Genomic DNA, 56,959 nt, shown 5'->3' on the forward strand with positions numbered 1-56,959 from the left:
AACGTCGACAGCTGACAACCTCCCCACCCCAACCGCGAGTCCCCCGTTCCCGCCCGCGAGTCCTGCACTCCCGTCCGCGAGTCCCCCGCTCCCGTCCGCGAGTCCCCCGCTCTCGCCCGCGAGTCCTGCGTTGACGTTCGAGGGCATGCCGGGACGCGAACCGGGTAGCCCGCGAACATGACGACAGCACCGTTCGAGCCGGACCCGCAACCGGAGGAAGAGATCGCCGCGGCAGACCCTGGTCGTGGCGCGCCGCGACCGGCGCCCGGATTCGGACCCACCAACGGGGAACCAGACCAGGCCGCCGAGCCGGACACCGACGACGAAGTGGACCGAGACCGCCGTTGACCGCGAGAGTCCTCCTGCTGGGCGGCCCGGATGTCAGCGGCAGCGCGCCTGTATACGGCGCACCGAACGCAGAACTCGCAGGCACGAACGCAGAACTCGCGGGCAGGAACGGGGGACTCGCGGGGAGGGAACGGTCAGGCGGGCAGGATCCTGCCGCGCACCTCGCCGAACCCGATCCGCCCGCCACCGACCGCGGGAGCGGTCGCCGAGATGGCTACCTCGTCGCCGTCGAGCAGGAACGTGCGCCGCTGACCTGCCACCTCGATGGGCTCCTTACCGCCCCAGGTGAGCTCGATGAACGCACCCCGTTCGTGGCGCCGCGGGCCCGAGATGGTGCCGGACGCGTAGAGGTCGCCCGTGCGGCACGACGCGCCGTTACAGGTCAGGTGGGCCAGCATCTGCGCCGGCGACCAGTACATCTCGCGGTACGGTGGCCGGGCGACCTCCTCGCCGTTCCACACCACGGACAGGTCGATGTCCAGCCCCCACGACTCACCGCCCCGCAGGTACGGCAGCGGAGGTGGGTCCTGCGGTGGCGTCTCCACCCTGGCCTCCTCCAGCGCCGCCATCGGCACCACCCACGGCGAGATGGAGGTCGCGAAGCTCTTGCCCAGGAACGGTCCGAGCGGCACGTACTCCCATGCCTGGATGTCGCGTGCGGACCAGTCGTTGACCAGCACCGCGCCGAAAACGTGCTCGGCGAAGTCGCCGCAGGCCACGGCGCTGCCGAGTTCGGAACCCACACCGACGACGAACCCGAGCTCGGCCTCGATGTCCAGCCGCCGCGACTCACCGAAGGTGGGCGTGTCCTCATCGGGGGCCTTGCGTTGGCCGCTCGGGCGCACGATGTCCGTCCCGGAAACCACGACCGTGCCCGAGCGGCCGTGATAACCCACCGGCAGGTGCTTCCAGTTGGGCAGCAGCGGTTCGGCGTCGGGACGAAACAACCTGCCAAGGTTGGATGCGTGATGTTCGGAGGCGTAGAAATCCACGTAGTCGGCGACCTCGAAGGGCAGCCGCAGCCTCACCTCCGCCACCGGGTGCACGGCCGTGTCGGGAAGCTCGGCCGAAACCAGCTCGGTGATCCGTTCCCGGACCTCGTTCCAGCGTGCTCGGCCCTGTGCCATGAAGGCGTTCAGCGACGGCTCGGCGAACACGTCGTCGCGCAGGGTCACCGCCAGGTCCACCACCGAGTCCGCCACCCGCACCCCGACGCGTGGAGTGCCGCCCGGTGGGGAGAACACACAGTAGGGCAGGTTGGTGAGCCCGAACAGCGAGCCCTCCGGCACGGCGATCCTCGTCACGCACTGACTCCTTCACTGAGCATGGAGCCGGGGAGCAATCCGAGCTCCACCAGTTCCGCGAGCGGTTCGGTGACACTGCAGGTTCCGAACGACACGAACAGCTCACGCACGGCGCCGCCACGGTCCTCGCCGAGCGCACGCACCCCGGCAGCCACGGCAGCCGCGTCGCGATCGGCGAGCACGGCGGCCACCCGCTGTTCGTCGGCGCCATGGGCCGCGGCGTCGGTCGCCAGCAGCAGGTTCAGGAAACCGTGTTGTTCGAAGCCGGTTTCCTGGTCGGTGTTGCGGATGGCGTGGTGCAACCCGGCCGTGGCCTTGAACGGCACGCCCGCACGTACCGCCGCGACGACCGCGCTAGCCAGTTCGGCTTCGCCCGGGTGCAGTTCAGCGCGGACCCCGCCGGTGCGGAACTTCGCCTTCCACCCTCGTTCCGCGCACACCGCGAGCACGCCGTCACGCCGCCCGTCGCGGGGGATCTCCAGGAAGACCTCGGCGCCGACGTCGTCCAACCAGGCCGTGTCCAACCGGGCCTCGTGCAGCGCGGAAGGCAGCCGCTGGAGTTCCAACTCCGGGGGAATGACGATCTCCATGGCACGCAACCGCACCGGCAGTTTCGCCGAGGCGGTGACGGCGGCCGCGACCTGTCCCGGCCCTGCGGGCGCGGTGACCGCCAGCTCGAGTCGATCCCGCCCGAGCAACGAACCGAGCTCCGCCAGCGCGGGCGCCGCGACCACGAGCGGCCCGACCAACTCGCCGTAGCGTGCCGCCCGGTGTGCCGCGTGAGCCGGCACCGCCTCCGCCGGCGGCATCATGCCGGGAGGGAACATCGCCGCGTCGTCACACAGTCTCGCGGCGAACGCGGGCAGCGCGCTCACCTGTCGGGCCCCCGGCCGGACCAGGTCCAGGCGTACCCGGGGTCCTCGCAGGCCAGCCCGCCCTCGCCGAGTTCGAGTGGGCGGAAGGTGTCGACCATCACCGCCAGCTCGTCGAAGAAGTCCACTCCGATGCTTCGCTCGTAGGCTCCGGGCTGCGGGCCGTGGGCGTAACCGCCGGGGTGCACCGAGACCGACCCCTGCCCGATTCCCGATCCCTTACGGGCCTCGTAGTCGCCACCGCAGTAGAACATGATCTCATCGGAGTCCACATTAGAGTGATAGTACGGTACCGGGATGGAAAGCGGGTGGTAGTCCACCTTGCGCGGGACGAAGTTGCACACCACGAAGTTGTTGCCCTCGAACACCTGATGCACCGGCGGGGGCTGGTGCACTCGTCCGATGATCGGCTCGAAGTCGTGGACACTGAAGGTGAACGGGTACAGACAGCCGTCCCAGCCAACTACGTCGAACGGGTGCTGCGGGTAGACCATGCGCGTGCCGACCAGGGCGCCGCCCGCCCGGTGCTTGACGTAGACCTCGACGTCGGTGCCCTCGCCCGCCATGGGCTGTGTCGGGCCGTGCAGGTCACGCTCGCAGTAGGGCGCGTGCTCCAGCAGCTGACCGAAGCGTGACAGGTAGCGCTTCGGTGGCGAGACGTGACTGCTGGCCTCTATCGCGTAGGCGCGCAACGGTCCTTCCCCGTGCGGCAACCAGCGGTGTGTGGTCGAGGTCGGGATGACGACGTAGTCACCCGCCCTCGCCTCGACCGCGCCGAACATCGTCTCCACCGTCGCCTGGCCCGACTCGACATAGACGATCTCGTCACCGGTGGCGTTGCGATACAGCGGTGAGTCCTGAGTGGACACCACGTAGGAGATCCGCACGTCGGCGTTGCCGAGGATCAGCCTGCGGCCGGTGACGACGTCGGTGTGCGACCAGGTCTCCTTGGGGAACAGTTCGTGCAGCCGCAGGTGCCTCGGCCGCAGCGGGTGATTGGGCGTTGTCGTCTGGTCGGGCAGCTCCCACGGCTGCGAGTCGACGATCGCCGATGGAATGTTGCGGTGGTACAGCAGCGAGGAGTCGGAGGAGAAGCCCTCCTCCCCCATCAGTTCCTCGAAGTAGAGCCGTCCCTCGCTGTCACGGTGCTGGGTGTGACGCTTCGGGGGCACGGCGCCGACCTGCCGGTAGTACGCCATGGCTGGCCTCCTTGCTGTCGGTCGGGGCGCGAGCGACCGCGCACCCTTTCCATATAGTTAATGTATTGACTACCTGAGTCAAGAGCCGTGCTCAGTTGCGGCCACGCACGTCGAACTGGTCGCGGTTGGTGATCAGCTTGTTCAGCAGCAGCACCAGGATCCGCTGCTCCGTTTCGGTGAGCACGCTCGCCCATTCGTGCTCGCGCTCGTTGTGCTCGCCGAACACCTCGACCATCTCGCGCAGGCCCGCCTCGGTCAACGACAGCAGCACCGACCTGCCGTCGTGTGTCCCCGGCGTGCGTTCCAGCAGGCCGTCTGCGACGAGGGCCTTGCCGAGGTTGGAGACGGCCGCGCGACTCATGCCGGTGAGTTCGGCCGCCTTCCTGGCCTCGAGCGGCCCGGCGAGCCAGGTGACGAACAGCAGGCGAAACGCCGACCACGACCGCCCCCTCGGCCGGTGCACCGAAGCCTCGAGGTCGTAGGTGACAATGTTCGAGGCCCTGTTCAGCGTCAGCAGCACCTCGGTGGCCGATTGGTGCCGGAAGCCGTACTCGGTGGCCAGCCTGCGGTTGGCGAGGGCGACGAAGGACCAGAAGTCCAGCTCGGGCTCGCCCTCACCGCCGGCGGAATTGGTTAACACATGAACTATCGTAGGCGCCGGTTCAGGACTTGCGGAACCGCGCGACGGTCTCCTGGATGGCGGGTCCGGTGGCCGAGGACGCCTGTGCCCACGACTCGAACTCAAGCGTCGCCCTGAAGTCGCCTGTCCTGGCCACGCCCACCGCGGACTTGATGTCCCTTGCCAGCGCGGGGTCCAGTTCCGCCCACCGCAGGGCTCGCTCCTCGGCCGCGGCGAGGGGGTCGTCGGCGAGCTCAAGCGCCAGGCCCTCCCGCACCGCGGCCGGGCCGTCGAGCGCGCCGCCGTCCAGCAGCATCGCGAGCGCCCGCTGCGCGCCGAGCGCGTCGACCAGGAACCACGTGCACCCGCCTCCCGGGTGCAGGCCGATCCGGGAGAACGTCGCCGCGAACGAAGCCGAGGGGCCCGCGATCCGCACGTCGCAGGCCATGGCGAGGTTCAACCCTGCGCCCACTGCGGGCCCCTGCACGGCGGCTATCGTCGGGATCTGCAACGCGCGCAGTCGCAGGAAGCTGTCGTACACCTGGTGAAGGTGCTCGCGCAGCTCGCCGACCTTCGCGTTGCCGGCGTGGCCGAACAGCGCGGGCAGATCGGCACCGGCGCAGAACGCCTTTCCCTGCCCGGAGACGACGAGGGTGCGTGCCCCCTGGTCGGACGCCACGGTCGAGATCGCCGAGCCGAGTTCCGCGCACATCTGCTCGTCGAGGCAGTTGCGCCGGTCCGGGTCGGTCAGCGTCAGCTTCCACCTGCCGCCGTCGTTGTCCAGGGCCACCTTCGTCATCGATCCTCGCTTCACACTCGTTTCGGCCGGTCCGACAGGCTATTGGCTCACCAGCCCGCGGCACCACGCAGGGCTGCCGTCAGCGCTGTTGGCGGTACCGTCGATACATGACCGAACGCAAGCCGCCGGGCGTGTCTTTCGAGAGCTGGGTCGAGCGCCAGATCCGGCTCGCCCAGCAGCGGGGCGAGTTCGACAACCTGCCCGGTGCGGGCAAACCGCTGCCGCGGGGGCCGAAGGACCGGCTCGACTGGTTCGCGCGCAAGCTCGAACGTGAGAACGTCGACGGCTCCGCGCTGCTGCCGCCGTCGCTGGCGGTGGCAAAGGAGATCGAGGAGTTGCCCGCAAGGCTGTCGCGGGAGCGATCGGAAGCGAGGGTGCGCGACATCGTCGCCGACCTGGGCGAACGCATCCGGCAGGTTCATCGCGGCCCGCAGGTAGGACCGCCCCTGCGGGCGAGGCCGATCGACGTGGAGGAAGCTGTCGAGGCCTGGCGCGAGCGCCGGAAGCCGTGAGCCCCACCCCGCCGCGAGTCCCCCGTTCCCGTCCGCGAGTCCCCCGTTCCCGCCCGCGAGTCCTGCGTTCCCGCCCGCGAGTTCTGCGTCGCGGGCTTCGAATCTAAGATCCTGTTCTACTGTCCTCGAGACGAGAGGCAACCCGGATGCCCGAGATGTCCCTCGCCCACGTGCTCGCGGCCCTCGACTTGCGAAGGATGTCGCCCGACACCTTCTCCGCCCCCAGCCAGCCGCTGCCCCCGCACCGGGTGTTCGGCGGCCAGTTGCTCGCCCAGTCGGTGATCGCGGCAGGCCACACCGTGCGGGACAACTCCACCATCCACTCACTGCACGCCTACTTCGTCCGCACGGGCGACCCGGCGGAACCGATCGAGTTCACAGTCGACCGCACCCGCGACGGGCGCTCGTTCGCCGCCCGCAGGGTCGAGGCGGTCCAGTACGGCAAGACGATCTTCCAACTGCTGGCCTCGTTCCAGGAACCGGCCTCCGGCCCCAGCCACCAGGACTCGTTGCCTGCCGTGCCGGGGCCCGACTCGCTGCCCGCTCGCTTCCCGTTCGGTTCGCCCGACGGGCCGATCGAGGCGCGCCGAGTACCGCAAGGCGCCGAGGGAAGGTCTGACGGGCGGGCCCGTGCGGCGGTGTGGGTCCGCCTCACCGGGGCGCTACCGCCGAACCCGCTGTTGCACACCGCGCTGCTGGCATACCTCTCCGACTATTCGATCATGCATGCCGCGTTGCGGACCCATTCGCTGCGGCACAGCTCCCAGCACGTCAAGACGGCCAGTCTCGATCACGCCATGTGGTTCCACGGCCCGGCGAATCTCGAGGGTTGGCTGCTCTACGACACGGTGAGTCCTGCCGCCGGCAGCGCTCGCGCGTTGGGGATGGGCAGGCTGTTCACCCGGTCCGGCCAGTTACTGGCCACGGTCGGTCAGGAAGCGATGGTGCGGATCTCCGACACGCCCTGATTCGCGGGCGGGGCGGAGCGCAGAACTCGCGGGCGGGAACGGGGAACTCGCGGGCGGCAACGGGGGACTCGCGGGCGGCAACGGGGAACTCGCGGGTTGGGGCGCGGCTGGTGGTGGGCGTTCGACGGTGTCGCCGCCGAACGCCCACCACACTGTGGCCGCGCCGTCACTCACCCACCGATGTCGGCACCGCCCTCACTTGCCGACGTCGGATCGTGCCGCCGCGCTCACGATGCGGCCACGATCGCCGTCCGTGATGATGCCCGCCGCCACCAGCTCGCGGGTCAACGCCTGGACGTGATCGACGAACTCGCCGTGGTTGGCGTACTCGGCGTCCTCGGCGATCAGATCGTTGATGGTGCACCCGTTGCCGGTGTCGACGTTGGCGACGCCGGTGTCGTAGTCGCCGATCGTCACCGTCGGCCGCTCGTCGGAATCGGGGCAGGCATCCGTGGGATCGACGACGACGATGAAGGACACCGCTCCTTCCGCGGTGTTCTCCGCGTTGTCAGTGGCCCGGTACCGGACCGTGTGCTCCCCGGGCCGGTCCACCGTCACAGGTCCCTCGTACAGCCGGAACTCGCCTTCGTCGACGGCGTACTCGACGGCGGCGATGCCCGACCTGGCGTCGGTCGCCGAGATCGTCACCGTCGCCGAACCCACGTAGTCGCCCCGCTCGTCGGTCTCGCCATTCACCTCGGCCGACACCTCAGGCGGCGTCGTGTCTCCCGGGTCGGCTTCGACCACGGTGAACGCCACCGAACCAACTTCGGAGGTGTTGCCCGCGTTGTCGCCGGCGCGGTAGCGCACCGTGTGCTCGCCTGCCTGGTTCACCACGATCGGCTGGGTGTACTCGGTGAAACCCTCGCCGTCGAGGGCGTACTCGACGGCGGCGATGCCCGACCTGGCGTCGGTCGCCGAGATCGTCACCGTCGCCGAACCCACGTAGTTACCCTGCCCGTCGGTCTCGCCATTCACCTCGGCCGAGACCTCGGGCGCCGTGGTGTCGTCCGGCGGCGGTTCCACCACGGCGAACGAGACCGAGCCGGGCTGCGAGGTGTTGCCCGCGGTGTCCGTCGCCCGGTACCGCACCGTGTACTCCCCCGGCCGGTCGAAGGTGACCGGTGTGGTGTAGGCCTGGAACGCACCCGCACCGATCGCGTACTCGACACTATCTACTTCGGACTCAGCGTCCTGCGCGGCAAGCGTCACCGTCGCGGAACCGAGATAGTTGCCGCCCGCGTCCTGCTCTCCCGCGACCTCGGCGATCACCCGTGGCGGTGTGGTGTCGCCCGGCTCAGGCGGTACCACGGTGAACGACACCGAACCCGCCTGGGAGGCGTTACCCGCGTTGTCAGTGGCCCGATACCGCACGATGTGCTCACCCACAGTGTCCACGACCACCGGAGCCGAGTAGGTCCGGAAGCCGCCACCGTCCAGTTCGTACTCCACCGATGCCACGCCGGAACCGGTGTCGTTGGCCGCTACCGTCACCGTCGCCGAACCCACGTAGCCGCCCTGCCCGTCGGTCTGTCCGCCCACCTCGGCCGACACCTCGGGCGGCGTCGTGTCTCCCGGGTCCGGCTCCACAACACTGAACTGCACCGACCCGGTCGGCGATGTGTTGCCTGCGTTGTCCGTGGCCCGGTACTGCACGGAATGGTCACCGACGCGGTCCACCGTCACCGGACCGGTGTAGGGCTGAAATCCCGTGTCGTCGATCTCGTACTCCACCGACGCCACGCCGGAACCGGCGTCGGTCGCGGTCACGGCCACGGTCGCCGAACCGAGGTAGTTTCCCTGGTCGTCGGTCTGGCCGGTCACCTCGGCCGACACCTCGGGAGCCGTGGTGTCCGAGCCATCGCCGGTGACCACGAGGACACCGGTCATCTGACCGTGCCCCGGCATGTCGCAGTAGTAGCGGTATTCGCCTGGTGAGAGGTTGACGTTCACCTCGTACCTGCCCTCGTTGGCGTCGAAGGGGCTGGCGAGGATGTTGACGTCGACGTCGTGGTTGTAGCCCGGTGTCGAGGTGTCGAATGTCAGCGTGTGCGGCAGGCCGGTGGTGTTCCCGGTCGCCGTGCTGTTCTCGAACACGATTGTCGCCGCCCCCGCCGTCGCCGTGCTCGGCGCGGAGGCGTAGGAGGTGATGCTGTCGTTGGCCGTCCAGGTCAGTACCTGTGCCAGAGCGGTCTCGGCCGCAGGCTCCGGCGTCCGCTGTGCCGCCGACGCGGGCGCCAGCCACAACGTCGCCACCAGTAGTCCCAGTATCGCCACGGCGAACCGGCCCGCCGCGGCGCGAAGGCGCGCGATCGGCCCGGGTTTTCGTGGTGTGGCGGAAGGTAATCGTGAATACATCGAAGTGCCGCACCTCTCGTGCTCCCGGCGCACGCGCCGGGTAGTGGGGTTGGGGAGCCTGCCGGCGCGGGTGGCGACCACCCGCGCCGGCAGGCTTGCTCGGTTACAGCGGCCGTACCCGGATGTTGCGGAACTCGATCAGGTCGCTGTCGCCGTGGTTCTGCAACCCGATGAAGCCACTGCCGAACTGGCGCAGGTCCGTCGGCGGGTCACCCGCCCGCGAGGACTCCTTGCCCGGCGTGTTGTCGAACTCGTTGATCACCACTCCGTTGCGGATGATCGTGTAGTGCTGCCCGACAACCCTGATCTCGTAGTCGTTCCACTCCTGTTTCGGGGTGACCCCGGCCCGGTCGAGAGCCACCGGATCGAAGTTGTAGATCGACCCGGTCTTCTGCGGTTCGCCCGGCGCACCATCGTATATCTGCACCTCTTGTCCACAGTAGATCGCGACCCAGGCGTGGGAGTTCCTCGCCGCTCCCGTGTTCGCGCATTCGGGCCGCTGCTCCTGCGGAGTCCTCGGGTCCGGGAACCGGACGAACACGCCGCTGTTGGCCCTGTGGTCCTGCGGTGACACGTCACGGAACCGTAGCTTCAGCGAGAAGTCGCCGTACTCCTTCGCCGCGTACCACAACATGCCGAGCCCTCCGGAGCTGCGGATGGAGCCGTCCGGCTGCAGCCGGAAGTTTCCGCTGGGAGCCTGCTGCCAGCTCTGCAACGACTCGGCCGTACCGTTGAAGATCGGCTCGTATCCGGTGTCCGACTTCTTGCCGATGCCGGACTTCGCCGCGGCACCGGTAAGGGCGGCGGACTCCCTTCCGGTAAGCACACCGTCCTTCTTCAGCCTGTCGACGACCTCACTGACGTGGCTGACGAAGTCACCGTGGTTGCGCCAGGTGCTCTCGTCGTCGATGAGGTCGTTCACCGTGCAACCGCCCGCGACGTCATGGTTGGTCACGCCGGTGTCGGTGTCACGCAGCCACACCGTCGACCGGTCGTCCGGAACCGAGCACCCCACGTCGACCTTGACGGTCGTCGTGGCCTTCTCACCGTCGGCGTAGGTCACGGTGAGCTTCGCGGTGTAGGTGCCGATCCAGTCGTAGGCGTGCACCGGGTTGGCCTCGTCGGAGGTGGTTCCGTCGCCGAAGTCCCAGTGGTAGGAAACCCCGCCGGACCGCTCTCCGGTGAAGGCCATCGTCAGCGGCTTGTTCTGCAACTCGGTCACCGACGCGGTGGGCTTCGGCGTCGGCTCGCCGCCGTTGTAGGTGATACGGATCAGCTTCTGGTTGTCGTGCAGGCTGAAGAAGCCGCCCGCGTAGTCCAGCAGGTACAGCGCACCGTCCGGGCCGAACTTCGCGTCCATCCAGCTCTGCAGCTGCTCGTTGCCGCCGCCAGAGCGAATGATCTCGCGCAGGTCCTCGGCGAACAGTGGCGGGGCCTGCTCGGTGATCCGTTGCGGGTCCACCGTCACCGCGACCCGGTTGTTCGGGTTGCACTCGTCACCGATGAACCACTTGTTGTCCCAGTAGGCGGGCCATGCGACCGCGCTTTCGGCCGCTACCTGCGAACGGTGGTAGGTCGGACCGTCCATGATGGCCTGGCAACCACCGGTGAGGTACGGCTGGGTGTAGGTCGCGTCCTCCTCGTTGTAGGTCGGGATTCCGCTGCCGTCGGCGCGCTCGGGGAATACCGGGCCGCCGCCCTGCGGCGAGTACCAGATCATGTTGTCGCGGGCGGGCGGGATGTCGACCAGCCCGGTGTTGCGTGGCGAGTTGTTCTTCAGATTGTCGCAGTCGTACCAGCCGGTCAGGATCTCGGCGTCGGTGTTGCTGCGGTCGCGGTAGGGTTGCCGGTCGCCCATGCAGTACGGCCAGCCCTGGTTGCCCGCCGAGGTGATGATGGTCGCCGTCTCGTACTTCGCCGGGCCCAGCTCCGGGCTGGGCGCGCCCGCGTCCGGACCGACCCATGCCGCTGTCAGCCAGTCGTTGACCTTGTCGTAGGCGAGCCGCGAGATGTTGCGTACACCCATGACGTAGATCTCCGGCCTGGTCTTGTCACCGGGGTCCTCCGCCTCCGGGAACAGGTTGCCTTCCGGGATGGTGTAGGTCCCGTCGTCCTCCGGGTGAATCCGCAGGATCTTTCCGTTCAGGTCGTTGGTGTTTCCGGACGTGCGCCGCGCGTCCTGGAACGACACTCCCTTGTAGTCCTTGGTCCAGTTGTTTCCGGAGTAGCCGCTGGACCCCTGTGAGGAGTTGCTGTCACCCACTCCGATGTAGAGGTTTCCTTCGTTGTCGAATGCCATCCCGCCGCCCGCGTGGCAGCAGCTGTGGATCTGGGTGTCCCACCGCAGCAGGTCCTTGCGGGAGCCGAGGTCGAGCGTGCCGGTGCGCGCGTCGTAGGTGAAGCGCGACACCGTTCGCTGGCCGATGCGGTTGTCGGTGTCGATGGAGTCGTGCGGCATCCAGTAGACGTACATCCAGCCGTTGTCCGCGAAGTCGGGGTCGAGCGTGATGCCCAGCAGGCCTTCCTCGCTCTTGATCAGCTCGTCACCGCTGCCGCGGTTGCCGAACACCTCCAGCGTGGTCACCAGCTTGACCTGCTTGCTCCTGGGGTCCCACTGGTGAATGGTGCCGCAGCCGAGGCCGACGTCGGGGTTGTCCCAGCTCGGGATCGGACCACTGGGGCACGCGGCCTTGCCGACGTAGAAGACCGTCCCGTCGTCGGCGATGGTCAGCCCGTGCGGCTCGCCGATCTGGTCGAGCTGACCCGGCTGGTTCTTGCCAGTCAACCGCTCGATCTTGTAGTTCGAGGCGATGGTGGCCTGGCAGTCGCCGCGTACCAGTCCGGTGGTCCACTTCAGAGCGCCGAGCAGGTGATCGAGAAACTTCTGCTCGCCGTAGCCTGCCTCGGTCCCGCCCATTCCGGTGTAGAACGAACGGCCGCCGTCGAAGTCGCGGCACCACGAGACGGGGTGGAAGGCCCCGTTGCCGTTGTTGCCGGGGTCGTAGGTGTGCTCCTGCACCTGCGCGACGGTGTGCACCTCGCCGATCGGATTGGTGTCCCAGTTCAGCCACTTGTCGGTGCGGGTCCAGGTGAGTGGCAGCCCGTCGTTGGCGGGGTGCTGCCGGTCGGTCACGCTCACGACCGCTTCCTGCGGCCGTGGCGGGGGCGGTGGTGCCGCGTCCGGGGTGAACAGCTCGAGCTCGGCGAGCTGCACCAACGGTTCTCCGCCGTTCGCCTTCACCTCGAACCGGAAGTACTGGTAGGCCTCGGTGTTGTCGATGTCGAACTGTCTGGTCTGGAACCGATCGGGGAAGTTCTGCCCGGTTCGGCTGTCCAGCTCGGTCCAGCTCTGCCCGTCGGCGGAGGCACTCAGCGTCCAGTCCTTCGGGTCACGGCCGGGGAAGTCGTTGGCCGAGGTGAGCGCGTAACGGGAAACCGCCGCGGGCTCCGCCAGCTTCATGGTGACCCAGCCGGTCGGCTCGAACGTCAACCACTTGGTGTTGACCTTACCGTCGACGAGCTTTTCCTTGGTCTCGTTCGGCGGGTTGTCGCCGCTGGCGTCGATCTCGACGACTTCCTCGGGGAGGGCGCGGGCACCGGCGGGGCGAGCACCGATGAGTCCGGTGAACCAGTCGGAGCGGGCCTGCGCCTTGGCGGCCTCCCGGACGCCGAGGAACCCGCCGCCGCCCTGCACATGGCTTCGCAGCGCCGCTTCCTGTGCCGCGTTCAACTCGGCCCCCTCCGAGGAGAGGAACACGACACCGCGGTAACGGCGCAGGTTGTCCGGGGTGAACACGCCTGGGTCGACGGCCTCGTCGACGTTGATCCCGGCACTGCCCGCGAGGCGTTCGATCGCGTCGGCCGCCTTGCCGACCGGGTCGGTCTGCTCGGCGGCAGGTCCGTGGAACAGCAGTACGTTCACGCCGCCACCGGCATCCTGCTCTGCCGAGGGCTCCGGCTGCTGTGCCGACACGCCGGTGGCGGGGATGGTGGCCAGCCCGAGCGTGAGCACCGTTGTGGCCAGCATGGCAATGGTGTGCCGTAACGGTTTCGGGCCCGCCCGCCCGTCACGGGGTAGAGCTGATGATCCTCTTCGACTCATCCCTACTCCTTAATCGAGGTTTTCGCGTGCCGGGCCTACTGATCGCCGTGCCGGTGGTAGCGGTCGAGCGCCTTCTGGGCGCCGTCGGGCATGCTGCCGTCGGCATTGCGGACCAGGAACACACCTGCCATCCCGCCGTCGGAGTGAAACTGCACGTGGCAGTGGTACATCCAGGCGCCGGGGCCGACACCCTCGCCCGCGATGACCTGGAAACCGAAGGAGTCACCGGGGTTGAGGTCGCGATTGTCGATCACCCGGCTCGGGTCGTTGGGTCCCTCCAGGTAACCGGTGCGGTTGTCCGCCCAGCGATGGGCGTGCAGGTGGAAGGTGTGGAAGTTGTTGCCGTGCCCGATCGCGATGAACTCAACGCGCTCGCCGAGGTTGGCCTCGAGCACGGGCACGTCGGGCGCGACCCGGTTGTTGATGGTCATGTCGTTGAACACGACGGTGTACTGCCGGTCGGGCAGGATGTCGCCCTTGCGCCGGACGACGAGTGCGCCGTACAGCCCCTTGCGCAGCCCCTCCGTGCCGTGGTCGCCGCCCATGGCGTGGTCGTGGTAGTGCCAGTAGCCTGCGCTGCCGGGCAGCCACAAGCTGCCCGGCCCCTTGGCGGGCGCGCGGGTACGCCAGACGTAGGTGCGGGTCTCGCCGGGTTCGTTGAAGGAACCGTTGAGTGGGCTGCCGTCGGAGTCGACGCTGTAGTCCACACCGTGCGGATGGATCGAAAGCCGGCTGTCCGTGTTGTTCACCAACTCGATCTCGAGGGTGTCGCCCTCCCAGATCTCCAGCACCGGACCGGGCACACTCGCCTCGTCCGGCGAGAGGCCGTAGCCGATGAGGCCGTCCGGCAGCGGTTGGGCGTACATGGTGACGCGCCTCGTCCGGCCGCCCACGGTGTTCGCGGACTCAGCGGCGAGAGCCAAGGGCATACCGCCCGCTGCCGTCACCACGACCGGCGTGGCGACGCCAACGGCCGCGCCCGCCAACATCGAGCGCCGCGAGACCTTCCGTCCGAGCAATGTCGTGCGAGCGTGCTGCTGCCTCATGGCTCTCCGTTCGCTGGACGGGCAAGGGTTCAAGCCGCCGCGTGCGGCAACCCGGCCGCTGAAGGCCGCGCCGAGCCGGACTCCGAGGCGTCACGTGGGAGCGCGGCCCCGCGTATCGCTCCCGCTCTGAGGTCCGGTTCACCGCTACCCGCCTTCCGCGCCGAAGGATTCCGCCGGGATGCCTACCCACTTCCGATGTCCATGGTTATATCTAAGATTGTCATCGTCTAACTTATGATGACTTTCGACATAAGTGGATCCGGCGAACGGAGTAAGTCTCGCCGCTGTTCTGTCTCCTACCGGCGAGCCCGGACAAGGCTGTGGCCGCGGCGGCGACTGCCACCACGGCCACGAGTCAGACCACGAGTCAGGCCACGATCTCCGACGCTGCTCAGAGCCTTGCCGTCGCGCGGACGTCCAGGTTGACGAACCGTGCCTCACCGTCGCAGAGCTTGCCCAACCGCTCGGCGAACCGGGCCGTCGCGGGGTGAGCGGAGTTCGTCATCGCCTCGGCGTAGCCCGGGAACTCGACGATCTCCAGGTAGGTGTTCGGCCGGTCGCGGTCGGCCGCCAGCAGCGCCCACCGGGCGGTGCGGTCCGCCCCGATGGCTTCGGCCCACTCCGCGGTCAGCGTCTCCACCTCGTCGATTCGCTCGGTGCTGAACTCGATCAACTGGATGAACGCGCCGGGCTCGGTGTCCGCGACCGGCTCGTCCCGCAGTCCGGCTCGCAGGCTCTCGCGCAACTGCGCGTCGTCGGTGTGTCCATGCACATCCACGGCGTGCAGCACGGCGGCTCGCATGAGTTCGTCCGCTTCCCCGCTCATCGCCAGCGTGCACCCCGCGACACTGGGCGTCTCCCGACAGTCAACATATTTTCTGGTCATTTCGACCTCCCTTTCTGCGAAGGTGTCAACCTTGACTTCAGCACCGGGAAGTAGGAGCGTCGATACGTAGATCACGCATCTATCGCACGAAGAACACGTCATGCACATTCCGCTGAACACCGTGCGGCGCTGCGTAGCCGTTGTGGACGCGCTGGCCGACCTGACCGAGCCCGCGCGGTTCGCCCAGGTCGCACTGCCGGAGCTAGCCCGGCTGATCCCGTGCGATGTGTTGACCTACAACGAGATTGACCTTTCGGCGATGATGGTCAGTTATGCGGATCTGTTCCACGCGGCGAGCGCGGCCGCGAATCCGGCCGTGCTCGATACGTTCGACGAAGAATCGCTGCTCGACCGTTTCGCGGTAGCCGATGACACCGAGGCCCTAAGGATTCGCGATGTCGTCGGCCGCGCGGAATTCCATCAACCCGACGTCCATAGAAGAATCTGGCGAACCGTTCTGATGGGGCACAGACTCGCCTGCACGGTCGGTCCTTCCGGAAAGCTCGTCGTGGGTATCGCCTTCAACCGCGTCGAGGTGCCCTTCGCCGACACGGAACGTGCGGCGCTGGCGTTGCTGCGCGCCCCCATGGCCTCGGCCCTGCACCGTGCCGGAGAACGCAGGGAAGCCACCGCGTCCCCGGCCGCCGGGCCGGACCTGAGCGCACGCGAGCGCCAGGTGCTGGACCTGGTCGCCGCTGGCAGGACCAACGCGGCGATCGCCCGCGCGCTCGCCGTCAGCGCGCGCACCGTGGAAAAGCACCTCGAGCACATCTACCGCAAGCTCCAGGTCGCCGATCGCGCGGCAGCGGTCGCGGTCACGCACGCCATGCGCTGACCATCCCGGACGATCACAGCTGCCGTAGCAGCCCAGTCGGTCGACAGATTCGCCCGCACCGGCCGGTTCGTAGCGTCGCGGCCATGCCTACGAACAACCTCGACGCCAGTCCCCCACGACCTCGAACCCGATCGAGTTGGGCGCCGGTGGTGGCGCTCGCCTTCGCGATGCTCGTCGTCACCTCAGAGTTCAGCATCGCGGCGGTGGCGCTTCCCGACATCGGTGCCGAGCTGGGCGCCGCTCCGTCGGTGGCCGCATGGGTGCTGCTGGCCTACGCACTGCCGATGGCCGCGATCTCCATCCCCGCCGGCCGCTGGGTGGACCGCGCCGACCCGGCGCTGGTCATCGCGACGTCGATGGTGGGTGTCGCGGTGAGCAGTGTCCTCGCCGCACTGGCACCCGCCATGTGGATGCTGCTCGCGGCCCGGCTGCTGCAGGGGCTCGCCGCAGGGCTGACCTTGGCGGGTTACCTGCCGGTGATCGCGGCCAACGTGGACCCCGACAAGCGAGGCCGGGCACTGTCCGTCGTCGTGACGATCATGACGGTCGGTGGTATGGCGGGTGCCTCGCTGGGCGGGGTGCTCGCCGGCGCATTCGGCTGGCGCTCGGTGTTCCTGCTGAAGTTGCCACTCGTCGCGGTGGCGGTGTGGCTGTTACTGCGTGTCACCGGGAAGCGGCGAGGAGGACTTCCCCGGCCCGACGCCGCACTGCTGCGCGAGGCCGCCGTCCTGTCCGGCGCCGTCGCGTCACTGCTTCTCGCCATCGACCTGCCGGCGAAACAACCGGCGCTCGCCGCAGGCTTCGGGCTCGCCGCGATCGCACTGGTCGCACTGTGGACCCGGCTGCCGCAGTCACGCCAGGTCGTCGATCTGCTTCGGGCCCGCACGTTCGGTTTCACCATGGCAGGGCTGTTCCTGGTGTGCTTCAACGCGGGGGTGCTGACCTTCCTGCTGCCGTACTTCCTCTCCGACGTGCTGGATGAGGGGCCAACGGCCACCGGCACGCTGATGCTGGTGTTCATCGCGGCGGTATCGGCGATGTCGCCCGTGGGCGGATGGCTTGCCGACCGCACCGGCCCACTCACCGTCGCCGCCTCGGGGGGTGCCGCGACCGTGGCGGCGACGTTGCTGCTGCTCACACTCGGGCCCGGCAGCGGGCTACCGACTCTCGGCTGGCAGCTCGCGCTGATCGGAGCGGGCTTCGGCCTGTTCAACACTCCGATAATCACCGCGATCCTGGCGAGCGCACCCGCTGAGGGGACGGGTACGGCGGGCGGCGTCAGCGCGACGGTGCGAATGGTGTCGCAGACGGTCGCGCCCGCGGTCACCGCGCTGTGCTGGACAGTGGCCGGTGGCGGGCTCACCGGATTCCGAACCGGGGTTACCGTGCTGGTGGTGATCCAGGGCCTTGGGGTGCTGGCGCTGCTGGCGGCGCGGCGCGGGCGCTGAGGATCAGCCGCGGCGCGCGCGGGCGCGCCGCTTGCCCTCGTGCATGGCGCGCACCCGAGCGACGGGGATGGTGTGCCCTTCCGCGACGAGGTCGTCGGGAAGTCGCCGCCGCGGCGGCATCGCCCGCGCCCACGGGTCGCGGCCTTCGACGAGCGAGGGCACGGTGCGCAGCGTGAAGTCGGCAGGCCGCACCCGGTCGAGGTCGGTCCAGTCCAGCGGGAACGACACGGGTACACCCGGCCGCGACCTCGGACTGTAGGCGGCCACGACCGTCGCCGAGCCCGCCCTTGTGGAGTCGAGGAAGACCCTGCCGCCTCGGTCCTCACGGATGAACTCCGTGGTGGCGATTCGGGGTTCCAGCCGGGCCGCGCGGGCGGCGAGGGCACGGGTGGCGGCGGCCGCGTCGTCGGCGGCAACCCCCTCGACGGGCACGAACACGTGCAACCCCTCGGCCCCGCTCGTCTTCACCGCCCCGCTCAGCCCGGCGTCGGCCAGCGCCTGGCGCACCAGTTCGGCCGCCCTGACGGCGCCGGAGAAGTCCTGCCCCGGCGGGTCGATATCGAGCACCAGATGGGTGGGGCGGGCCAGATCGTCGGCGAGCGCGAGCGTGGGGTGGTACTCCACGGCCCGTTGGTTGGCCAGCCACAGCAGGGTTGCGCGGTCGTCGCACAGCGGGTACGACACGTCGCGCCGCGACGACTCCGCCCATACCGAGACGCGTGGCACCCAGTCCGGGGTGTACTTGGGAAGGTTCTTCTGCATGAACGGTCGCTGCCCGCGCAGCGCTCTGACCACCGACAGTGGCCTGCCCCGCAGGACGGGCAACAGCACCTCCCGCATACCGTCCAGGTAGTCGACGAGGTCGCGTTTGGACGCATCGGCGCCGTCGAACAGCGGTTGGTCCAGGTTGGTCAGCCGTACCCCGGCCCGCTCGACGGCAGCATCGGCGTCACTCATCGCAAGGCCCCTCCGGTTCGCGCGGGCGGTCAGCCACACCGCATGTCGGCGAGCTCGGCGCGCCGACGTCGCAAGTATGCCTGCTCCGCCAGGTTGCCGGTGCGTTCGATCGCGGCGGCGTACGCGCTCGCCGCCTCGTCGGTACGGCTGAGGCGGCGGAGCAACTCGGCGCGAACGGCGTGGTAGAGGTGGTAGCCGTCCAGTTCGAGCCCGTCCACCAGAGCGAGCGCCTGCCGCGGGCCCACCGCCTCGGCGACGGCCACGGCGCGGTTCAGCGCGACCACCGGTGTCGGGGATTGGGCGGCGAGCTGGTCGTACAGCAGCACGATCTGTCGCCAGTCGGTGTCGCGCACGCTCGCCGCTTCGCTGTGCACGGCATTGATCGCCGCCTGTATCTGGTAGGGCCCCGGCCTGCCCCAGTGCAGGCAGCGGCGCACCAGCCGCTGCCCCTCGGCGACGAGCGCGCGGTCCCACAGCGCGCGATCCTGCTCGGCGAGCGGCACCAGGTCGCCTTCCCGGGTTGTGCGCGCCGGCCTGCGTGACTCCAGCAAGAGCAGCAACCCGAGCAGGCCGATTACTTCGGGTTCGTCCGGCAGCAGTTCGGCGAGCATGCGAGCGAGCCGGACGGCCTCCTCGCACAGACGGGTCCGCACCAGCGCGGAGCCGGAACTGGCGGTGTGTCCTTCGTTGTACACCAGGTAGATCACCGCCAGTACCGCCGACAGCCGCGCAGGCAGGTGCGCCTGGGCGGGAACCCGGTACGCGATCCCGGCGTCGCGGATCTTGCCTTTCGCCCGCACGATCCGCTGCGCCATGGTGGCCTCCGGCACCAGGAACGCCCTGGCGATCTCGGCCGTGGTGAGCCCACCCAGCAGGCGCAGGGTGAGCGCGACCCTGGCGCGAGGAGCCAGCGCGGGGTGACAGCAGGTGAAGATGAGCCGCAGTCGGTCGTCACGCACGGGGCCCTCCTCGGCGGGCTCGGCCGCGGCGTGCAGCAGCGCGGCCTGGCTGTGTCGGTGCGGCCTGCTCGATTCCCGCCTGAGCCGGTCGATCATGCGGTTGCGGGCGGTGGTGATGATCCAGCCTGCCGGGCTTGGTGGCATCCCCTCGCCGGGCCAGCGCCGCACGGCCTCGGCGAAGGCGTCCTGGACGGCCTCCTCGGCGAGATCGATATCGCCGAGGGCGCGAACCAGGGACGCCACCGCCCTGCCGTACTCCTCGCGAAACACGCGCTCGACCGATCCGGCCGTCGGCGTGGTGTGGCTGGAACTCACCGCCGGTTCACCCGCAACTGCCGTACTCCATGGGCCTGACCTCGATCGGCAAGGTGGTCGCCTTGGCGAGCTGGCGGCCCCACTCCAGCGCGGCGTCCAGATCCGGCGCGTTGACGACGGTGAAACCGCCGATGTGCTCCTTGCCCTCGATGAAGGGGCCGTCGGTGGTGAGCACCTCGTCGTCCTTCGCGCGCACGACGGTGGAGGTGTCCGGTGAATGCAGCCCACCGGAGAACACCCACGCTCCTGCTGCCCGCACCTCGGCGTTGAAGGCCTCCACGTCGCGCATGATCGGCTCCAGCACCTCGAGTTCGGGGGTACGGCCGTCGGGCTGGTAGATGCTGAGCAGGTACTGCTTCATGTTGTCGTCCTCTCCGGTTCGGTTTCGGCTTCCTCTCACCGGCTACACGAACGGCGCGGTTACGAATCGACAGGGAACCAATAGAGAGTGACTCAGGCCACATGAGCGGGCCGCGGCTGGCCGCGCGCAAGCCGGGTTGAAGGCCGACCCCATTGTCCCTCGACCGCGTTTGTCCCTGCCTTCGAGAGTCAACCAATAGGTACCCCTGCGTGACTTCGTAGGAGTGACGAAGGAGGAAATGATGACGGTGCCCACCAGCTCGATCGAGCAGCACCCTGATCTCGTGAACCTCCAGGTACGGTACGAGCGGGCCGCGAAGACCCCGCAGGCCCAGTTGGTGGACGGCCTCACCTTCCTGGGTGGGCTCTACATCGCGATCGGGCCGTGGGTCGTGGGATTCACCAACTTCCCCTCGCTCGCGGTCACCAACCTCATCACCGGCCTCGCCCTTGCCGTCCTGGCCATCGGCTACGCCGCCGTGTACAGCAGGATGCACACCCTGGCCTGGGTGGCACCACTCATCGGTGTCTGGACGATCATCTCGCCGTGGGTGGTGCTGGGCAGCGCGGCGACGACTCCGACCATCATCAACAACGTCATCACCGGTGGCGTCGTCACGCTACTCGGAGTCGGCGTACTCGCCGTCGGGATGACCGGCGGCGGCAGGCGCCGCCAGCGATGAAAGCCAGCTGCCGCAACCGCCGAAACGGGCGCGGCCCGGCTGCTGCCGGGCCGCGCCCGTTTCCGTCGTGAACCCGCTGTCCACTGAGCCGCTACCGGCCGCTAACGGCTGCCCGCAGGTGAGCCGCCCACCTCCACCGGGGGCGGCTCACCGATGACCAGGTAGGCGGTGAAGCCCTCCTCGGTCACAGCCAGCGTGACGCGATCGCACAGCTGATTGGCCAGCCACAGGCCGAGGCCACCCTGGGACCGACTACCTTCGTCCGGCAGCAGACCCGCGAACGGGTTCCTCGGTCCGCTGCCGCAGTCGCTGACGGCGACCGCCATGCGGTTGTGATCCACCCACGCTCGCAGCAGCACTGGCGGCTTGCCGTGCACCTTGGCGTTGGTCACCGCCTCGCTCACGCCGACGACAAGGTCGCTCACCGATCGCTCGTCGAGGCTTGTGTTGGCCGCAAGCACACCCACCACGTGCCGTGCGTGCGCGAGAGCGGGGTTCTCCAGCCACAGGTCGGGGCGCCTGCGCTCCAGCGGCGCCACCTCGCAATCGGCACGTTCGGACAGGAATGTCGCAGGCTCGATGTAGTGCGGGTTGGGCCGGTACTCCTGGCCGGGCAACGCCAGCCACCCGTGAGTGCTCTGCACGTCGGCCAGCACGCTGTCGGGAGCGTTCTCGGCGTACGGGCACAGCACCATCACCGGTAGCTCGGCGCAGAAGTGGTTGATGGCGGCCTCGTAACGAACCCAGCCGTCCCACGGCACACCGACGCCGGGATGCGGCACGTCCCCGACGACCCGGACCGTTGGCGCGCCCGCGGCCGCGTGTGCGGCGAACAGGTCCCGGTTGCGTCGCAGCGCGTCCAGCGGTCGCTCGTACTGCTGCGCTCGACGCAACGTCATGACCTCGTCGGCATCGTCGCCCAGCGCCTCGCGCACGAGCCCCTCCAGCCGTGGCTCCACGCCGAGCAGTGTCGGCTGCCCCTCGGCCAGCCCTTCGGCGAGGAAGGGCACCACAGCGTCGAGGAACTCCTCGTCGGAACCGTACAGAACGGCCACATGAGTGAAGCCGCCCTTGGCTTGCGCCCCCGTGCTCATCAGTCGGCTACTTCCAACCCTGGTAGGTCTTGCCACCACAGCCGCAGAATCCGCCGCAACGGCGTAGGTGGATCGTGCAGAATAAGGCGTCGAGGGGCCAGCCGCGCGGAAAGCTCCGCGAGCGCGCGTACCCCCGCGACATCGATGAACGTCAGCCCCTCCAGCCGCAACGTGATGTCGCGATCGCCGGGAAGCTCCGACAGCACCGACAGCGCCGTCTCGAAGGAGTCCCGTGAGACGAGGTCGATCTCGCCGGTCACCGACCAGCTACCGTCCTCCTCGGCGAACACACCGCAGGCCGACCCGATTCGCGCGCCATGCCGAAGCGGGTGTACGAGGCACAACGCCGATGCGGCTGCCGCGCTGACGAGGCGCCGGTCGTAGCCGCACATGGACAGCATCGGCTCGGTCGCCATCACCCGGTCGATGCCCACCTCGTAGCCGACGAACCTGCGCGCCGCGTGCTCGGCGTCGACGCCCACGAACAGGGAGGTCGCCTCAGCGGCCACCCGCAGGCACCCGAACCCCGCACGCACCGCCGTCGCTGTCAGCTCCTTGAACATGGCGATCTGCTCGTCGGCGGTGAAGTCGTCCACCGAGCCGTACAACTTGGCCAGCGGCAGCAACTTGAGCTGTCCACTGCCCAGCATGGCGTCGCGGGACGAAAGCGGCGCCAGGTCGTCGGCGAGTTCGGTCTCGGCCTTGTCCGCCACGTAGAGCAACCGCTGACCGGCCACGGCGCCCTCGCGGAAGAAGCGGATCATGGGTTCGGTCCAGCTTCGCCCGCCCTGGTGGATCCAGCACACGTGGTCGTGCCTGTGCAGGCCGACAGGTGCGCTGGTCGTACCGGAACGACGCATTGGGTCAAGGTTAGTACCCGGGCGCGTGCTACGCCGTCTCTCGCCGATCCCGTGTCCGATCTCACCGGGGGCGCGTGGCGCCTCCCGCCGTCAGTGTCGGGCGCTGCCCCTGCGAATCCGTCTGCGCAACTGCAGCACCCGAGCTCCGCCGGGCAACGCCACCAGCAGGGCTCCCGCGAGCGCCGAGAACAGCATCGCTACCCCCAGCGGCACACCCCAGGACATGCCGAGGAAGCGGACAGTCACCGATTCCATGTTCTGCACGATGAAGATCAGCAGCAGCACCAGTAGCAGGGTCGCGATGATCGCGCTCACCCAGATGCCGCTGATCCGGGTTCTGCCTACCACGGCCTTGGTGTCGGTATCGATGCGACGGGTGCTCCCCGAGTCGTCGTCTGCCGGAGTGCTCACCCTGCCATCATCGCTGCCGGTGGAGCCGTTCGCAGGTCGAGAGCGCACCCTGCAGCCTCAGCGGGCCGAAGTGGTCGACAAGACGGGCTCCACGGCCGCCTTGCCTTCCACGGCTGGCGTCACAGGGTGCTTCAGGAGTCCGCTTTGCTCCGCGGGGAAAGCTGGTGCTGCTCCGTAGAGGCCTCGTAGTTGGCGATGCGGCACTGGTCGCGTCCGCCGGTCTTGGCGCCGTACACGGCGGTGTCGGCCGCCATCATCAACTCGTCCAGCGTGCCGATCCCGTCGCCGGGGAACAGCGCACCGCCGATGGAGACGGTGACGCGGATGCGCTCCCGCTCACCGTGCTCGGTGTCTCCCGGTTCGATGTCCACGACGAGGTCCTTGATCCTGCGCCGGACCCGCTCCGCGATCTCCAGCAGGTTCCCGCCGTCGCGGACGTCGGGGATCACCACGGTCAGTTCCTCACCGCCCCACCGGCAGCAGGTGTCGTCGGAGCGGATCTCGCCCGCCAACTCCCGGGCCACGGCTTCGAGCACCTTGTCGCCCGCGAGATGACCGTAGGTGTCGTTGACCGCCTTGAAGTGATCGATGTCGAGGATGAGCAGGCCGACGTTGTCGCCGGTACGGCGTGCCCGGTCCAGCGCCTGCTCCGCGACCGTTCGCCACCACTTCACCGTGGTGAGACCGGTCTTGGCATCGACTCGCGAGGCATGCTGGTACTGGTGCAGCAGCACTCCGCGGTGCATGACGACCAGGGCGAGCACGATGGCCGCCAGTACGAGCGGCTGGGTGAGCAGGACTGTGGCGGCGGTCAGGCCGAGTGCCATGGCCCCGGCCTCCAGCCACTGCTGTGAGAAGTTCGCGAACAGATCGCGGACCGGCCGTGCCGGGTCCGACAGCGCGATGGCCACCATGACCAGACCGCAGTTGAGGGCCCAGCGCAGCGCTCCGGCGAGCACCACCACCCCCATTTCCAGCAGCCCGGCGGGCAGTGCCGGCTCGGGAAGTCCCGGGTAGGTTTGCATGCCCAGCGCGAGCACGGCGACGGCGGCATGCGTGCCGATCAGTACGGTCGCGCAGGCGAACACCCAGCGGTGCGCGCGGATGGGGCGCTGGCTCGGCCACACCCGCCACCAGGCGAGCAGGTAGGTGAACACCACCATCGCCGTGGCGAGCAGCGGCGGCAGGATCAGCACGGCGGCGAACGACCACAGGCCCTTGGTGTCGACGTAGGCGATCGACTCGTGCTTGAGGTACTCGCGCCTGCGCTCGATCTGGCGTGTCATCTCGATCGAAACGACGGCGCAGGCCGCCAGCACGCCGAACCACAGCAGGTCACGCTGCGACACCGGCACCAGAAACGCTGTTGCGACGCTGGTGACCAACGCCAACGCGCTGACCGCCAGCACGTAGCGACGTACCGCCGCGGGCGCCTTCCACAGCCCCCATCCCGCGACCCAGTTCCGTGGCCGAGCGAGCACCACTGGCTCCCACCTGCTTCAAGACGGATGATTAATCGTGCCGCTTCACAGTATCCGAATGTGCACGCCGCGTCCCCACCTTCGTGGGACGCCCCGAAGGTTCATGCCGAATACACCCGGTTGGACTAACGACCTAGCGTGTCATCACTGCGAGCGAGCGTCCACCCGAAAGGAGGTGTAGACGAATGCGAGACAACAACTGGACGTGACGACCGGATGCAGCCGGTAACCCGCCATGCCGGGCAGCCAACCACACAGCGGAATGAGGTGAGTCCCGTGCGTGACAACAACTGGACCTGAGCGCCGAATGCGGCGCAAGGACGCAACCGCGAGCCCCTGACCCGCATCCCGAAAGGAGGCAAGAGCCCGATGCGTGACAACAACTGGACCTGAACACCCACCACCCACACCCACCACACAGAAAGGAACCACCCCATGCGCGACAACAACTGGACCTGAACACCCACCACCCACACCCACCACACAGAAAGGAACCACCCCATGCGCGACAACAACTGGACCTGAACACCCACCACCCACACCCACCACACAGAAAGGAACCACCCCATGCGCGACAACAACTGGACCTGAAGGCTCGCCTCGCCCGGGTCCGCGAGACGCGGATTCGGACACCGAGCTAACCGGCGACCTCGTCTCCTGCTTCACCCCGGTCGACGCTGCCTCGATCAGCGGGAGGCGGTGCCTGCCCGGACGACGCACGCGACCACGACAGGCTCGCACCCGCACCGACAACGGTGCCGAGTACCGCCGCGGCCGTAATCACGACAATCGGCGATAGCAGCTGGGCCACCAGCCCGGAAACAACGATGGCGAGGCCCTGCGCGGCGCGCAGTGACGCGATGGCGACGCCGACCGCGTGCCCGCGTTCCTCAGGCGGAACCTCCGCCACGTAGGCCGCCTGGGTCACCATGTCGTGCGCGGAGAACGCACCACTGGCCGTCCACAGCAGCACAAGGACCACAAGCCCTGGCTGCCATCCGGTCGGCACCAGCACGAGGCTGCTGGCCACCGTCAGCGGCCCGAGCAGCCGTAGCCGCCGGTCCGGCGACATACGTTTGAGCACGAGCATGCCCAGCACCGTGCCCACCGGGTTGGCCGCGAGCAGCCAGCCCACCGCCGCCGTACCCGCGCCGATCTGGTCCGCCACGGGTACGGCGAGGCCCTCCGGCACGACGTAGAAGCCGGAGCAAGAGGCGATCACCAGCAGCGCGCGGAGTCTGGGGTTACCCGCCACCACGCGCCAACCCCTGGTGACGCCAGACCAGCGGCGCCGCGCAACGGTGGGAGCGGCGCCGGGCACGGGCGGGTGCGCGCGCACCCCGAACCTGATCACCAGTGCCGACAGCACGAACGTGGCCGAGTCGACCCACAACGCGCCCGCAGCTCCGATCGCGTCGACGACCACCGCGCCCGCGCCGAACCCGATGACCAGCCCGGCCTGGTATGTCATCGAGATGACCCCGATCCCGATAACCAGGCTGTCGCCTCGCAGAATGTCGGGCAGCACGGCCTGCCTGGCGGCGGAGAACGGGGCCGCCAGTAGTTGCACCACGACGAGCAGCCCGACCTGCCCGGCGAGCGGAACACCGGGCAGCGCCATCACCGCCACCACGACACCCCTGGCGACATCCGTCGCCACCATGACGCGCCGGCGCGGGTAGCGATCGGCGATACCCGCCAGCAGCGCGCCCCCGAGGAAGTCCGGCACGTAGCTCACCGCGTAGGTCACCGCGGCCAACCCCGCCGACGCGGTCCTGTCGTAGACCAGGATCGTCAGCGCCACCCGCGCCAGCTGGTCGCCCGCCACGGACAACGTGTGCGCCAGCCAGAGCCGACGGAACTCGCGACTGCCGAAGACGGCACGATAGGTCGCCGGTTGTTGACTCATAGGAACCACAGTTTGGCGCTTCTTACCCGGATCGGGGTAGGCCAGGTCCCGCGAGAGCCGGCCGGTCTCACCGGCGGCGCAAGGCCTTGTGCACTGTATCCGCGAGCCACACCCCGGGGATGGCCAAGGCGGCCAGCGCCCACCCCAGCGGGCCGGGCAGGGTTCCACCGAGCAGTCGTGGCAGTGGTGGTACGAGCAGGAAGACCCAGAGCATGGCGATCTCGAAACCCACCGCGTAAAGCAGCAGCGGGTTGCCCGTCAGCCCGAGCTTCCCCACCCAGCGCGACTCGCTGCGGCAGGCGAACGCGTTGGCGAGTTGGCCGAGCACGATCGCGGTGAACGCGGTGCCCGAGGCGGTGGCGAACAGCTCCGAGTCGGGCACCGTACCGAAGCTCCAGCCACCCGCGAACAGTACGAGCACGAAAGCCGTCATCGCGGTAGCACCTTCGACCGGGCCGAGTACGCCGAAGGCCCTGCCCAGCACCCGGCGGTCGATGAGTCCGCCCGCGCGCAGCGGCCCGCGCATCGTCCTGGGGTTGGGAGGCTCCGCACCGAGTGCCAGCGCCGGGAGCAGGTCCGTGCCGATGTCCAGGGCGAGAATCTGCAGCACGCCGATGGCGAGCGGGACCGACTCGCCCGACAACGCCCACACCAGGAATGGGGTGAGTTCGGCGACGTTGTCGGTGAGGTGGTAGGTGAGGAACCGGCGGATATTGGCGAAGGTCGCCCTGCCGAGTTCGACGGCCGAGACGATCGTGGCGAAATGGTCGTCCAGTAAGACCAGGTCGGCGGCCTCGCGCGCGACGTCGGTACCGGACGCTCCCATCGCGACACCGATGTCGGCCGCACGCAGTGCGGGCCCGTCGTTGACCCCGTCGCCGGTCATGGCCACGACATGCCCGCGTGCCTGCAGTGCCCGTGCGATGCGCAGCTTGTCCTCCGGGGTGACCCTGGCGATCACCACACCGTCGGCATCGAGCAGCTCACCGAGAGCGGCCTCATCTCGTGGCAGGTTCTCGCCCTCGACGACGAGCCCGTGCTCGCCGAGCAGACCCACCTCCCTGGCAATGGCGGCCGCGGTGCCGGGATGGTCGCCGGAGACCATGGCCAGCCGGATACCCGCCGCGCGACAGGCCGTGATCGCTTCGGCCACGTCGGGACGTGGCGGGTCCTCCAGCCCAACGATGCCGAGTAGTTCGAGGTCTCGCTCGGCCGCTTCAGGGCTGTCGACTTCGCGGTCGGCGTTGCCACCGGCGACCGCGAGCACCCGCAGCCCCTCCGCTGTCAACGCCGCCACTGCGCTGGCCGCGCCTGGGGACGCCTCGGGGCAGAGCGGCAGTACGGCGTCGGGAGCGCCCACGACGTGCACCCCTTCCGAGTCCACCACGGAGGAGCGTCTGCGGCGGGGGTCGAACGGGAAGCGCAGCCGGGGTGGCCGCGCCGGTTCGCGGCCCGCCCTCGCGGCCAGCACGTGCAGCGCCACCTCCATCGGGTCACCGATCGCGTGCCAGCGCCCGTTGCCGCCGGCCGCGCGGGCGTCGGGTGAGCAGCGGGCGGCACGATCGGCGAGTGTGGCAGCGGCCGCGGTCGCGGCGGGGTCGCCAGCCAGCCTGCCGTGGGGTGCGTATCCCTGGCCTGCCACGGTCACCTTTCCCATTGGTGTCCACACCGCCACTACCGACATCTCGTTGCGGGTGAGCGTTCCGGTCTTGTCGGTGCAGATGAAGGTGGTCGCGCCCAGCGTCTCGACAGACTCGAGCCTGCGCACCAGCGCGTCGCGACCCGCCATGCGTTGTGCGGCCCTCGCGAGTGAAAGGGTCACCGTGGGTAGCAACCCTTCGGGTACTAGCGCGACGGTGACGCCGATGGCGAGCAGGACGCTCTCGGCACCAGGGGTTCCCAGTCCGAACGACACCAGGAAGAACGTCGCCCCGACACCCACCGCCGCCACCGCGATGGTCTTGACGACCCGATGCAGTTGCCTGGCCAGCGGGCTGCGCGGCCTGCTTGCCCGCTCGGTGACCGCCGCGATACCCGCGAGCCTCGTACTCGTCCCTGTCGCGGTGACGACGGCGGCGCCATGACCCTCGACCACATGTGTCCCGGCGTACACCGAGCCGCCGGGACGGGGGGTCACCGGTGTGCTCTCACCGGTGAGCAGTGACTCGTCCACCGACAGCCGCCCTCCCGGCTCTACCGTCGCGTCCGCGCACACGCGGTCACCGGCCTGCAGCAGCAACAGGTCGCCGACGACGAGTTCCTCGGCAGGCACCACGCGCGCGTGACCGTCCCTTCGGACGGTGGCCCGCACCGGCAGCAGGTCGCGCAGCCGCTCGGCGGCACGGTCGGCCCTGTACTCCTGGATGAAGGAGAACGCTCCGTTGAGCAGGATGACCACAACGATGGCGACCGACAGCGCAGGCAGCCCCGCCACCAAAGCCAGCCCCGCGGCCACCCACAGCATGACGGCGAAGAAGTGCACGAGCTGGCCGCCGAGCACCAGCAGCGGGTTGGGCCTGCTCGGTGCGGGCAGTGCGTTGGGCCCGTCGGTGCGCAGCCTGCTCGCAGCCGAGTCGGTACTGAGTCCGGGTCGCGGCGCGGCGGGTGCGGGCGACCGTTCCTGGTCGCCGCCCGCCGCGCTCGACTCCGGCTCGGTCACCTTCCCTTGGTCACCTGCCGGGCCCGCTCAGCTTTGGACGTCGGATCGAGCAGGCGTTCGGTCTGACTCGCCAGCTCCAGGTCCTCGCGGGAGACGACGACAACGACGGGCACCGGCGCGCCCTGTGGGCTGATGACCCCTTCGGCGCCGTCGCCTGGCGCGGCCGGCCGCGCGCTCGCGTGTGACAGTCCGAGTCCCGCGCCCGCGACGAGTTCGGCCATCAGGTCGGGCTGGTGTTCGGCCACTCCCCCGGTGAGCACCACCGCATCGACGTGGGACAGCGAAACCACGGCGGCCGCGATCTCCCGGCGCAGCCGGTGCAGGTACACCTCGACCGCGAGCCGGGCGTCCGGATCACCGAGCGCGCGGGCGGCGAGCACGTCCCTGATGTCACCGCTGGTTCCGGACAGTCCCGCCAGTCCGGACTCCTGTTGCAGGGCCAGCTCAACGTCGGCGGGCGACATGCCCGCGCGCCGCACCAGGTACAGCGGGATGGCGGGGTCGATCGCCCCCGAGCGGGTTGCCATCGGCACGCCGTCCAGCGGGGTGAGCCCCATCGAGGTGTCGACGCTGCGGCCACCCTCGACGGCGGTGACCGACACGCCCGCACCAAGGTGGCAGCACACCAGGCCGAGCTGTGCCACCGGGCGGCCGAGCAATCGCGCGGTCCACGCGGTGGCGTAGGCGACCGACAAGCCGTGGAAGCCGTAGCGCCGGATGCCGTGCTCTCGGCGCCAGGCGGCGGGCACGGCGTAGGTGCTGGCGCGGGCGGGCAGATCGGCGTGGAACGCGGTGTCGAAGCAGCCGACGACGGGCACGTCAGGCAGTGCCGCCATCGCGTGCCTTGCGATGGCGAGCGAGCGAGGCTGGTGCAGCGCGGCGTAGGGGACCAGTTCCTCCAGCTCGCCGAGTACCCGCTCGGTGAGGAGCACCGGCTCGGCGCGGTTGCCGCCGTGCACGATCCGAACCGCCACCGCGTCGACCGCGTCGGCGAACTCGGCAAGCCCGCGTGGCGCCGAACCGTCCCACTTCTGCAGTGTGGACGCCGATTCCGCGGCCCCGTCCCGCACCAGTGCCAGTTTCAGACTGGAGGAGCCGGGGTTCAGGGTCAGCACCCGCATCAGGGGCCCCAGGTCCAGGCGCGGACTTCGAGCATGTCCTCCCCGGTGCGCCTGATGTGGTCGTGGTGGCGCGCGAGCTCGCCGAGCAGGTGCTGGCGCAGATGCCCGAGCCTGCCCGCCATCCTCGGGATGCGTTCGAGCGCCGCCAGCGCCAGGTGGAAACGGTCGATCTCGTTGAGCACACACATGTCGAACGGCGTGGTGGTGGTGCCCTTGTCGCCGAATCCGCGCACATGCATGTGCTCGTGTCCCGGCCGGTTGTAGGTCAGCTCGTGGATGAGCCACGGGTAGCCGTGGAAGGCGAAGATCACCGGGACGTCGCTGGTGAAGATCGCGGAGTATTCCCGGTCGCTGATGCCGTGCGGATGGCGTTGCGGGGCGGCGAGCCTGGTGAGGTCCACGACGTTGACGAACCGCACCCGCAGATCCGGCACCAGTCCTCGCAGCACCTGCACGGCCGCGAGTGCCTCCTGGGTCGGCACGTCGCCTGCGCAGGCGATCACCACGTCCGTGCCGGATTCGGTGTCACTGCTGGCCCACTCCCAGATCCCCAGCCCCTGCTCGGTGTGCGCACGGGCGGCGTCCAGGTCCAGGTACTGCAACTCCGGCTGCTTGCCCGCCACGATGACGTTCACCAGGCCATTGGTGCGCAGGCAGTGCTCGGTGACGTGCAGCAGGCAGTTGGCATCCGGCGGCAGGTAGACCCGCGAGACCTCCGGCCGCTTGCTGAGGATGTGGTCGATGAAGCCGGGGTCCTGATGCGACGCTCCGTTGTGGTCCTGCCGCCACACGTGTGAGGTGAGCAGGTAGTTCAGGCTCGGCACCGGCCGGCGCCACGGCACCTCGGCCGCCATGTGCATCCACTTCGCGTGCTGGGCGACCATCGAGTCCACGATGTGCGTGAAGGCCTCGTAGCTGGAGAACATGCCGTGTCTTCCGGTGAGCAGGTAGCCCTCAAGCCAGCCCTGGCACAGGTGCTCGGACAGCACCTCGATGACCCGGCCACGAGCGTCCAGGTGGTCGTCGCCCTGCCGGGTGGGAAGCAGCCAGCGCCGTCCGGTCACGTCGAACACCGCGTCGAGCCGGTTGGAGGCGTGCTCGTCGGGTGCGAACAGCAGCATGTTGCGCTGGTCGGCGTTCAGCGCCAGCACATCGCGCAGGTAGCGGCCGAGCGCGCGGGTGGATTCGGCGTAGCGCCGTCCGGGTGCGGGAACGTCCACCGCGTGCTCGGCGATCTCGGGCAGTCGCAGCGCGCGCTGGACCTGGCCGTGCGCCATCGGTTGCGCACTCATCCGCAGCTCCGCGCTCGGATTGGCTTCGCGGATCTCGCGCGCGGGTGCGCCTGAGCTGTCGAACAGCTCGCCGGGGCGGTAGGAACGCAGCCAGCTCTCCAGCTGTGCCAGCTGGTGTGGGTCGTGCCGCGCGGCGGGCAGCGGGACCTGGTGCGAGCGCCAGTTGCCCTCGATGGGTTTTCCATCCAATGTGTCCGGTCCGGTCCAGCCCTTCGGCGTGCGCAGCACGATCATCGGATGCCTGCGCTGGGTGATGAGCGCGAAACATTCGTCCAGCGCCGCCGCGTAGGCCTCGTGCACCGCGTAGGCGCTGTCTCCCGCCACCTCGACCGGTTCCCAGCCGTGGCCGCGAAGCAGTTCGGCGAGCTGCGGCGCGGGCAGCCGCGCCAGCAGTGTTGGGTTGGCGATCTTGTACCCGTTGAGGTGCAGGATCGGCAGCACGGTTCCGTCGCGTTCGGGGTGCAGGAACGCGGGCGCGTGCCAGCTCGCCGCCAGCGGACCGGTCTCGGCCTCCCCGTCGCCGATCACGCACGCGACGACCAGGTCGGGGTTGTCGAACGCCGCGCCGGTGGCGTGCGCGAGTGAGTAGCCCAGCTCGCCGCCCTCGTGGAAGGAGCCGGGCAGGTGTGGTGAGGCGTGGCTGGGAACCCCGCCGGGAAAGGAGAACTGCCGAAACAGCCGTCGCATCCCCTCCACGTCCTGCCCGACGTCGGGGTAGTACTCCGAGTACGTTCCCTCCAGCCACGCGGCCGCGTTCAGCCCGGCGGCGCCGTGTCCTGGTCCCGCGACGAACAGCAGTTCGCGGCGCTCCCTCGCGATGACACGGTTGAGGTGGGCGTAGGTCAGCGTGAGGCCGGGCACGGTGCCCCAGTGACCGAGCAGCCGCGGCTTGATGTGTTCGTGACTGAGCGGCTCGGCCAGCAGCGGGTTCTCCAGCAGGAACACCTGGCCGACCGAAAGGTAGTTGGCCGCGCGCCACCAGGCGTCCACCCGCGCCAGCTCGTCGCCACGGTCACTCTCGGTCTCGGTACCGCTCGCCTCGCCCCGGGCCGGGCGGTCGACGGTCGTCGGCGTTCTCGGTGTCATCGGCATCCTCCGGTCGCGGGCGGTGTCCCCACACTGGCGCATCGCCCGGCCAGGCGGCTGTGGGCGCTCGTCCCGGCTGAGCAGGGGCTTAGGGCCCTACTCGCCGGCGCGGCTGGCGAAACACAGTGGAGGCCGACCCGTGCCCCACGAGGGAGGAGGTGGCCATGCCACACGCAAGCGAATCGGCAACGGCCCGCCCCGCGCGGCAGGAACCGCGTTGGGACGGTATGCCGTACTTCCGGGCGGGTTCCGGCCAGCCGCTCGCGTTCCTGCCCGGGCTGACGCCGCATCACCGGCAGCCACGCGGCTCCCAGCGGTTGTTCCAGCTGTCCCAGCTGAAGCCGCTGTCGTCCCGGCACGAGGTGTGGTGGATCAACCGCCGACCTGGGTTGCCACCGGGTGCGACCATTGCCGACCTCGCCGGTGACTACGCGGCCATGCTGCGCGAGCGGTTCGGCGGCCCGGTCGACGTGGTCGGCGTTTCGACGGGCGGCAGCATCGCGCTGCAACTGGCCGCGGACCACCCCGATGTGGTGGACCGCCTCGTCGTGGTGTCGGCGGCGCACCGCCTCGGCCCGCTAGGGCGCGCGGTTCAGCGCGAGGCGGCCACACAGCTGCGGGCGGGAAGGCCTCGGCGCGCCAATGCCGCGCTGTTCACCCTGCTGGGCACGCGGCGGTTCAGCAGGAAGCTGCTGAAGGGCGCGGGCTGGCTGCTCGGGCCGGTGGTGTTCGGCACGGGTGACCGGGATCTGCTGCTGACGCTCGAGGCCGAGGAGGCCTTCGACATCGAGGACCGGCTGCCCCGCATCACGGCGAGTACGCTGGTCGTCGGCGGCGCGCTGGACCCGTGCTACGGTGCCGAGTTGTTCGAGCACACCGCCGCCCGGATGCCCAACGCGGAGTTGACGTTGTGTGGAGGGAAGGGGCACGTGGGACCGCAAAGCCGACCCCTCGCCCGTGCCGTGCGCACTTTCCTCGCCGGAAGGCCGCGATGACGGCCGGAAGGCGGCGCTGAGTTGTCGCGAAAGGCCAAACCAGGACCACCGCCCGACCCCGTTCCCAAGCAGCCACCCCCGCCTCCGCCGCGTTGGCGGCGATGGCTGCTGCCGCTGGGTCTGCTCGCCACGGCGCTGCTGCTGTTCCTGCCGACGTTGTGGCAGGGCGAGAAGAACGAGCCGTTGTCCTACACCCAGTTCCTGTCCCAGGTGGATTCCAGGCGGGTCGAGTCGGTCACCATCGACGAGAACGGCGCGGTCACCGGCGAGTACCGGGACGGGACTTCGTTCAGCACGAACATCCCCGTGGCGCTGGACAACTCCGGCCTTGAGTCCCGGCTGCGAGACGGCGGGGTGAGTATCAGCGCGACGAGTTCCGGAGCCGACTGGACCGGCCTGCTGGTCGGGCTGCTTCCGCTCGCGCTCATCATCGGCCTGTTGCTGTGGACGGGCAGGCGGGCCCAGCATTCGCTCGCGGGTGGCGCGCTGGGTTTCGGCCGCTCCAAGGCCAAGATCATCGAGGCGCAGCGGCCGAGCACCCGGTTCGCCGATGTCGCCGGGTATCAGGGTGTCAAGCAGGACGTCAGCGAGATCATCGAGTTCCTGCGCGATCCGGCCAAGTACGCCGCGGCGGGCGCGAAAGGGCCGAGGGGCGTCATCATGGTCGGCCCGCCGGGCACCGGTAAGACCCTGCTCGCGCGAGCCGTCGCCGGCGAGGCCAGCGTGCCGTTCCTTTCGGTGACCGGCTCGGCGTTCGTCGAGATGTTCGTCGGTGTCGGGGCCTCGCGGGTACGGGACCTGTTCGACGAGGCCCGCGAGCGGGCACCCGCGATCATCTTCATCGACGAGATCGACGCCGTCGGCAGCAGGCGGGGCATTGGCGGCAGCGGAGGCCACGAGGAACGCGAGCAGACCCTCAACCAGTTGCTCGCCGAGATGGACGGCTTCGACCAGAGCAGCGGCATCGTCGTGCTCGCGGCGACCAACCGGCCCGAGTCGCTCGACCCGGCGCTGCTGCGCCCCGGCAGGTTCGACCGCCAGGTGACGATCCCGCTGCCGAACCAGGACGAGCGGCGGGCGATCCTCGCCGTGCACGCAAGGGGCAAGCAACTGGCTCCCGACGTGGACCTGGACCGGCTGTCCAGGGCGACACCGGGGTTCTCCGGCGCGGACCTCGCCAACCTGGTCAACGAGGCCGCGATCAACGCGGTGCGCGCCGACCGGACGGTGCTCACCGCCGCGGACCTCAGCACGGCGCGCGACCGGGTGCTGCTCGGCCGAAGGGAGTCGTCGAACGCGCTGCTGCCCGAGGAGCGGCACGCCGTGGCGGTTCACGAGTCGGGGCACGCGTTGCTGGCGGCGTTGTGCGAGCACGCCGACCCGGTGGAGAAGGTGACGATCCTGCCCGCCGGACTCGCGCTGGGTGCCACCGAGCAGCTTCCGGAGGCGGAACGGCATCTGTACGCGGAGAGCTACCTGACCGACCAGCTCACGATCCGGCTCGGCGGGCGGGCCGCCGAGTGCCTGGTCTTCGGTGAGGGCTTCACCGGGGCGGCCAACGACCTCGCCGTCGCCACCCAGCTCGCGACGCGGATGGTCACCGAGTTCGGGCTGTCGCCCGCTCTTGGCCCGGTCGGCTACGAGTCGGGAGAGGCGGCCCACCTGCCCGGCGCGCCGGTCGTGCAAAGCCGCCCCTATTCGGAGCAGACGCAGCGGCTGGTGGACTCCGAGATCGCCAGGCTGTTGCGCGAGGCGGAGGAGCGCGCGCTGGGCTTGTTGCGTGAGCACCTGCCCGCGCTGCGCCGCCTCGCGGAGCGGCTTCGCGAGGAGGAGACGGTCGACGGTGCCGCCGTGCTGGCGGCGCTGCGCCCGCACGAGGGCGAGCGGGAGCGGTGACCGGCCGGTGCCTGGCCGGTCACCGGGACGGCCGCGTCACGGGTAGAACTGCTGGGTGGAGTCGTCGCTGTGGTCGCGGTCGGTCTCGCGCTGGGCGGCCTTGCCGACGTTCAACAACGTCACGATGATCGCGAAACCGATGGCCAGGTTGATCAGCGCGGTCGCCACCTTGCTGCCCCAGTCGACGTAGAGGCTCAGCGGCAGCACGATCGCGATGGCCGTCAGCAGCGCCATGATCCAGCCGAAGAACAGCAGGGGGCGCGGTGCGGTCAGCAGCAGTACATGCAGCAGCCCGGTGGCCGCGACGGCCACGACGGCGGCGCTCACCGCGTAGGTGACGGTGTTCGCGCCGCCCCAGGCGCCTTCTCCTCGTGGCGCCAGCACGGCCACGTGGGCGAGGCCGCGCGCGGTGAGAATGCCGACGACCGCCACCAGTGCGGCCACCGCTGCCGTCGCGGCTCCACCCGCCCACAGCCGGGTAGAGTCAACCTCGTTCTTCATGGCTCCAACCTCCCGTGTGACCGCGCGCGGCGGGAGGGGCCAACGGGCTCGGCCACGGTGACTTTGTGCCCTGTCCGGGTTCGACCGCTGCCTCGATCGTGGCGGCATGCAGTGGCCACCCATTGGTAAGCCGGCCCCGGTCCGGCGGTCCGCGAACCTGACCGACTACGAGCGGGCCCGCCGTGAGTTCGACTGGGACCGCGCCGCCGCCGCTCTCTCCGGGTTGCCGGGTGGCGGGCTGAACATCGCCCACGAGGCGGTCGACCGGCACGCCGACGGTCCCCGCGCCGGCCGCACCGCGTTGCGCTGGGTCGACCACTCCGAGCGGGTCGTCGAACTCAGCTACGCCGAGCTGGCGCTGCGGACCGGCCGGTTCGCCGCGCTGCTTCGCGACCTCGGGCTTCGCAAGGGCGACCGCGTGTTCACGCTGCTCGGCCGTGTGCCCGAGCTCTACGTGGCAGTGCTCGGGGCGCTGAAAGCCGGTTGCGTGGTCTGTCCGCTGTTCTCCGCGTTCGGCCCCGAGCCGATCCGGCAACGACTGCGCCTCGGCGAAGCCTCGGCGCTGGTGACCACCCCGGCGCTGTACCGGGGCAAGGTCAGCGGTGTCCGCGGCGACGTGCCCTCGCTTCGGCACGTGCTGGTGACCGGGGCCGATGCCGGGTCCTCCGGTGACGTGCTTGCGCTCGAACCGGCACTGGCCGCCGCCGGTGACGACACCGGGGTGGCGGCCACCTCACCCGACGACCCTGCGCTGCTGCACTTCACCAGCGGCACCACCGGAACACCCAAGGGCGCGCTGCACGTGCACGGCGCCGTACTCGCACATCACGTCACCGCCGGGTACGCGCTCGACCTGCGTGCCGACGACGTGTTCTGGTGCACGGCCGATCCGGGCTGGGTCACCGGCATGTCCTACGGCATCATCGCCCCGCTCACCCACGGCGCCACACTGGTCAGCGACGAGGGCGAGTTCGAAGCGCGCCGCTGGTACCGCGTGCTCGCACAGCAGCGGGTGAACGTGTGGTACACGGCGCCGACCGCGCTGCGGATGCTGATGCGTTACGGGCCCGAGCTGGCCGAAAGCTTCGATCTGTCGGCGCTGCGGTTCGTCGCCAGCGTGGGGGAACCGCTCAATCCGGAGGTCGTGGTGTGGGGTCAGGAGCAGCTCGGGCTGCCGGTGCACGACAACTGGTGGCAGACCGAGACCGGCGCCATCATGATCAGCAACTTCGCGGCCGTCGAGATCCGGCCGGGGTCGATGGGGTTGCCGCTGCCTGGCATCGACGCCTGCGTGCTGGAACGCGGCCAGGACGGCAAGGTGTTGCGTGTGGACGGTCGGGTGCGGGAGGTGAGTGACCCCGGCACGCCGGGCGAACTCGCGCTGCGCGCCGGCTGGCCCTCGATGTTTCGGGCCTACTGGGGTGAGCGGCGGCGCTACGCCGAGTCGTTCGCCGACGGCTGGTACCTCACCGGTGACATCGCACGGCGAGACGCCGACGGCTACTACTGGTTCCTCGGCCGCGCTGACGACGTCATCAAGTCGGCCGGGCATCTGGTCGGGCCGTTCGAGGTGGAGAGCACGTTGCTGGAACACCCCTCGGTGGCGGAGGCCGGAGTGATCGGCAAACCGGACGAGGTGGCGGGCGAGTTGGTCAAGGCGTTCGTGACGCTACGCCCCGGCGTGGCGGCATCGGAACCGCTCAGGCGCGAGCTGCTGGCGTTCGGAAGGCGCCGCCTCGGCGCGGTCGCCCCTCGCGAGATCGACTTCGACCAGCACCTGCCGCACACCCGCAGCGGCAAGGTCATGCGCAGGTTGCTGCGGGCGCGCGAACTGGGACTCGCCGAGGGCGATCTGTCCACTCTGGAGGCGGCACGATGACCGAGACGGACAACACCGAGCTGCTCAGGCAGATGTTGCGGATCCGCAGGTTCGAGGAACGCTGCGTCGAGCTGTACAGCTCTACCGCGATCCGCGGCTTCATGCACCTCTACATCGGTGAGGAGGCCGTGGCCGTGGGCGTGTTGGACGCGCTCGACGACGAGGACGCGGTGGTGTCCACCTACCGCGAGCACGGCCACGCGCTGGCGAGAGGGCTTTCCATGGAATCGGTGCTCGCCGAGATGTTCGGCCGCACCAACGGGTGCAGCCACGGCAGGGGTGGTTCGATGCACCTGTTCGACGCGAACCGCCGCTTCTACGGTGGCAACGCCATCGTGGGCGGCGGGCTGCCGCTGGCGGTCGGGCTGGCGCTGGCCGACGCGATGCGCGGCCGCTCACCGGTCACGGTGTGCCTGTTCGGCGACGGCGCCGTGGCCGAAGGGGAGTTTCACGAGTGCCTCAACCTCGCGGCGTTGTGGAAGCTGCCGGTGCTGTTCTGCTGCGAGAACAACCTGTACGCGATGGGGACGGCGCTGGGAAGGGCACAGGCGGAGACCGACCTGGCGTTGCGCGCGTCCTCCTACGGCATGCCGTCGTGGCCGGTGGACGGCATGGACGTGCTGGCCGTGTCGCGGGCGGCGCGGCGGGCGGTGGCGGCCATCCGGGGCGGCGCCGGGCCGTGCTTTCTGGAGCTTCGCACCTACCGGTTCCGGGCTCACTCGATGTACGACGCCGAGCGTTATCGGGACCGCTCGGAGGTGGAGCACTGGAAGGAACTCGACCCGCTGCCGAGGATGACAGAGCTGCTGCAGGAAAGCGGCGGTTTCGGCGACGAGGAACTCAAGCTGATGGAGTCCGATGTGGATTCCGAGATCACGGCGGCGGTGGCGGCGGCGGAGGCTGGGCCGCTCGAGCCTGCCGAGGAGCTGACCAGGTTCGTGTACTCGGAGCGGCGGCCATGACCGCGACGACCTACCGGGAGGCGCTGCGAGAGTCCATCCGCGAGGCGCTGGCATCCGACGAGCGCGTGTTCCTGATGGGAGAGGATGTCGGTGCCTACGGCGGCTGCTTCGGGGTGAGTCTGGGGCTGCTCGAGGAGTTCGGGCCGGAGCGCGTCAGGGACACACCGCTTTCGGAGTCGGCGTTCGTCGGCGCGGGTATCGGTGCCGCGCTCGGCGGCATGCGGCCCATCGTGGAGATCATGACGGTCAACTTCAGCCTGCTCGCGCTCGACCAGATCATGAACAACGCCGCGACCCTGCTGCACATGTCGGGCGGGCAGCTCAACGTGCCAATCGTCATCAGGATGACCACCGGTGCGGGCAGGCAACTCGCCGCGCAGCACTCGCACAGCCTGGAGGGCTGGCTCGCTCACATTCCTGGCCTTCGTTGCGTCGCACCCGCCACGCTGGCCGACGCGAGGGGCATGCTGGCGACGGCGCTGGCCGACCCGGATCCGGTGCTGCTGTTCGAGCACGGCGGGCTGTACAACGTTTCCGGAGAACTCGCCGACGACGCGGGCGCCGTGGACATCGACAACGCGGCGATCCGGCGCGAGGGCGGGGATGTCACGGTCGTCGCCTACGGCGGTACGCTGCGGACGGCGCTCAGCGCCGCGGACGAGCTCGCCGACCTCGGTGTGGAGGCCGAGGTGGTAGACCTGCGCACGCTGCGGCCACTGGACGACGCGACAGTGCTCGATTCGGTTCGCCGCACGCACCGGCTCGTCGTGGTGGACGAGGGCTGGCGCAGCGGCAGCCTGTCCGCCGAGATCGCGGCCCGGGTCGCCGAGGCCGCGCTGTACGACCTCGACGCGCCGATCGAGCGGGTGTGCACGGCGGAGGTGCCCATCCCTTACGCCAAACAGTTGGAGCAGGCCGCTCTGCCACAGCCCGGCGACGTGGTGGCCGCGGCACGCAGGGCGGTGGGCTGACGTGGCGCAGTTCCGGATGCCGTCGCTCGGCGCGGACATGGACGAGGGCACCGTGCTCGAATGGCTGGTGCGGCCAGGGCAGCGGGTTGAGAAGGGTGACATCGTGGCGGTCGTGGACACCGCCAAGGCGGCGGTGGACGTCGAGTGTTTCGACAGCGGCGTTGTCGAGTCGATCCTCGTTCCCGTGGGAGAGAAGGTGCCGGTCGGCACACCGCTGGCCGTGATCGGTGCCGGTGAGGCGCGACCGCCCGAGCCCACCGCGCAGGCACCGGCCACCGCCCCCGAACCGGTGGCTGCCCCCGAGCCCGAGCCGGTGGCCGAGCCCGAACGCAAAACCGAGCCCGAACGCAACAGGACCGAGCCGGAGCCTGCCGCCGCAGCGCCGCAGCGGGCAAGGGCCACTCCCCCGGTCCGCGCGCTCGCCAGGCAGGCAGGGATCGACCTCGCCACCGTGCGCGGCACCGGCCCGGCGGGAACCGTCACCCACGCCGACATCGAACGGCTGCTGGCTCCCCGACGTGGGCGAATTTCGCCGTACGCCCGCAAGTTGGCGCGCGAACTCGGGGTGGACGTTTCGACGCTGCCGGGCACAGTGCACGCCAGCGACGTGCGGGTGGCAGCGGCAGGCAACCGGCCAGCCGCCGAGCCCGCCACCAAGACCGCCACCAAGACCGCTGCCGAGGCCGCCGCCGTCGAGCCCCGGCGCAGGGGCGAGGACATGCGCGCGGCGATCGCGACGCTGATGGAGCGTTCCAAGCGGGAGATCCCGCACTACTACCTTTCCAGCACCATCGACCTGGAGGCGGCGCTGACCTGGTTGCGGGAGTACAACCGCGACAGCGGTATCGCCGATCGCGTGTTGCCGAACGCGTTGCTGCTCAAAGCGACCGCGCTGGCGGCGGCCAGGGTCGGCGAGCTCAACGGGCACTGGCTGGACGGTGAGTTCCGGCCGGGCGAACGCGTGCGGCTGGGGGTCGCCGTCTCGCTGCGGGGTGGCGGCCTGCTGGTTCCCACCCTGGACGAACCTGACAGCCAGCCGTTGGACGAGCTGATGCGCACGCTCACCGACATGGTGTCGCGGACCCGGTCGGGGCGGCTGCGTTCCTCGGAGCTGCGGCCGGCGACGATCACGGTCACCAACCTCGGTGATCTGGGTGCCGAGTCGGTGCAGGGCGTGATCTACCCACCGCAGGTGGCGCTCGTCGGGTTCGGCGCGATCGTCCGCAGGCCATGGGCTGTGGGTGAGTTGCTCGGGGTTCGCCCTGTGGTAACCGCCAGCCTGGCCGCCGACCACAGGGCGACGGACGGTGCGACCGGCTCCCGCTTCCTCGCCGCACTCGACACCGTGCTGCAACGACCGGAGGGACTGCGATGACCACCACACCACTGGACCCGCGACGCGCCAGGCAGGCCGTCAACGAGGCGCTGCTGGAGATCGTGCCGGACGCCGACGTGGCCTCGCTCGGACCCGACGACGAGCTGCGGCAGACGCTGGAGCTGGACTCCATGGACTTCCTCGCGTTCGCCCGCAGGCTGTCGGAATCCACGGGGCAACCCATCGACGAGTACGACTACGACCGGCTCACTACCGTGCGCGCCTGTGTGGACTTGCTCACCTCGCGGCGCTGACGGCCCTTTCGGCCCGGTACCCCGGGACTTTCGACCGTATTGCACGCCACATCCGATGCGGACTCTGGAACGTGCACGCGGGGCGCTCGGGGGCGCTTCCGCGGGCGGGTCACTTCCGGGGGAGGTGACCCGTGGGAGCACTATGCCGGGTCGCTCGGGGCCGACCGCAGAGTGCTCCGGAAGTGGGGCAGCCGTCGGCTGCCCCACTTCCCACTTGAGTTACGGTTCGGTGTGATCAGGCGGCGGCGTTCTCGCGCGGGCCGCGCAGCACCGGGCGGCCGTCGCCGGTCCAGGCGGACATCCCGCCCGCGACCGAACGAACGTCGAAGCCCGCCTGCTCCAGCAGCGAGGCAGCCATCGCACTGCGGCTGCCGCTGGCACAGATCACGAAGATCCGCTCGCGCCTTGGCAGTTCAGCCATCCTGGCCGCAAGGGAACTCAGCGGATACAGCCGGGCGCCGGGAACGTGGCCACCCAGGTACTCGGCAGGCTCGCGAACGTCGACGACAAGCGCGCCCGCGCGTTGCGCGGCCGCGAATTCCTCCACGGATGCTTCTCGACTCATGCCTCGACCATATACCCCATGGGGTATGCTCGCCAACGTTGCGAACGTCGCCGGAGCGACCTATCGTGACAACCAGTGGATACCCCCCTAGGTATATTTGGAAGTGTGTGGAGCCCCGACCCGGTGGGGGGGTCTCGACCATCCGGTGCGGCACCCGCCGAGCCGGAGCCGAGGGGGGTCGCGCCCGCCCCCAGTGCGACCCCCCTTTCCCAACACAGGTACGCGACGGACGCCGAAAACGACACCGTCGAGGGAAAACAACGAAAGCGAGGACAGCATGTGCCGACGAGTCACGTGCCCCAAGTGCGGCAAGCCCACCTTCGCGGGTTGCGGACAGCACGTCGAGCAGGTGCTCGGTGACGTGCCCGTGGCCCAGCGCTGCTCCTGCGGGCAGAACGAGCAGGCCGCGGCTCCGGCCCGCAAGCCCTGGCCGTTCGGCCGTCGCGGCTGAGTAGGCGGGCGAAGACGATGACGAAAGGTCGCCGCGGGCTGGCCGCGACACTTGGCGCACTGGTCGGCCTGGCCGGACACGGCCTGGCAACCGGGCTGTTCACCCAGACCACGACGCTCCTGCCCTGGTGGGCGTACGTGACCTGGTTGGCGGCGGGTGTGCTGTCGGGCTGGCTCGCGGCGACCTACGTCAACCCGGCAGGAGGTATCGCCACCGGCTGCACCAGCTGCGGCAGGGTGGCGATTCTCACCATCCCAATGTCGATCTTGCTCGCCTCGCAGGCGAGCCTGCCCACGAGCGTGCTGGCTGTACTGCTGCTCGCGTTCGGGCTCGCGCAACGGTTGCGAACCGGTGACGCCTGTGCCGTCCCGGTCGCTGAACCCGCCGCCGCGACGGCCGAGCAGCACGAGTCCGAAAGCGGCCGGCCATGACCACACTCGAAAGCACCCACCCGATCACGCGTGTTCGGCGCGCGCTCGCCGTGGTCGCCCATCCCGACGACGAGTCATTCGGGCTCGGCGCCGTCGTCGACGTACTCACCCAGCACGGGGTGGAGTCCGCTGTGCTGTGCTTCACCAAGGGTGAGGCCTCGACGCTGCGCGACGAGCGCGAGGGCTCACTCGCCGAGATCCGCACGGAGGAACTCGCCGCCGCCGCGAAGGTGCTGCGGGTTTCCCACGTCGAACTGCTCGACTACCCCGACGGCGGGCTCGCGGCAGTGCCGCTGGCCGAACTGAGCGCCAGGGTGCGCGCGGCCATTATCGCCGTTTCGCCCAGCCACCTGCTGGTGCTCGACACCGGTGGCGTCACGGGTCACCCCGATCACCAGCGCGCCACCGAGGCGGCCATCGACGCCGCGCGTGCGGCCGGGCTGCCCGTGCTCGCCTGGGGACTGCCCACCGACGTGGCGCACGCGCTCAACGCCGAGTTCGGCGCGGCCTTCACCGGCCACGATCCCACCGAACTGGGTCCGCCACTGCACGTCGATCGCACCAGGCAGTGGGAGGCCATCCGCTGCCACCGCAGCCAGTCGAACGACAACCCGGTGCTGCGGCGCAGGCTGGAACTACTCGGCGACCGCGAGTACGTCCACCTCCTCTGAAACCCGCGAGTCCCCCGCTCCCGCCCGCGAGTCCCCCGCTCCCGCCCGCGAGTTCCGCGCTCCCGCCCGCGAGTTCCGCGTTCACGTGCCGCGACGACGCGAAGTGGCCCCGCCCCGTGGGGACTTTCGCCCCTTCTCACCTCGCCCGCCCGAGCGGGAGCGTGGTGGCAGGAATCGCGGCGGTCACACTGCCTGCCGGCTGGTGCGGACCGAGCCGCGGTAAGGCCATCGAGCGAAGGAACAACCGTGGACGCGTTCTCCCGCAGCGATCTCGACCTCCTCACCCAGCAGGAGGATCCGCCGTGCGTGTCGCTTTACCTGCCCACGCACCCGGTGCGGACCCGCAACCAGGAGGACCCGATCCGGCTGAAGAACCTGCTCGCCCGCGCCGAGCAGGAACTGGTGGAGGGCGGAACGAGGGCCCCGCAGGCAAGAGAGATCCTGCGACCGGGGCGTGAGCTGGTGGAAGTCGAGGACTTCTGGCTGTACCAGGACAGTGGGCTGGCGCTGTACCTGCGACCCGGCTGGTGGACCAGGTACCGGCTGCCGATCAGGTTCGACGAGCGGGTCGTGGTGTCCGACCGGTTCCATGTGACACCGCTGCTGCCGATGCTCACCGGCCAGGGGCACTTCTTCGTGCTCGCGCTCAGCGAGAAGCACGCCAGGCTGCTGTCGTGCACCCGCACCGGCACCGCCGAGGTGATGGTGCCCGGCCTGCCGCAGGGTGTCGCCGAGGCCCTGCCCTACGACGAGCCGCAACAGGTGCGCGGCCACCACCTGGGCAGCAGGGTCGGCGCCAAGGTCCGGACCATCATGCACCGGCAGGGAATCGGGGCCGAGGTGGAGAAGGAACGGCTGGAGCGCTACGTTCGCGCCGTCCACGACGCCGTTCGCCCGGTGCTTCGGGGCAGGCACGAGCCACTGGTGCTGGCCGGGGTCGACTACATCAGGTCCGCCTACCGGCAGGTCGCCGACTACCCCGAACTACTGCGGGACGGCGTCGCGGGCAGCCCCGACCGCGTTCCCGACGACGAGTTGCGCGCCCGCGCGTGGGACGCGGTCTCCCCTGTGCTGACCCGGCAGCAGGACGAGGCCGCAGCGGGCTACCGTGCCGCACTGGGCACCGGGCTGGCGTCGAACGATCCGGAGGAGGTCGCGAGCGCGGCCGAGGCAGGTCGGGTAGCGGTGTTGTTCCTGTCCGAGGAGGCCACCGCCGACGAACGGCTGCAGCCCACCGCCGTGCAGACCCTGCGCACCGGCGGCACCGTGTACGCACCCGCCGACGCGGGCGTGCCCGACGGCACCGGCGTCGCCGCGGTGTTCAGGTACTGACCGAAGGGTTCGGCGAGTTCACGCCCTGCTGCGGCTGCCGCCCGATAGGCAGCCGCAGCGTCTCCCCCGCCGCCAGCCGGTAGGTTGTCGTGCCCAGCCAGCCGATGTCGATCGGGCTCGCGGCGCACGGAACGGCGCGCAACACCGCCTCCTGGTGGTCGATGCGGACCGACAGCCACTGCCCCCGGTAGTGCAGGTCCAGATCGAGCGCTCGCAACTCGGTCGGCAGCCTCGGGTTCAGCCACAGCACGTCCTGCCGCACCTCCAGTCCGGTGTAGCAGCGCTGCAGGATGTCCGCCGATGCGGCCATCGCGCCCAGATGGATGCCCTCTCCGGTGCTGTCACCTCGGTTGCTGAGGTCGTGCACCAACGCGTCCCGAAGCAGCCGCCAGGACCTTGGCCGGTCGGTGCGCGACAGCACCCAGGAGTGCGCCACCCTGCTCAGCGTCGACCCGTGCGAGGTGCGGGCGAGATAGTAGTCCACCGTCGGCGGGATGGTCGCCGGGTCGAACGCGTACCCGAGGCGGTCGAGCAGCCCGGTCAGCTCCTCGGCGGTGAACAGGTAGAACAGCATGAGGACGTCGGCCTGCTTGGCCACCTGGTAGCGGTTGCAGCTGTCGTTCTCCGCCTCCAGGATCAGGTCCAGCCTGCCCAACTCGCCGTAGCGAGCGCGGTAGTGCTCCCAGTCGAACTCGGCGAGCCGCTCGTACCCCTCGAACTGCGCCAGCAGCCCGTTGTCGAGGAAGCGCACCCGTAACCGCCTGCTGATGCGTTCCCAGTCGGCCAGTTCGTCCTCGGAGAGGTCTAGCCGGTCCCACAGTTCACCGCAGTACTCGGTGCCGAGCAGCCCGTGCGCCTCCACCGCTCTCGCCAGCAGCCACGCGACCATGACGTTGACGTAGGAGTTGTTGTCGATGCCCTGCCCCGGCCGGTCCGGGTAGCCGTCGTGGAACTCGTCCGGCCCCATCACGCCGCGCACGTCGTAGCGGTCGTCGGCCGGGTCGTAGTCCACCAGATCCGCCCAGAAGCGGGCGATCTCCACCAGCAGTTCCGCTCCGTATGAGGCGAGGAAGTCGAGGTCGCCGGTGACCTGCCAGTAGTGCCACAGGTTGTAGCCGATCGCGAGGTTGACGTGGTACTGCCTTCGCGAGTTGTCGGCCATCCACCGGCCGGAGCGGGGGTTGAAGAACCACCCCGGGGTCTCCTCCCTGCCGTCGCTGCCGCTCTGCCACGGAAACATCGCGCCACGCCGCCCGTTCTCCTCGGCCAGCCTGCGGGCCTGGTCGAGCCTGCGGTGGCGGTAACCGAGCAGCGCCCTGGTCAGCCGAGGCACCCGGAAGCTCAGCAGCGGGAAGACGAACAGCTCGTCCCAGAAGATGTGTCCCCGGTAGCCCTCGCCGTGCAGCCCGCGCGCGGGAACGCCCACGTCGAGGTCCGCGGTGTGGCCGGTGAGTGTCTGCAGCACGTGGAACATGTGGAAGTTGATCGGTAACTGCCCGTCCGGCCCGTCACGCGTTCCGATGCGGAACCGGCGCCACAGGTACTTCCACGACTCGGCGTGCGCCTCGAGGAGGTCGTCGAACGAGCCCGCGTCGCGCACCGTTTCGCGGGCCGCCAGCAGCGGCTCGGAGATGGCCCGGTCGCGGGAGGTGTGCACCGCGACCACCTTCTCGACGACGACCGGCACATCGGGGCGGGCCTCGATGAGGAACTCCCGCCCGATGACGCCGGGCTCGGCGACGGCTCTGGGCCACACCCGCGTGCCGGAGTCGGCTCGCAGCGTGGTCCGTGCCGCCTGCGCGACGCGTAGCTTCGACTGCACGGTCCGTGCCACCAGCCAGGTCACCTCACCGGCGTCGAGTTCCCCGCTCTCGGCCTGCTCGAGGTGCTGGCCGCAAAGGCCTGCGAAGGCGGCGACGTTGCCGTTGCTGACCCGGCCGTCGATGGTGGAGCGCACCTCCAGCGGGCCGGACCAGTTCCTTGGCACGAGTTCGGTGCGCAGCGCGGCCAGGTGGGGTGAGGCCATCGACACCAGCCGCTGCTGTCGCAGCGTGGTGCGTCTGCCGTCCTCGTCGGTTACCACGGCCTCCCGCAGCAACACCCCGCGGCGAAGGTCCAGCACCAGATGCTGGTGCGCGAGCGTGCCGTAGCCCGCGCCGAACCACGGTTGGCCCGGCAGCCGAAACGTAAGCGGCAGCCAGTTGGGCAGGTTGACCACGCTCTCGTCCTCACGCGGGCGCCCATGGGGTTCCGACGACAGCCGGTTGTACACACCCGCGACGTATGTGCCCGGGTAGTGCACGCCGTCCGCCACCGCCTCCGGGTCCGCGCCACGCACGCCCAGGTAGCCGTTAGCCAGTGTCAGCAACGCCTCCCTCGACGCCACGCCCCGCGCCTCGTCGTCGTGGTAGGACAGCAGCCACTCCTGGTCCCGGGGAGTCGGCTCGGCGCACAACGCGCAGCCCTCGTAGCCGCCGGGCCCGGCGAGCCGGTCCGCTCGGTCGGTCGTCGATGTGGACATCGTGTCCCCTCAGTCGGTACCCGGGTCGCCGAACAGGTCGGTGGCGCTTCGGCGAGGAGTGGGTGCGACGGTGGCGCTCGGGTAGCCCACCCGCATCAGCAGCTGCGGGCAGCCGTCGATGTCCAGCTTCTCGGTGAGGGCGTCGCGGATCTGTGGCAGGTGCAGCGGCTGGGTCTGCACCGCCGCCGCGAGTCCGGCGTCCACGGCGGCCAGCCAGGTGCGCTGCATCGCGATCCCGGTGTGCACGTGGTCGAGCTTGCCGTCGCCGTCGGAGGTGAACAACAGCACGGTTTCGCTTTCCAGCAGGCCGATGAGGGTCTCGCGGTCGGGCAGGTCGGTCAGCGACCGGACCAGCCCGACCCACGGCAGCTGCCCCCCGGTTTCCGGAAGCGCGCTGCGGGCGATACCGGCACCGTGCCGGTGCGAATCCTCGTCGCGGATCGTCCACAGCGCACGCTCCCGCTGATAGCCGCGGTCGGCCTGCTGGATACGCGCCGCGTCCGTCAGTTCGTCGGCGAGCGCGGCCAGTGCGGCGCGGCCGCGCAGTCGGCGAGCGTGCACCCCGGCGAACGCGGACTCCCCGGTGAGTCGGTCGGCGACCTCGTCGGGCACGGACCGGTGCGCGAACGGTCTGCGGTGGCTGGTTCTGCGAGGGATGGCACGGAACAGCTCCCGGTCCCGCTCGCCTGGCTCACCGGGCCCGGTGACCGTGAGCCGGGCGATCAGCGTGGGCCGCTCCTCGTCGGGCAGCAACGAGACCGTCGGCCGCCTGCCGAGCACCCGGATCGCGAGCTCCATGTTCGCCACCGCCGCGCCGCAGGAGATGACCCGATCCCGGCTGAGCGGGTCGTGGTAGGGCAGCGCCATGTCGGCTCGCTCGTACAGCAGCACCTCGTCGCGACGCAGCTCCAGCGACCAGGGCTGGATGTTGAGTATCGAAGGGGCCCGGCCGATCGCCTCGGCCAGTACCTCGGTCTCACCCGTTGACCACTCGGGTGCCGTCATGCCTCGTCCTCCGGTTGCCGGTCTCGGGTCCAGCATCCGCCTTCCGTGCCGGCCGGGCAGGCGGCGGTGGTCATTGGCACTTGAGGCTTAGTTCCCTAGCGGCGTGGAAATCCTGCCCGACGGTGGGCCGAGGAGCGCCGGTCTGGCTGGCGAGCTCGGGCGATCCGATGACCGTCGGCGGCGGGCAGCCGCCGCAGGCCCGAGCAGCTGGCGCCGTGGTACCGGTCCTCCGGCCAGGTCCGGCCCTCGACACCAGCGCCGCCGCGCTGCTCTCGCGCAGGGCGGCGGTGCCACGACCGCGGCGGCCACGACCGTCCACACTGGCCAACAGCGTGCGGGAGTTGAGTGCCGGCTGGCCGCACATCAGTCGGGCCAGGCGAAATGTGGCTTGCCGGAGAGCGTTATCTGGGCCGCCAGGTGCGCGGCCCTGGCTATCGAGCTGTCCGCCGAGAGTTCGGGGTCGGGTTCCAGCTGCCGCATCAGGGCCAGCAGCTCACCGCCGATGCGCTGCACCGCAGCGCCCATCACATCCGGGTCCGGGCCGGTTTCCAGCGGCGCCGTGTCCGGCCGTAGCGCCGCGATCACCACCGCGGCCAACTGTTCGGCCACCCGCTGCGCCGGTTCGTCGAAGTGTGCCGTCGTCATGGGGTCCCCTCCCAGCCGCTGCGACCAGATTTCCCGCTGGGGAGCCGGAAATGAAGGGCATAAGGTCCCCGGTTTGGCCTTCCGTCGGACTCGGTGCGGAAAGGCCACGGGAAAGCAAGCGGAGAAGCCTAGGAAAGCTCAGTCCGGACCGGACAGCGGGGCCGTCCAGCAGAGCACGGTCCCGCCGCCCTCGCGTGGCTCGATCCTCGCCTCGCCCTCGCACGCCTCGGCGCGCCGGTGCAGGTTGCGCAGCCCGCTTCTGCGTCCCTGCCCCCGAGGTGGCGGTCCGATGCCGTCATCGGCGACCCTGATCGTCACCGACTCGTCGACGTCCACCTCCAGCAGCACCTGGCTGCCCTTGGAGTGGCGTACGGCGTTGCTGATGCCCTCGCGCACGACGGCCTGAACGTGCTCCACCATGTGCTGCGGCACGAGGGTGTCCACCGCGCCCGAGATCCGGATCGACGGCGACATCCCGGTGTCGGCGGTCAGCTCCGCGACGATGTCGAGCAGCGCTCTGCGCAGGCTGGTCGCGCCCTGGTCCCTGCCCATGGAGTGCAGGTCGAAGATCGAGGTGCGGATCTCGCGGACCGTCTGGTCGAGGTGCTCCACCGCTTCCTGGATGCGCCGGTACGCGTGCGGGTCACTGACCTGCCGCAGCACGCCCTGCAGTCCCATGCCGGTTGAGAACAGCCGCTGGATCACGTGATCATGCAGGTCCTGGCCGATGCGGTCGCGGTCGGCGAGCAACGCGAGCTGGCGTTCACTGTCCTGCTTGTTCGCGAACTCCAGTGCCAGCATGGCCTGTGCGGAGAAGGAGGCCAGCAGTTGCACCTGGTGGCTGTGGAACTGGGAACCGCCCTTCTCCCTGACCGCGAGCAGCAACCCGCTCGCGCCCGCCGTGCTGCGCAGCGGGCTGACCACCGCGGGCCCGCACAGCTCGCTCACCGGGCTTGGCAGGGTCGAGGTTGCCGTGTTGAGGTCGGGGATCACCTTCGGCTCCAGGGTGCGCATCACGTCGGCTAGCACGGAATCCACCGTGAAGACCCCGCCGGTGGCGATGTTGTCGCCGAGTTGGCCGGACACCGCCCCCACCGTCGCCGTCTCTGCCGTCTCGCCGTCGCCGTCACCGTCGACCAGCAGGATGGCGGTACCGGTGGCGGCGGCGAGTTCCCTGGCGAACCAGGCGATCCTGCCAAGCGAGTCGTCCAGTGAGGCACCGGCGAGCATCTCGGCGTTGATCGTGGCCACGGCCTCCAGCCAGCGTTCCCGCATCCGGGACTGCTCGAACAGCCGCGCGTTCTCCACGGCGACCCCCGCCGCCGCGGCCAGCGAGCGCAGCACGATCTCGTCGTCGACGGTGAACTCTCCACCACCGCGTTTCTCGGCCAGGTACAGGTTGCCGAACACCTCGTCGCGTACCCGCACCGGAACACCGAGGAAGCTTCGCATGGGCGGATGGTTGGGCGGGAAACCCACCGAAGACGGGTGGTCGGCGATGTCGGCGAGCCGGATCGGCCTCGGGTCGTCGATCAACAAGCCGAGCACGCCGTGGCCTTGCGGCAGGTGTCCCATCCTCGCCCTGGTCCGTTCGTCGATGCCCTCGTGGACGAACTCGGCGAGACCGCCACCCTCGGCGCCGTCGAGCACGCCGAGCGCGCCGTAGCGGGCGTCCACGAGCTCCACCGCCGCGCTGACGATGCGTTGCAGTGTGGCGTCCAGCTCGAGCTCGCCACCAACCGCCAGCACGGCGTCCAGCAGGCCCTGCAGTCGATCGCCTGTCCGCGATATCTCCGTTAGCCGGTCCTGAACACCGCCGAGCAGTTCGTCGAGTTTGAGCCCGGCCAGTTCCTGGGTCACCTTCGGGTGCCGGAGCTGTTCTCCTGCCGAGTCACCGGAGCCGTTCTTGGTTCGCATACCGGGTTCCCTTCGCCGAGAGGCGATGCCCCAAGCCGACTCACCCGGACCACGCGCATGGCCTCACCCCGTGGCGGGGTCGCGAGCGGATCAGCAACACCGTTCCCGCTACAAGACCTACCCGGCAAGCGGGCACCTAATCCCCCGAGGGACTTTCGGCCCTTGCCGCCCGCCCGGCCGCGGGGAGCGCGCTTCAGTCGCGAACCAGCAGAATCCAGACGGGCCCCTCGGCGAGCGGAAGCGCCTGACCGGATCCGGTGGTGAAGCTGGTGCCGTCGTCGGGGTCGGAGCGCGACCACTCGGCGTCGAACGACCTGCCGTCACGCAACACCGTGGCGTCACCGTTTCCAACGGTGTCAAGCACCGGTGAGGGTGCGCCCGCCGCGTCGCGAACGGCCACCCCTGGCCGGGTGGTCACGTGCTGTACCACCACGGTCGCCGCCCGCAACTGTCCCGCCTCGGTCGACACCAGCGGCGTACCGTTCAGCTCCACCAGCCACCGGCCCGCCTGACGGTCCCACTCGAAGCGCAGGCTCGCGGCCGGATAGCGCACGGTGTGCTCGGTAACGGGTGTGCCGCCGCTGGGCGCGGGTGCGAATCGCAGCACCTGGTCGGCTCCTCGGCCGGAGCCCTCGGGCAGCTCGCGTGGCCGGACGTAGAGGTTGTGTGGTGCGCGGCGGGACCCGTCGCGGAAGTAGGCACCCGACTCCGGCCCGGGCGAGACGTCCAGCAGCGGCGCGTCCCGTAACAGCGGATCGAGTTCGGGCGCCGCTCCGGAGAACGCCAGTGCCGGGCTGCCGTACTGCGAAAGCAGCTCCAGGTCGGTCTCGCGGGCGCTGCGTACCGGCCCGGCCACCTCGGGAACCTCGGTGGTGTAGACGGCGGCCAGCCGGGTCAGCCCGCCTTCCGCCGGTTCGCAGTAGATCACGTCCGCCGAGCCGAGGCCGGTCTGCGGGCGCGCGGCGGCCACGTTGTCGATCTTGATGGCGAGTACTGGCCTATCACCGGGATCGTCGCCGCCGGTGAGCAGCAGGACGCCGACGATCGCGGCGGCGATCACCAGCACCGCTGCGACGGCGGCCAGCGACAGCTTGGTCCCGCGCGTCACCGCTGCCCGGCCCCGCTAGCTGGTCAGGTGCGCGGGCCGGTGGGTGACCCCCTCGATGTCGGCCGCGGTCGCCTCGATGAGCTGGTGGGACAGGTCCGCCAGTGCCCGGGCGACGGCGAGCTCGTCACCGATCTCGGGAACGTCGGTGTCGCTCGGGTTTCGACGGGCGAGCCCGACACCGGTGCGCAGCGTGCCCTCCCTGGTGTGCAGCCTGGCCTCGGCCCTGGTGGTGTCGGCGTGTTCGTCGATGAAGATCTCCATCTTCCACTTGATCGCGTGGCCCATGTCGGCCTCCTTGACTACGGGTACCGCCTCTCGACGTCCCCAGCCAAACCCGCGAAGCGCCGGGCACCGAAGGGACTTTCGTCACCGATCGGCAACCGCGCGCCTCACAGGGACACCACCAGCACACCCAGGATCAGCAGACACACCACCTTGCCGACCTCGAGCGCTACGTAACCGAAGTGGGCCTTTGACCTGGGCAGTTCCTCCCCCGCGAGCGCGCGGTCGGTGCGGCGGGACAACGGTGGCCGTACGACGGCGATCTGCACCAGCAGGATCGCCGCCACCGCGATGGTGAGGCCGAGCACCGCGGGCGTCGCCCCGCCGAGGATCACGGCGAGCAGCGCGGTGAGGGCGAGCACCGCTTCGGCGACGTTGAGCGCCCGAAACACCAGCCGCCCGATGCCGAGCCCGAGCGGGATGGTGATGCCTGGTGCCCGGAACTTCAGTGGTGCCTCGATGAACGAGATCGCCACCACCATGCCGAGCCAGCCGAACACGACCGCGCTGGTGACCGCGGCTGCCGTTGAGCTCACGATTCGCCGTCCTTTCGTTCGCGCGCCTGCTGCCGGGCGGGCGGCGTTCGGCGGCAGGGCACGCTGGCCGGCCGGCCCGGGCGGCATCCGGTGAGGTCCGGGGCCACTTGCCCGATGCGCTGGACCTCGTGGTCAGCCTAACCCTGTTGCCAGCCTGTCAATTGGATTGCCCGGCAGCTCGCCGTCGTCGGTGACACATCCGATTCGCCACCGTTCGTCATGGTTTACCGGTAGGTTGCCGTCATCCTCGCCATGCTGTCGGGCACACTGACACCCTGGTCAGGGTCGAACTACCCCGACGCGCGGGTCATCGCCGAAGGCGGTTGCGCTGACCAGTGGTTTTGATCTATACCCCTCGGGGTAGTGGAAACCAAGCGCGAACCTAAGTTATCGTGGTTGGGTCAGATACCCCTTGGGGTATGCAAGACCGTCGACGAGCGAAGGGCAAACACACAATGCCGATTGACGTCGAGGTCGTGGAGACCTCCTCCCTTGGCGACCGCAGCTACCTGGCCCACGACGGGCAGGTGGCCGTGGTGGTCGACCCACAACGCGACATCGATCGCTTCCTCACCGCCGCGGGCAGGTTGGGAGTGCGGATCACGCACGTCGTCGAGACACACATGCACAACGACTACGTCTCGGGCGGTCTGGCGCTGGCCAAGGCGACCGGCGCTGAATACCTCGTCTCCGCCGACGACGACGTGGCCTTCGACCGCACCCCGGTGCGCGACGGCGACGAGCTCACCATCTCCGATCAGATGCGCATCGGCGTGGTGGCCACCCCCGGCCACACCTTCAACCACCTGTCCTACGTGCTGCACGGCTCCGAAGGCCCGGTCGGCGTGTTCACGGGTGGGTCGCTGCTGTTCGGAACCACGGGGCGTACCGACCTGCTCGGCCAGGAGCACGCGCACACCCTGGCCCAGCACCAGCACGCCTCAGCACGAAGGCTCGCCGACCTGCTCCCCGACGGAGCCCTGGTCTGGCCGACCCACGGGTTCGGCAGCTTCTGCTCCGCGACGCAGGCGGACGGCAACTCCTCCACCATCGGACGCGAGCGCACGCAGAACCCGGCACTGCGCCTGGAAGCGGACGACTTCGTCAACCAGACCCTCGCCGGCCTGGACGCCTACCCGGCGTACTACGCGCACATGGGCGTCGCCAACGCCAACGGCGCCGACCTGGCCGACCTGACCCCCGCGCAGATCGCCGACCCCGCCGAACTGCGCAAGCGCATCGACGGGGGCGAGTGGGTCGTGGACCTGCGCTCCCGCAAGGCATTCGCCCACCGGCACCTCAGCGGCACGCTGAGCTTCGGCATCGACGGCCCGATGGCGACCTGGCTGGGCTGGCTGGCGCCTTGGGGCGAGCCGATCACGCTGCTCGGCGACTCGCCGGAGCAGGTCGCCGAGGCGCAGCGCGAACTCGTCAGGATCGGCATCGACCGACCCGCCGCCCAGGCCACCGGTACTCCCGACCAGTGGGCGGACGACGAGCGGCGCCTCGAGGAACTGCCCGTGGCCACCTTCGCGGACCTGGTAGCGGCGCAGCAGGGCAACCCGCCCAACGGATTCCCCTCACCTGACGTCGTGGTCGACGTCAGGCTCGACAACGAATGGAAGTCGAGCCACATCGAGGGTGCCGTCCACATCCCGCTGCCCGCACTGCCGACCAGCATCGACAAGATCCCCGAGGGCACGGTGTGGGTGCACTGCCAGGGCGGCTACCGCGCCGCCGCGGCCGCGAGCCTGCTCGCTCGGGCGGGCAGGACCGTGGTGTGCATCGACGACAGCTTCGACAACGCCCCAGTCACCACCAAGGAGAATGCATGAGCACGTCGGCCGACTCCCCGGTCAGACTTGACGTCGTAGGACTGCGACGGCTGCTGGACACCGGGAGGGCCCCCCGGCTGATCGATGTGCGCACCCCCGGCGAGTTCAACAGCGCGCACATCCCCGGCTCGTACAACGTGCCGCTCGACCTGCTGCGGGAGCACCGCGCCGAACTGCGCAACCACCTCGACGAGCAGGTCGTGCTGATCTGCAAGGCGGGGGGGCGCGCGGCGCAGGCCGAGCGCGCGCTGGCCGAGACCGGGCTGCCGAACCTGCGCATCCTCGACGGCGGGATCGCTGCCTGGATGGCCGACGGCGGCCCGGTGAACCGCGGCGACCAGCGCTGGGAACTGGAACGGCAGGTGCGGCTCGTAGCGGGTTCCCTCGTGCTGCTTTCGATCCTGCTCAGCATCGTGTTCCCACCCGCGAAGTGGGTCGCCGCCTTCGTCGGCGCGGGGCTGACGTTCGCGGCCGTGACGAACACCTGCGCGATGGGCATGCTGCTGGCCAAGCTGCCGTACAACCGGGGTCCACGCACCACCGTCGAGGACGTGTTCGCCGCACTACGGGTCGAGCGGTCGTGATCCGATGCTCGTGTTGACCATCGCCGCCGCCGTGTTCATCGGGCTCGCGCTCGGTGTACTCGGCGGCGGCGGCTCCATCCTCACCGTGCCGATCCTGGTCTACCTGGCTGGAGTCGACGCCAAGCAGGCGATCGCCATGTCGCTGTTCGTCGTCGGCGTCACCAGCGCCTTCGGCGCGATCTCGCACGCGAGGGCAGGCCGGGTTCGCTGGCGAACCGGACTGATCTTCGGCGCAGCGGGCATGGCGGGCGCCTACGGCGGTGGACGGCTCGCGGAGTTCATCCCCGGCGTGTGGCTGCTCGTCGGCTTCGGCCTGATGATGATCGCCACCGCGGTGGCGATGATCAGGGGCAGGCGCGCCCGTGACGGCGCCGAGGCACCCAAGGTCCACGGCGAAATGCCCATCGGCAAGGTCATCTTCGAGGGCGTCGTTGTAGGGCTGGTGACCGGACTGGTCGGTGCGGGCGGCGGGTTCCTCGTGGTTCCCGCGCTGGCACTGCTCGGCGGGTTGCCGATGGGTGTCGCTGTCGGAACCTCGCTCGTGGTGATCGCGATGAAGTCCTTCGCCGGTCTCGCGGGCTACCTGGCCAGTGTCGAGATCAACTGGCCACTGGCACTCGCCGTCACCGGTGCCGCCGTCGTCGGCGGCGTGATCGGCGGGCGGCTCGCGGGGCGCATCCCGGAGGGTGTGCTGCGCAAGGGCTTCGGTTGGTTCGTCATCGTCATGGGTGGCTTCCTGCTCATCCAGCAACTGCCCTCGCAGGTGTGGAGCGCACTGGCCGACCACCCGATCGCCTGGATCATCCCGGTGGCGGTGGCCGCGGCGGCGGCACTCGCCTTCGTCGGCTACCGGCGACACCGAGGGCAGCAGCGCAAGACCGACGAAATCGACAGGGTCGACGTGTCGTCGTAACCGCGCCCTCCGGCCTCACGACCGCTCGGCGGCCAAGGTGAAGTACGCCTCCTCCTCCTGCGCGAAGTGCAGGGTGAGTACCGCGTCGAGCCCGTAGAGCACGGCACGCAGGTCGTCCACCTGGTCCGGCAGAATGCCTTCGGGCGTCTCCGCCAGGTGGCGACCGAGCCGCCGGGCCAACCGCTGGATCTCGGCGTGGCCCCTGCTCATCGTGAGCGTTCCCTCCTCGGTGCCGAGCACCTCGGCCAGCGCCGGGTACAACTCGGTCTCCTCGGCCGCCTCATGCGGCAGCAGCCGCTCGGTGAGCACCTCGTAAGCCCTGCGAACGGCGACGTCGGCCCGCGGCCCCGCGCCGTCCGACAGGGCGTCCGCTGCTTGACGCACCGCCGCCCTCGCGGGCTCCAACTCCTCGTGCTCGGCGGCGAACCGTCGCAGCAGCGCGTCGGCCTCGTCGTGCCGCCCGCCACGCTGGGGCATCCGCAGCGAACGCAACGCATTGGCGATCACGGCGATGTCGATGCCCTCCTGCACGACCGCGCCAAGCACGGGGATCAGCCAGCCGCCCGCGGCGGCCAGCATCGCCAGCAGCGACAGCACGGTGCCCGCACCGGCGCTTTGCACCGCGAGCCTTCGGGAGCGGCGCGCTATCTCCACCGCGTCAGCCAGCCGGTCGATACGGTCGTCCACGATCACGGCGTCGGCCGCCTGCACCGCCGCCGTGGAGCCGCGCGAGCCCAGCGCGATCCCGACGTCGGCCGCGGCCAGCGCGGGGGCGTCGTTCACGCCGTCACCAACCATGATCGTCGTGCCGAGCTCGCGCTGCGCACGCACCCGTTCGATCTTGTCC

General features: G+C 69.8%; 51 protein-coding genes (2 of these 51 cut by a window edge). 21 read left to right on the top strand and 30 right to left on the bottom strand.

The features are described 5' to 3' along the window. On the top strand, nucleotides 1-15 hold the final stretch of the coding sequence (locus tag FHU38_RS13510) for an FAD-dependent oxidoreductase (RefSeq protein ID WP_167171030.1). The gene continues 1,275 nt to the left of window position 1, outside the view; 15 of the gene's 1,290 nt are visible here — the last part of the coding sequence; its start codon lies off the left edge, out of view; it ends in the stop codon at nucleotides 13-15. A 162-nt stretch (nucleotides 16-177) separates the two neighbouring features. Beyond that, nucleotides 178-348 carry a hypothetical protein gene (locus tag FHU38_RS13515; protein ID WP_167171033.1) on the top strand — a complete coding sequence of 57 codons (171 nt, stop codon included), beginning with the start codon at nucleotides 178-180 and terminating at the stop codon, nucleotides 346-348. A 134-nt stretch (nucleotides 349-482) separates the two neighbouring features. Here the strand turns inward: FHU38_RS13515 and fahA are convergent, their stop codons facing one another. From fahA to FHU38_RS13540, 5 genes are all read right to left on the bottom strand, one after another. Beyond that, the gene (fahA, locus tag FHU38_RS13520; RefSeq protein WP_167171036.1) at nucleotides 483-1,652 is read right to left on the bottom strand and encodes a fumarylacetoacetase; all 1,170 of its coding nucleotides are present in this window, start codon (nucleotides 1,650-1,652) and stop codon (nucleotides 483-485) included. Then, nucleotides 1,649-2,527 carry a hypothetical protein gene (locus FHU38_RS13525; RefSeq protein ID WP_167171038.1) on the bottom strand — a complete coding sequence of 293 codons (879 nt, stop codon included), beginning with the start codon at nucleotides 2,525-2,527 and terminating at the stop codon, nucleotides 1,649-1,651. The genes fahA and FHU38_RS13525 overlap by 4 nt, the downstream gene beginning before the upstream one ends. Next, the gene (locus tag FHU38_RS13530; protein ID WP_167171041.1) at nucleotides 2,524-3,723 is read right to left on the bottom strand and encodes a homogentisate 1,2-dioxygenase; all 1,200 of its coding nucleotides are present in this window, start codon (nucleotides 3,721-3,723) and stop codon (nucleotides 2,524-2,526) included. The genes FHU38_RS13525 and FHU38_RS13530 overlap by 4 nt, the downstream gene beginning before the upstream one ends. Nucleotides 3,724-3,814: 91 nt before the next feature. Beyond that, entirely contained in the window at nucleotides 3,815-4,363 is a 549-nt protein-coding gene (locus tag FHU38_RS13535) for a MarR family winged helix-turn-helix transcriptional regulator (protein WP_167171044.1), read from the bottom strand. Between the two features lie 22 nt (nucleotides 4,364-4,385). Beyond that, entirely contained in the window at nucleotides 4,386-5,141 is a 756-nt protein-coding gene (locus tag FHU38_RS13540) for an enoyl-CoA hydratase (protein ID WP_167171047.1), read from the bottom strand. 107 nt (nucleotides 5,142-5,248) lie between these two features. Between FHU38_RS13540 and FHU38_RS13545 the strand changes: the two genes are divergently transcribed. Both FHU38_RS13545 and FHU38_RS13550 read left to right on the top strand, forming a co-directional pair. After that, nucleotides 5,249-5,653, top strand: coding sequence for a DnaJ family domain-containing protein (locus FHU38_RS13545; RefSeq protein WP_167171050.1), 405 nt, complete (start codon nucleotides 5,249-5,251; stop codon nucleotides 5,651-5,653). A gap of 146 nt (nucleotides 5,654-5,799) precedes the next feature. Beyond that, nucleotides 5,800-6,621, top strand: coding sequence for an acyl-CoA thioesterase (locus FHU38_RS13550; RefSeq protein ID WP_167171053.1), 822 nt, complete (start codon nucleotides 5,800-5,802; stop codon nucleotides 6,619-6,621). 195 nt (nucleotides 6,622-6,816) lie between these two features. Here FHU38_RS13550 and FHU38_RS13555 read toward each other — a convergent pair whose 3' ends face one another. The 4 genes from FHU38_RS13555 to FHU38_RS13570 form a co-directional block, all read right to left on the bottom strand. After that, complete coding sequence (locus FHU38_RS13555) at nucleotides 6,817-8,979, bottom strand: OmpL47-type beta-barrel domain-containing protein (RefSeq protein ID WP_167171056.1); 2,163 nt, start codon at nucleotides 8,977-8,979, stop codon at nucleotides 6,817-6,819. 103 nt (nucleotides 8,980-9,082) lie between these two features. Next, on the bottom strand, nucleotides 9,083-13,081 hold the full coding sequence (locus FHU38_RS13560; protein WP_167171058.1) for a ThuA domain-containing protein: 3,999 nt from the start codon (nucleotides 13,079-13,081) through the stop codon (nucleotides 9,083-9,085). A 35-nt stretch (nucleotides 13,082-13,116) separates the two neighbouring features. Next, complete coding sequence (locus FHU38_RS13565) at nucleotides 13,117-14,127, bottom strand: multicopper oxidase domain-containing protein (RefSeq protein WP_167171061.1); 1,011 nt, start codon at nucleotides 14,125-14,127, stop codon at nucleotides 13,117-13,119. 391 nt (nucleotides 14,128-14,518) lie between these two features. Beyond that, entirely contained in the window at nucleotides 14,519-15,013 is a 495-nt protein-coding gene (locus tag FHU38_RS13570) for a DUF1059 domain-containing protein (protein WP_167171064.1), read from the bottom strand. A gap of 142 nt (nucleotides 15,014-15,155) precedes the next feature. Between FHU38_RS13570 and FHU38_RS13575 the strand changes: the two genes are divergently transcribed. After that, complete coding sequence (locus FHU38_RS13575; protein ID WP_313886764.1) at nucleotides 15,156-15,848, top strand: helix-turn-helix transcriptional regulator; 693 nt, start codon at nucleotides 15,156-15,158, stop codon at nucleotides 15,846-15,848. A gap of 83 nt (nucleotides 15,849-15,931) precedes the next feature. Then, on the top strand, nucleotides 15,932-17,296 hold the full coding sequence (locus FHU38_RS13580) for an MFS transporter (protein ID WP_243852249.1): 1,365 nt from the start codon (nucleotides 15,932-15,934) through the stop codon (nucleotides 17,294-17,296). A gap of 3 nt (nucleotides 17,297-17,299) precedes the next feature. Here FHU38_RS13580 and FHU38_RS13585 read toward each other — a convergent pair whose 3' ends face one another. From FHU38_RS13585 to FHU38_RS13595, 3 genes are read right to left on the bottom strand one after another with little or no spacing between them, the layout of a single operon-like run. Beyond that, entirely contained in the window at nucleotides 17,300-18,253 is a 954-nt protein-coding gene (locus FHU38_RS13585) for a DNA polymerase domain-containing protein (RefSeq protein ID WP_167171067.1), read from the bottom strand. A gap of 29 nt (nucleotides 18,254-18,282) precedes the next feature. Next, complete coding sequence (locus FHU38_RS13590; RefSeq protein ID WP_167171070.1) at nucleotides 18,283-19,527, bottom strand: RNA polymerase sigma factor; 1,245 nt, start codon at nucleotides 19,525-19,527, stop codon at nucleotides 18,283-18,285. Between the two features lie 7 nt (nucleotides 19,528-19,534). Further along, a complete protein-coding gene (locus FHU38_RS13595; RefSeq protein WP_167171073.1) occupies nucleotides 19,535-19,888 on the bottom strand; it encodes a YciI family protein in 354 nt (117 codons plus the stop codon). Between the two features lie 223 nt (nucleotides 19,889-20,111). On the opposite strand from FHU38_RS13595, the gene FHU38_RS13600 reads away from it, so the two are divergent. Next, complete coding sequence (locus FHU38_RS13600) at nucleotides 20,112-20,570, top strand: SPW repeat protein (protein WP_313886765.1); 459 nt, start codon at nucleotides 20,112-20,114, stop codon at nucleotides 20,568-20,570. 101 nt (nucleotides 20,571-20,671) lie between these two features. Here the strand turns inward: FHU38_RS13600 and FHU38_RS13605 are convergent, their stop codons facing one another. The 8 genes from FHU38_RS13605 to FHU38_RS13640 form a co-directional block, all read right to left on the bottom strand. Beyond that, nucleotides 20,672-21,664 carry a sensor histidine kinase gene (locus FHU38_RS13605; RefSeq protein WP_167171077.1) on the bottom strand — a complete coding sequence of 331 codons (993 nt, stop codon included), beginning with the start codon at nucleotides 21,662-21,664 and terminating at the stop codon, nucleotides 20,672-20,674. After that, on the bottom strand, nucleotides 21,664-22,524 hold the full coding sequence (locus FHU38_RS13610; protein WP_167171082.1) for an MEDS domain-containing protein: 861 nt from the start codon (nucleotides 22,522-22,524) through the stop codon (nucleotides 21,664-21,666). The genes FHU38_RS13605 and FHU38_RS13610 overlap by 1 nt, the downstream gene beginning before the upstream one ends. A 90-nt stretch (nucleotides 22,525-22,614) precedes the next feature. After that, entirely contained in the window at nucleotides 22,615-22,935 is a 321-nt protein-coding gene (locus FHU38_RS28000; protein WP_167171085.1) for a lipopolysaccharide assembly protein LapA domain-containing protein, read from the bottom strand. A 131-nt stretch (nucleotides 22,936-23,066) separates the two neighbouring features. Further along, a complete protein-coding gene (locus FHU38_RS13620) occupies nucleotides 23,067-24,416 on the bottom strand; it encodes a GGDEF domain-containing protein (RefSeq protein ID WP_167171088.1) in 1,350 nt (449 codons plus the stop codon). A gap of 637 nt (nucleotides 24,417-25,053) precedes the next feature. After that, nucleotides 25,054-26,325, bottom strand: a complete 1,272-nt coding sequence (locus tag FHU38_RS13625; RefSeq protein ID WP_167171091.1) for an MFS transporter — start codon at nucleotides 26,323-26,325, stop codon at nucleotides 25,054-25,056. Between the two features lie 67 nt (nucleotides 26,326-26,392). Continuing rightward, nucleotides 26,393-28,984, bottom strand: coding sequence for a cation-translocating P-type ATPase (locus tag FHU38_RS13630; protein ID WP_167171094.1), 2,592 nt, complete (start codon nucleotides 28,982-28,984; stop codon nucleotides 26,393-26,395). Further along, on the bottom strand, nucleotides 28,981-30,105 hold the full coding sequence (locus FHU38_RS13635; protein WP_167171097.1) for an acetate/propionate family kinase: 1,125 nt from the start codon (nucleotides 30,103-30,105) through the stop codon (nucleotides 28,981-28,983). The genes FHU38_RS13630 and FHU38_RS13635 overlap by 4 nt, the downstream gene beginning before the upstream one ends. Next, nucleotides 30,105-32,483, bottom strand: coding sequence for a phosphoketolase family protein (locus tag FHU38_RS13640; RefSeq protein WP_167171100.1), 2,379 nt, complete (start codon nucleotides 32,481-32,483; stop codon nucleotides 30,105-30,107). The genes FHU38_RS13635 and FHU38_RS13640 overlap by 1 nt, the downstream gene beginning before the upstream one ends. A 164-nt stretch (nucleotides 32,484-32,647) precedes the next feature. Here FHU38_RS13640 and FHU38_RS13645 point away from each other — a divergent pair, with 164 nt between their 5' ends. Both FHU38_RS13645 and ftsH read left to right on the top strand, forming a co-directional pair. Further along, the gene (locus FHU38_RS13645) at nucleotides 32,648-33,478 is read left to right on the top strand and encodes an alpha/beta fold hydrolase (protein WP_167171103.1); all 831 of its coding nucleotides are present in this window, start codon (nucleotides 32,648-32,650) and stop codon (nucleotides 33,476-33,478) included. A gap of 21 nt (nucleotides 33,479-33,499) precedes the next feature. Then, nucleotides 33,500-35,374, top strand: coding sequence for an ATP-dependent zinc metalloprotease FtsH (gene ftsH / locus FHU38_RS13650; RefSeq protein WP_167171106.1), 1,875 nt, complete (start codon nucleotides 33,500-33,502; stop codon nucleotides 35,372-35,374). A 36-nt stretch (nucleotides 35,375-35,410) separates the two neighbouring features. On the opposite strand, the gene FHU38_RS13655 is transcribed toward ftsH, so the two are convergent. Further along, a complete protein-coding gene (locus tag FHU38_RS13655; protein ID WP_167171109.1) occupies nucleotides 35,411-35,875 on the bottom strand; it encodes a DUF6069 family protein in 465 nt (154 codons plus the stop codon). Nucleotides 35,876-35,981: 106 nt separating this feature from the next. Here FHU38_RS13655 and acsA point away from each other — a divergent pair, with 106 nt between their 5' ends. Genes acsA through FHU38_RS13680 form a run of 5 tightly spaced genes read left to right on the top strand, consistent with a single transcriptional unit; the run spans nucleotide 35,982 to nucleotide 41,316 of the window. After that, the gene (acsA, locus tag FHU38_RS13660; protein ID WP_167171112.1) at nucleotides 35,982-37,754 is read left to right on the top strand and encodes an acetate--CoA ligase; all 1,773 of its coding nucleotides are present in this window, start codon (nucleotides 35,982-35,984) and stop codon (nucleotides 37,752-37,754) included. After that, nucleotides 37,751-38,716, top strand: a complete 966-nt coding sequence (gene pdhA, locus FHU38_RS13665; protein WP_208415668.1) for a pyruvate dehydrogenase (acetyl-transferring) E1 component subunit alpha — start codon at nucleotides 37,751-37,753, stop codon at nucleotides 38,714-38,716. The genes acsA and pdhA overlap by 4 nt, the downstream gene beginning before the upstream one ends. After that, a complete protein-coding gene (locus tag FHU38_RS13670; protein ID WP_167171115.1) occupies nucleotides 38,713-39,687 on the top strand; it encodes an alpha-ketoacid dehydrogenase subunit beta in 975 nt (324 codons plus the stop codon). The genes pdhA and FHU38_RS13670 overlap by 4 nt, the downstream gene beginning before the upstream one ends. Nucleotide 39,688: 1 nt before the next feature. Continuing rightward, nucleotides 39,689-41,062, top strand: coding sequence for a 2-oxo acid dehydrogenase subunit E2 (locus FHU38_RS13675; protein ID WP_167171118.1), 1,374 nt, complete (start codon nucleotides 39,689-39,691; stop codon nucleotides 41,060-41,062). After that, nucleotides 41,059-41,316 carry an acyl carrier protein gene (locus tag FHU38_RS13680; RefSeq protein ID WP_167171121.1) on the top strand — a complete coding sequence of 86 codons (258 nt, stop codon included), beginning with the start codon at nucleotides 41,059-41,061 and terminating at the stop codon, nucleotides 41,314-41,316. The genes FHU38_RS13675 and FHU38_RS13680 overlap by 4 nt, the downstream gene beginning before the upstream one ends. Nucleotides 41,317-41,551: 235 nt before the next feature. On the opposite strand, the gene FHU38_RS13685 is transcribed toward FHU38_RS13680, so the two are convergent. After that, nucleotides 41,552-41,881, bottom strand: coding sequence for a rhodanese-like domain-containing protein (locus FHU38_RS13685; protein WP_167171124.1), 330 nt, complete (start codon nucleotides 41,879-41,881; stop codon nucleotides 41,552-41,554). Between the two features lie 277 nt (nucleotides 41,882-42,158). On the opposite strand from FHU38_RS13685, the gene FHU38_RS13690 reads away from it, so the two are divergent. The 4 genes from FHU38_RS13690 to FHU38_RS13705 all read left to right on the top strand — a co-directional run bounded on the left by FHU38_RS13690 (nucleotide 42,159) and on the right by FHU38_RS13705 (nucleotide 44,766). Further along, nucleotides 42,159-42,332 (top strand): hypothetical protein, encoded by a 174-nt coding sequence (locus tag FHU38_RS13690; protein WP_167171127.1) that lies wholly within the window; start codon nucleotides 42,159-42,161, stop codon nucleotides 42,330-42,332. A gap of 17 nt (nucleotides 42,333-42,349) precedes the next feature. After that, nucleotides 42,350-42,763, top strand: a complete 414-nt coding sequence (locus tag FHU38_RS13695) for a hypothetical protein (protein ID WP_167171129.1) — start codon at nucleotides 42,350-42,352, stop codon at nucleotides 42,761-42,763. Then, entirely contained in the window at nucleotides 42,760-43,434 is a 675-nt protein-coding gene (locus FHU38_RS13700) for a PIG-L deacetylase family protein (protein ID WP_167171132.1), read from the top strand. The genes FHU38_RS13695 and FHU38_RS13700 overlap by 4 nt, the downstream gene beginning before the upstream one ends. A gap of 246 nt (nucleotides 43,435-43,680) precedes the next feature. Next, complete coding sequence (locus tag FHU38_RS13705) at nucleotides 43,681-44,766, top strand: baeRF3 domain-containing protein (RefSeq protein ID WP_167171135.1); 1,086 nt, start codon at nucleotides 43,681-43,683, stop codon at nucleotides 44,764-44,766. On the opposite strand, the gene FHU38_RS13710 is transcribed toward FHU38_RS13705, so the two are convergent. The 7 genes from FHU38_RS13710 to FHU38_RS13740 form a co-directional block, all read right to left on the bottom strand. After that, the gene (locus FHU38_RS13710) at nucleotides 44,756-47,287 is read right to left on the bottom strand and encodes a glycoside hydrolase family 65 protein (protein WP_167171137.1); all 2,532 of its coding nucleotides are present in this window, start codon (nucleotides 47,285-47,287) and stop codon (nucleotides 44,756-44,758) included. The two genes, FHU38_RS13705 and FHU38_RS13710, sit on opposite strands and share 11 nt — an antisense overlap. A gap of 9 nt (nucleotides 47,288-47,296) precedes the next feature. Further along, nucleotides 47,297-48,292: an Acg family FMN-binding oxidoreductase gene (locus FHU38_RS13715; protein ID WP_167171140.1), complete on the bottom strand. Its 996-nt coding sequence runs from the start codon at nucleotides 48,290-48,292 to the stop codon at nucleotides 47,297-47,299. Nucleotides 48,293-48,655: 363 nt separating this feature from the next. Continuing rightward, a complete protein-coding gene (locus FHU38_RS13720) occupies nucleotides 48,656-48,937 on the bottom strand; it encodes a hypothetical protein (RefSeq protein ID WP_167171143.1) in 282 nt (93 codons plus the stop codon). A 138-nt stretch (nucleotides 48,938-49,075) separates the two neighbouring features. After that, nucleotides 49,076-50,854 (bottom strand): sensor histidine kinase, encoded by a 1,779-nt coding sequence (locus tag FHU38_RS13725; protein ID WP_167171146.1) that lies wholly within the window; start codon nucleotides 50,852-50,854, stop codon nucleotides 49,076-49,078. A 193-nt stretch (nucleotides 50,855-51,047) separates the two neighbouring features. Continuing rightward, nucleotides 51,048-51,962 (bottom strand): DUF3048 domain-containing protein, encoded by a 915-nt coding sequence (locus tag FHU38_RS13730; protein WP_167171149.1) that lies wholly within the window; start codon nucleotides 51,960-51,962, stop codon nucleotides 51,048-51,050. A 15-nt stretch (nucleotides 51,963-51,977) separates the two neighbouring features. Further along, the gene (locus FHU38_RS13735; protein ID WP_167171152.1) at nucleotides 51,978-52,247 is read right to left on the bottom strand and encodes a DUF1876 domain-containing protein; all 270 of its coding nucleotides are present in this window, start codon (nucleotides 52,245-52,247) and stop codon (nucleotides 51,978-51,980) included. Between the two features lie 104 nt (nucleotides 52,248-52,351). Next, nucleotides 52,352-52,726: a hypothetical protein gene (locus FHU38_RS13740; RefSeq protein WP_208416426.1), complete on the bottom strand. Its 375-nt coding sequence runs from the start codon at nucleotides 52,724-52,726 to the stop codon at nucleotides 52,352-52,354. Nucleotides 52,727-53,235: 509 nt separating this feature from the next. Here FHU38_RS13740 and FHU38_RS13745 point away from each other — a divergent pair. The 3 genes from FHU38_RS13745 to FHU38_RS13755 are packed head-to-tail and all read left to right on the top strand — an operon-like array spanning nucleotide 53,236 to nucleotide 56,112. Further along, entirely contained in the window at nucleotides 53,236-54,615 is a 1,380-nt protein-coding gene (locus FHU38_RS13745) for an MBL fold metallo-hydrolase (protein WP_167171157.1), read from the top strand. After that, on the top strand, nucleotides 54,612-55,199 hold the full coding sequence (locus FHU38_RS13750) for a rhodanese-like domain-containing protein (RefSeq protein ID WP_167171160.1): 588 nt from the start codon (nucleotides 54,612-54,614) through the stop codon (nucleotides 55,197-55,199). Before FHU38_RS13745 ends, FHU38_RS13750 begins: the two co-directional genes overlap by 4 nt. Before the next feature lie 4 nt (nucleotides 55,200-55,203). After that, nucleotides 55,204-56,112, top strand: a complete 909-nt coding sequence (locus FHU38_RS13755; protein WP_167171163.1) for a sulfite exporter TauE/SafE family protein — start codon at nucleotides 55,204-55,206, stop codon at nucleotides 56,110-56,112. A 15-nt stretch (nucleotides 56,113-56,127) separates the two neighbouring features. On the opposite strand, the gene FHU38_RS13760 is transcribed toward FHU38_RS13755, so the two are convergent. Next, on the bottom strand, nucleotides 56,128-56,959 hold the end of the coding sequence (locus tag FHU38_RS13760; protein ID WP_313886766.1) for a heavy metal translocating P-type ATPase. 1,448 nt of this gene lie beyond the right edge of the window; the window shows 832 of its 2,280 coding nt (coding positions 1,449-2,280); its start codon lies off the right edge, out of view; its stop codon occupies nucleotides 56,128-56,130.

Origin of the sequence: Saccharomonospora amisosensis, assembly GCF_011761185.1 — a bacterium.
Lineage (GTDB): Bacteria > Actinomycetota > Actinomycetes > Mycobacteriales > Pseudonocardiaceae > Saccharomonospora_A > Saccharomonospora_A amisosensis.

Bases quoted from the DNA above. Each gene is read 5' to 3' on its own strand.
- FHU38_RS13515 (WP_167171033.1), top strand. From the start codon at position 178: ATGACGACAGCACCGTTCGAGCCGGACCCGCAACCGGAGGAAGAGATC.
- FHU38_RS13530 (WP_167171041.1), bottom strand. From the start codon at position 3,723: ATGGCGTACTACCGGCAGGTCGGCGCCGTGCCCCCGAAGCGTCACACC.
- FHU38_RS13540 (WP_167171047.1), bottom strand. From the start codon at position 5,141: ATGACGAAGGTGGCCCTGGACAACGACGGCGGCAGGTGGAAGCTGACG.
- FHU38_RS13545 (WP_167171050.1), top strand. From the start codon at position 5,249: ATGACCGAACGCAAGCCGCCGGGCGTGTCTTTCGAGAGCTGGGTCGAG.
- FHU38_RS13550 (WP_167171053.1), top strand. From the start codon at position 5,800: ATGCCCGAGATGTCCCTCGCCCACGTGCTCGCGGCCCTCGACTTGCGA.
- FHU38_RS13555 (WP_167171056.1), bottom strand. From the start codon at position 8,979: ATGTATTCACGATTACCTTCCGCCACACCACGAAAACCCGGGCCGATC.
- FHU38_RS13560 (WP_167171058.1), bottom strand. From the start codon at position 13,081: ATGAGTCGAAGAGGATCATCAGCTCTACCCCGTGACGGGCGGGCGGGC.
- FHU38_RS13565 (WP_167171061.1), bottom strand. From the start codon at position 14,127: ATGAGGCAGCAGCACGCTCGCACGACATTGCTCGGACGGAAGGTCTCG.
- FHU38_RS13570 (WP_167171064.1), bottom strand. From the start codon at position 15,013: ATGACCAGAAAATATGTTGACTGTCGGGAGACGCCCAGTGTCGCGGGG.
- FHU38_RS13580 (WP_243852249.1), top strand. From the start codon at position 15,932: ATGCCTACGAACAACCTCGACGCCAGTCCCCCACGACCTCGAACCCGA.
- FHU38_RS13585 (WP_167171067.1), bottom strand. From the start codon at position 18,253: ATGAGTGACGCCGATGCTGCCGTCGAGCGGGCCGGGGTACGGCTGACC.
- FHU38_RS13595 (WP_167171073.1), bottom strand. From the start codon at position 19,888: ATGAAGCAGTACCTGCTCAGCATCTACCAGCCCGACGGCCGTACCCCC.
- FHU38_RS13605 (WP_167171077.1), bottom strand. From the start codon at position 21,664: ATGAGCACGGGGGCGCAAGCCAAGGGCGGCTTCACTCATGTGGCCGTT.
- FHU38_RS13610 (WP_167171082.1), bottom strand. From the start codon at position 22,524: ATGCGTCGTTCCGGTACGACCAGCGCACCTGTCGGCCTGCACAGGCAC.
- FHU38_RS13625 (WP_167171091.1), bottom strand. From the start codon at position 26,325: ATGAGTCAACAACCGGCGACCTATCGTGCCGTCTTCGGCAGTCGCGAG.
- FHU38_RS13635 (WP_167171097.1), bottom strand. From the start codon at position 30,105: ATGCGGGTGCTGACCCTGAACCCCGGCTCCTCCAGTCTGAAACTGGCA.
- FHU38_RS13640 (WP_167171100.1), bottom strand. From the start codon at position 32,483: ATGACACCGAGAACGCCGACGACCGTCGACCGCCCGGCCCGGGGCGAG.
- FHU38_RS13645 (WP_167171103.1), top strand. From the start codon at position 32,648: ATGCCACACGCAAGCGAATCGGCAACGGCCCGCCCCGCGCGGCAGGAA.
- FHU38_RS13655 (WP_167171109.1), bottom strand. From the start codon at position 35,875: ATGAAGAACGAGGTTGACTCTACCCGGCTGTGGGCGGGTGGAGCCGCG.
- acsA (WP_167171112.1), top strand. From the start codon at position 35,982: ATGCAGTGGCCACCCATTGGTAAGCCGGCCCCGGTCCGGCGGTCCGCG.
- pdhA (WP_208415668.1), top strand. From the start codon at position 37,751: ATGACCGAGACGGACAACACCGAGCTGCTCAGGCAGATGTTGCGGATC.
- FHU38_RS13670 (WP_167171115.1), top strand. From the start codon at position 38,713: ATGACCGCGACGACCTACCGGGAGGCGCTGCGAGAGTCCATCCGCGAG.
- FHU38_RS13680 (WP_167171121.1), top strand. From the start codon at position 41,059: ATGACCACCACACCACTGGACCCGCGACGCGCCAGGCAGGCCGTCAAC.
- FHU38_RS13685 (WP_167171124.1), bottom strand. From the start codon at position 41,881: ATGAGTCGAGAAGCATCCGTGGAGGAATTCGCGGCCGCGCAACGCGCG.
- FHU38_RS13690 (WP_167171127.1), top strand. From the start codon at position 42,159: ATGTGCCGACGAGTCACGTGCCCCAAGTGCGGCAAGCCCACCTTCGCG.
- FHU38_RS13695 (WP_167171129.1), top strand. From the start codon at position 42,350: ATGACGAAAGGTCGCCGCGGGCTGGCCGCGACACTTGGCGCACTGGTC.
- FHU38_RS13700 (WP_167171132.1), top strand. From the start codon at position 42,760: ATGACCACACTCGAAAGCACCCACCCGATCACGCGTGTTCGGCGCGCG.
- FHU38_RS13710 (WP_167171137.1), bottom strand. From the start codon at position 47,287: ATGTCCACATCGACGACCGACCGAGCGGACCGGCTCGCCGGGCCCGGC.
- FHU38_RS13715 (WP_167171140.1), bottom strand. From the start codon at position 48,292: ATGACGGCACCCGAGTGGTCAACGGGTGAGACCGAGGTACTGGCCGAG.
- FHU38_RS13720 (WP_167171143.1), bottom strand. From the start codon at position 48,937: ATGACGACGGCACACTTCGACGAACCGGCGCAGCGGGTGGCCGAACAG.
- FHU38_RS13725 (WP_167171146.1), bottom strand. From the start codon at position 50,854: ATGCGAACCAAGAACGGCTCCGGTGACTCGGCAGGAGAACAGCTCCGG.
- FHU38_RS13735 (WP_167171152.1), bottom strand. From the start codon at position 52,247: ATGGGCCACGCGATCAAGTGGAAGATGGAGATCTTCATCGACGAACAC.
- FHU38_RS13740 (WP_208416426.1), bottom strand. From the start codon at position 52,726: ATGGTGGTGGCGATCTCGTTCATCGAGGCACCACTGAAGTTCCGGGCA.
- FHU38_RS13745 (WP_167171157.1), top strand. From the start codon at position 53,236: ATGCCGATTGACGTCGAGGTCGTGGAGACCTCCTCCCTTGGCGACCGC.
- FHU38_RS13750 (WP_167171160.1), top strand. From the start codon at position 54,612: ATGAGCACGTCGGCCGACTCCCCGGTCAGACTTGACGTCGTAGGACTG.
- FHU38_RS13755 (WP_167171163.1), top strand. From the start codon at position 55,204: ATGCTCGTGTTGACCATCGCCGCCGCCGTGTTCATCGGGCTCGCGCTC.